The 41505-nt window shown below is 61.4% G+C and carries 36 protein-coding genes and 4 pseudogenes; 25 read left to right on the top strand and 15 right to left on the bottom strand.

Annotation, left to right across the window (positions count from 1 at the left end; translation table 11 throughout):
* Positions 1–130 precede the first annotated feature (130 nt).
* Both GHK62_RS04030 and GHK62_RS04025 read left to right on the top strand, forming a co-directional pair.
* On the top strand, positions 131–1018 hold the full coding sequence (locus tag GHK62_RS04030; protein ID WP_153437046.1) for a tyrosine-type recombinase/integrase: 888 nt from the start codon (positions 131–133) through the stop codon (positions 1016–1018).
* Positions 1019–1031: 13 nt separating this feature from the next.
* A pseudogene (locus tag GHK62_RS04025) lies at positions 1032–2218 on the top strand (IS91 family transposase).
* A 512-nt stretch (positions 2219–2730) separates the two neighbouring features.
* Here the strand turns inward: GHK62_RS04025 and GHK62_RS04020 are convergent.
* The 7 genes from GHK62_RS04020 to GHK62_RS03990 form a co-directional block, all read right to left on the bottom strand.
* A complete protein-coding gene (locus GHK62_RS04020; RefSeq protein WP_234886758.1) occupies positions 2731–3867 on the bottom strand; it encodes an FAD-dependent oxidoreductase in 1137 nt (378 codons plus the stop codon).
* Positions 3868–4335: 468 nt separating this feature from the next.
* On the bottom strand, positions 4336–4767 hold the full coding sequence (locus GHK62_RS04015; RefSeq protein WP_153437045.1) for a type II toxin-antitoxin system MqsA family antitoxin: 432 nt from the start codon (positions 4765–4767) through the stop codon (positions 4336–4338).
* 62 nt (positions 4768–4829) lie between these two features.
* Positions 4830–5075: a type II toxin-antitoxin system MqsR family toxin gene (locus tag GHK62_RS04010; RefSeq protein ID WP_153437044.1), complete on the bottom strand. Its 246-nt coding sequence runs from the start codon at positions 5073–5075 to the stop codon at positions 4830–4832.
* Positions 5076–5430: 355 nt separating this feature from the next.
* Positions 5431–6810 (bottom strand): enoyl ACP reductase FabMG family protein, encoded by a 1380-nt coding sequence (locus GHK62_RS04005; protein ID WP_153437043.1) that lies wholly within the window; start codon positions 6808–6810, stop codon positions 5431–5433.
* 346 nt (positions 6811–7156) lie between these two features.
* Positions 7157–8194 carry a fatty acid desaturase gene (locus GHK62_RS04000; RefSeq protein WP_153437042.1) on the bottom strand — a complete coding sequence of 346 codons (1038 nt, stop codon included), beginning with the start codon at positions 8192–8194 and terminating at the stop codon, positions 7157–7159.
* A 66-nt stretch (positions 8195–8260) separates the two neighbouring features.
* Positions 8261–8935, bottom strand: coding sequence for a spermine/spermidine synthase domain-containing protein (locus tag GHK62_RS03995; RefSeq protein WP_153437041.1), 675 nt, complete (start codon positions 8933–8935; stop codon positions 8261–8263).
* Between the two features lie 947 nt (positions 8936–9882).
* On the bottom strand, positions 9883–10083 hold the full coding sequence (locus GHK62_RS03990; protein WP_153437040.1) for a cold-shock protein: 201 nt from the start codon (positions 10081–10083) through the stop codon (positions 9883–9885).
* A gap of 120 nt (positions 10084–10203) precedes the next feature.
* Here GHK62_RS03990 and GHK62_RS34050 point away from each other — a divergent pair.
* Positions 10204–10359, top strand: a pseudogene (locus tag GHK62_RS34050) (DUF2255 family protein); the annotation flags it as partial.
* A gap of 186 nt (positions 10360–10545) precedes the next feature.
* On the opposite strand, the gene GHK62_RS03980 reads toward GHK62_RS34050, so the two are convergent.
* The 5 genes and pseudogenes from GHK62_RS03980 to GHK62_RS03960 all read right to left on the bottom strand — a co-directional run bounded on the left by GHK62_RS03980 (position 10546) and on the right by GHK62_RS03960 (position 13634).
* Complete coding sequence (locus GHK62_RS03980; protein ID WP_184108793.1) at positions 10546–11241, bottom strand: glutathione S-transferase N-terminal domain-containing protein; 696 nt, start codon at positions 11239–11241, stop codon at positions 10546–10548.
* 148 nt (positions 11242–11389) lie between these two features.
* On the bottom strand, positions 11390–11935 hold the full coding sequence (locus tag GHK62_RS03975; RefSeq protein ID WP_153437039.1) for a carboxymuconolactone decarboxylase family protein: 546 nt from the start codon (positions 11933–11935) through the stop codon (positions 11390–11392).
* A 34-nt stretch (positions 11936–11969) separates the two neighbouring features.
* Positions 11970–12314 (bottom strand): annotated as a pseudogene (locus tag GHK62_RS03970) (nitroreductase family protein); the annotation flags it as partial.
* Positions 12315–12324: 10 nt separating this feature from the next.
* The gene (locus GHK62_RS03965) at positions 12325–13281 is read right to left on the bottom strand and encodes an AraC family transcriptional regulator (protein WP_153437038.1); all 957 of its coding nucleotides are present in this window, start codon (positions 13279–13281) and stop codon (positions 12325–12327) included.
* A 179-nt stretch (positions 13282–13460) separates the two neighbouring features.
* Positions 13461–13634 carry a hypothetical protein gene (locus tag GHK62_RS03960; protein WP_153437037.1) on the bottom strand — a complete coding sequence of 58 codons (174 nt, stop codon included), beginning with the start codon at positions 13632–13634 and terminating at the stop codon, positions 13461–13463.
* A gap of 549 nt (positions 13635–14183) precedes the next feature.
* Between GHK62_RS03960 and GHK62_RS03955 the strand changes: the two genes are divergently transcribed.
* The 9 genes from GHK62_RS03955 to GHK62_RS03915 all read left to right on the top strand — a co-directional run bounded on the left by GHK62_RS03955 (position 14184) and on the right by GHK62_RS03915 (position 22429).
* Positions 14184–14516, top strand: a complete 333-nt coding sequence (locus tag GHK62_RS03955) for an STAS domain-containing protein (protein ID WP_153437036.1) — start codon at positions 14184–14186, stop codon at positions 14514–14516.
* Positions 14513–14881 (top strand): response regulator, encoded by a 369-nt coding sequence (locus GHK62_RS03950; RefSeq protein WP_153437035.1) that lies wholly within the window; start codon positions 14513–14515, stop codon positions 14879–14881. Before GHK62_RS03955 ends, GHK62_RS03950 begins: the two co-directional genes overlap by 4 nt.
* Positions 14878–16896 (top strand): chemotaxis protein CheA, encoded by a 2019-nt coding sequence (locus tag GHK62_RS03945; protein ID WP_153437034.1) that lies wholly within the window; start codon positions 14878–14880, stop codon positions 16894–16896. Before GHK62_RS03950 ends, GHK62_RS03945 begins: the two co-directional genes overlap by 4 nt.
* Positions 16893–17396, top strand: coding sequence for a chemotaxis protein CheW (locus tag GHK62_RS03940; protein WP_153437033.1), 504 nt, complete (start codon positions 16893–16895; stop codon positions 17394–17396). The genes GHK62_RS03945 and GHK62_RS03940 overlap by 4 nt, the downstream gene beginning before the upstream one ends.
* Before the next feature lie 61 nt (positions 17397–17457).
* The gene (locus GHK62_RS03935) at positions 17458–19137 is read left to right on the top strand and encodes a methyl-accepting chemotaxis protein (protein WP_153437032.1); all 1680 of its coding nucleotides are present in this window, start codon (positions 17458–17460) and stop codon (positions 19135–19137) included.
* Positions 19138–19139: 2 nt separating this feature from the next.
* On the top strand, positions 19140–19634 hold the full coding sequence (locus GHK62_RS03930) for a chemotaxis protein CheW (protein WP_153437049.1): 495 nt from the start codon (positions 19140–19142) through the stop codon (positions 19632–19634).
* Between the two features lie 12 nt (positions 19635–19646).
* A complete protein-coding gene (locus GHK62_RS03925; protein WP_184108789.1) occupies positions 19647–20495 on the top strand; it encodes a CheR family methyltransferase in 849 nt (282 codons plus the stop codon).
* A 3-nt stretch (positions 20496–20498) separates the two neighbouring features.
* Positions 20499–21590, top strand: coding sequence for a protein-glutamate methylesterase/protein-glutamine glutaminase (locus GHK62_RS03920; protein WP_184108787.1), 1092 nt, complete (start codon positions 20499–20501; stop codon positions 21588–21590).
* Positions 21591–21709: 119 nt separating this feature from the next.
* Complete coding sequence (locus tag GHK62_RS03915; protein WP_153437031.1) at positions 21710–22429, top strand: ParA family protein; 720 nt, start codon at positions 21710–21712, stop codon at positions 22427–22429.
* 11 nt (positions 22430–22440) lie between these two features.
* On the opposite strand, the gene GHK62_RS03910 is transcribed toward GHK62_RS03915, so the two are convergent.
* Complete coding sequence (locus GHK62_RS03910; RefSeq protein ID WP_184108785.1) at positions 22441–24174, bottom strand: chemotaxis protein; 1734 nt, start codon at positions 24172–24174, stop codon at positions 22441–22443.
* Between the two features lie 598 nt (positions 24175–24772).
* Between GHK62_RS03910 and GHK62_RS03905 the strand changes: the two genes are divergently transcribed.
* The 12 genes from GHK62_RS03905 to GHK62_RS03850 all read left to right on the top strand — a co-directional run bounded on the left by GHK62_RS03905 (position 24773) and on the right by GHK62_RS03850 (position 38031).
* Positions 24773–25111, top strand: coding sequence for a non-heme iron oxygenase ferredoxin subunit (locus GHK62_RS03905; RefSeq protein WP_153437030.1), 339 nt, complete (start codon positions 24773–24775; stop codon positions 25109–25111).
* 85 nt (positions 25112–25196) lie between these two features.
* Entirely contained in the window at positions 25197–26492 is a 1296-nt protein-coding gene (locus GHK62_RS03900) for a sugar ABC transporter substrate-binding protein (RefSeq protein WP_153437029.1), read from the top strand.
* A gap of 83 nt (positions 26493–26575) precedes the next feature.
* On the top strand, positions 26576–27565 hold the full coding sequence (locus GHK62_RS03895) for an ABC transporter permease (RefSeq protein WP_167528142.1): 990 nt from the start codon (positions 26576–26578) through the stop codon (positions 27563–27565).
* Between the two features lie 68 nt (positions 27566–27633).
* Positions 27634–28578: an ABC transporter permease gene (locus GHK62_RS03890; protein WP_153437027.1), complete on the top strand. Its 945-nt coding sequence runs from the start codon at positions 27634–27636 to the stop codon at positions 28576–28578.
* Between the two features lie 137 nt (positions 28579–28715).
* Positions 28716–30266, top strand: coding sequence for a xylulokinase (locus GHK62_RS03885; RefSeq protein ID WP_153437026.1), 1551 nt, complete (start codon positions 28716–28718; stop codon positions 30264–30266).
* A gap of 4 nt (positions 30267–30270) precedes the next feature.
* The gene (locus tag GHK62_RS03880) at positions 30271–31764 is read left to right on the top strand and encodes a sugar ABC transporter ATP-binding protein (RefSeq protein WP_153437025.1); all 1494 of its coding nucleotides are present in this window, start codon (positions 30271–30273) and stop codon (positions 31762–31764) included.
* 150 nt (positions 31765–31914) lie between these two features.
* Complete coding sequence (locus tag GHK62_RS03875; RefSeq protein WP_153437024.1) at positions 31915–32904, top strand: fatty acid desaturase; 990 nt, start codon at positions 31915–31917, stop codon at positions 32902–32904.
* Complete coding sequence (locus GHK62_RS03870) at positions 32901–34133, top strand: NAD(P)/FAD-dependent oxidoreductase (protein WP_153437023.1); 1233 nt, start codon at positions 32901–32903, stop codon at positions 34131–34133. The genes GHK62_RS03875 and GHK62_RS03870 overlap by 4 nt, the downstream gene beginning before the upstream one ends.
* A gap of 15 nt (positions 34134–34148) precedes the next feature.
* Positions 34149–35255: a zinc-binding dehydrogenase gene (locus GHK62_RS03865; protein WP_327791092.1), complete on the top strand. Its 1107-nt coding sequence runs from the start codon at positions 34149–34151 to the stop codon at positions 35253–35255.
* A gap of 10 nt (positions 35256–35265) precedes the next feature.
* Positions 35266–36156, top strand: a complete 891-nt coding sequence (locus GHK62_RS03860; RefSeq protein ID WP_153437021.1) for an alpha/beta hydrolase fold domain-containing protein — start codon at positions 35266–35268, stop codon at positions 36154–36156.
* Entirely contained in the window at positions 36104–37048 is a 945-nt protein-coding gene (locus GHK62_RS03855; RefSeq protein ID WP_167528141.1) for a LysR substrate-binding domain-containing protein, read from the top strand. The genes GHK62_RS03860 and GHK62_RS03855 overlap by 53 nt, the downstream gene beginning before the upstream one ends.
* Positions 37049–37530: 482 nt before the next feature.
* Positions 37531–38031 (top strand): hypothetical protein, encoded by a 501-nt coding sequence (locus GHK62_RS03850; protein ID WP_153437019.1) that lies wholly within the window; start codon positions 37531–37533, stop codon positions 38029–38031.
* Between the two features lie 54 nt (positions 38032–38085).
* Here the strand turns inward: GHK62_RS03850 and GHK62_RS03845 are convergent, their stop codons facing one another.
* Both GHK62_RS03845 and GHK62_RS03840 read right to left on the bottom strand, forming a co-directional pair.
* Positions 38086–38736, bottom strand: coding sequence for a LuxR C-terminal-related transcriptional regulator (locus GHK62_RS03845; protein WP_153437018.1), 651 nt, complete (start codon positions 38734–38736; stop codon positions 38086–38088).
* Positions 38733–40133, bottom strand: coding sequence for a sensor histidine kinase (locus tag GHK62_RS03840; protein ID WP_153437017.1), 1401 nt, complete (start codon positions 40131–40133; stop codon positions 38733–38735). The genes GHK62_RS03845 and GHK62_RS03840 overlap by 4 nt, the downstream gene beginning before the upstream one ends.
* Before the next feature lie 1065 nt (positions 40134–41198).
* Between GHK62_RS03840 and GHK62_RS35150 the strand changes: the two are divergent.
* Positions 41199–41505 (top strand): annotated as a pseudogene (locus GHK62_RS35150) (hypothetical protein); the annotation flags it as partial.

Below are 41505 nucleotides of genomic sequence, written 5' to 3'. Positions count from 1 at the left end.
GGACTAAGCCGCTCGCGCGGCAATGGCGCTTGTGGCTGGCGGTGCGTTTCCTGATCGACGTCGGTTCTTTGTGTCTCGGGTTCCTGGCCTGACGATTGAGACTTCTCAATCTGATGGACAGGAGGGTCCGATGACAGAGGAGAAGACCACCGCGCTGCGTGAGCGGATGATCGAGGACATGCGCATCCGCGGGATGGGCGACAAGGCGCAGCAAGGCCACATCCGGGCGATCAAGGATTTCGCGGCCTTTCTGGGGCGCTCACCCGACACGGCGACGCCGGAGGAGTTGCGGGCCTACCAGCTACACATGACCAATGCCGGGGTGACGCCCTCGACATTCAATGTCCGGATCATCGCGCTCAGGTTCTTTTTCGGGATCACCTGCGGGCGCGAGGAGATGAAGCGGTACATGCAGTTCCAACGCAAACCGCAGAAGCTGCCGGTCGTCTTGAGCGTCGAGGAGGTCGCCGACCTGCTGGCCGCGGCTCCCGGGCCCGGGCTGAAGTATCGGGCGGCGCTCAGCATCAGCTATGGCGCCGGGCTGCGGGCGTCGGAGGTGTGCCACCTCAAGGTCACTGACATCGACAGCGAGCGCATGCTGATCCACGTCGAAGAAGGCAAGGGCGGCAAGGATCGCAAGGCCATGCTATCGCCGGGCTTGCTGGATCTGCTGCGCGATTACTGGCGGGAGGCGCGTCCGCGGGGATGGTTGTTTCCCGGCAAGCCGAAGATCAATCCGATCTCGCCGCGCCAGCTCAACCGGGCCTTCACCGCGGCCAAGCACATGGCGGGCATCGCCAAGCCCGCAACGCTGCATACCCTGCGCCACAGCTTCGCCACGCATCTGCTGGAGGCGAACACCGACGTGCGGGTGATCCAGGTTCTGCTCGGCCATGCCAAGCTGAGCAGCACCGCCCGCTACACCCACGTCGCCACCAAGTTGATCCGCGACACCATCAGCCCGTTCGAGCGCCTGAAGCAGTTGGAGGATCTCACCCTGAGGCGTCGGCTGGAATGAAGCGCGCGCCGGGGTGCCCCGGCAAAAGCTGGAGATCGCTGACATCTTCCGAGCCTATGGGCCTGCGTGGCGGCGAGCCAATGCCGGGCATGTCAGCCTGACCCAGCTCAAGGTCATGGCGGCGATCGAAGCCTGCCGAACCGAGGCGCTCGGCGGGCATGTGGCGGCTTGCACCAAGTGCGGGCATAACCACATCGCCTATAATTCCTGCAAGAACCGGCACTGTCCGAAGTGCCAGGGCCCCGCGGCGCGCGACTGGATGGCCGCCCGCGCCGAAGACCTGCTGTCGGTCGAGTATTTCCACGTGGTCTTCACCCTGCCGGCCGAGATCGCGCAGATCGCTTACTGGAACAAGAAAGCTGTCTACGACCTGCTGTTTCGGGTATCGGCCGAGACGCTGAGCACTATCGCCGCCGATCCCCGGCAGCTTGGCGCGCACATCGGCATGACCAGCGTGCTACACACCTGGGGATCGGCGCTGATCCATCACCCGCATGTGCACATCATCGTGCCCGGCGGCGGGCTGTCGCCGGATGGCACGCGGTGGATCTCATGCCGCCCCGGGTTCTTCCTGCCGGTGCGGGTTCTGTCGCGACTGTTCCGGCGGTTGTTTATCGCAGGGCTGCGGGCACTGCATTGCGCCGGCGATCTGAGGTTCTACGCTGATCTGACAGCTCTCGCAGAGGCTGACGCGTTCGCCGCCTGGCTGTGCGCAAATCAGAATGGGTCGTCTATGCCAAGCCGCCGTTCGGCGGTCCCGAAGCGGTGCTCGCCTATCTCAGCCGCTATACCCACCGGGTGGCGATCTCCAACAGCCGTCTGATCAGCGCCGATGCCGAGACCGTCACCTTCCGCTGGAAGGACTACCGGATCAAGACCGGCGACCGTCAGAAGGTGATGCGGCTGGCCACCGACGAGTTCATCCGCCGCTTCCTGCTCCATGTGCTGCCCGACGGTTTCCACCGCATCCGCCATTACGGCCTGCTCGCCAGTGCGGGCCGCAAGACCAAGGTCGCAAAGATCCGCGCTCTGCTCGGAGCGGAAACGGCCAAACACAATGATCCGCCAAGCGCTGAGACGATCCCGCTCACTCTGAGACAGCCATGCCCCGAGTGCGGTGGCCCGATGCGCATCATCGAGATCTTCCGACGCGGTCAGAAACCCAGAGCCCGGGCGCCACCGAGAAAGCAGGCCGCATGACAAGGTGCCCGTCACATTGGCCAAAGCCGACCCGAAAACACTCTGCATTCCGGGATCGGATCGCTTTGCGCCCAATAACACTGAGCATCGCAAAAGCGTCGAAATCGGCACCAACGAGACCGCCAGATCTGCTTCCGATCATCGCCTCCCACACCCTCGGGTCGGCGCCTTTGCGTCTGTCGGCAGCGCCGAAGTCCACAACAGACGCCCGCGGCCCCGCGCTTTCCCCATAGGTCCCACCCAGCCTCCGCGGCTTCCTCCTTCCAAGGTTTGTCAACGCGGGCCGCCCAACGCCAGCGGCAAACGTCGCGCTGCGGCCCGCATCGAAAAACCTTCAGGAAACCTCACATTGCTGCCGTCAACCTGAACCGGCGGGAAGCGCCATTGTCGAACGTTCGACGGTCGCTGCCCAGACGTCTGCTCCTGACAGTCTTTCGCTCGTCAGCTTGAACAATTCGCGCGGCCTGTCTGCTATTCAGGTCAACGGGCGATTGGCAAGAGCAGTTGGGATCTCAGCCCAAGGCGCTGAAGAGCTCGGCGACGCTCTGAGGAGCCTCGGGTCCGAAGAACCGAGCGAGGTTCTGCGCGCTGGTTTGCGCAACGCTGGTGCTGCGAGGGAACAGACGCTGTTCGTATTCGGCGATGGCGGCTTCGTTGTCGTTTTTGACGGTGATCGCAAGAGCCAGCTCAGCGGCGTCATACATCGCCAAGTTGGCGCCTTCACCAGCGAAGGGAGACATTAGGTGCGCGGCGTCGCCGAGCAGCGTCGCTCCTGGCCTGCGGCGCCAGCGGTGGTCGACCGGCAGCGCGTAGATCGGCCGTATCACGGGCGAGATAGCGGTGTTTGTGATCAGCGCGACCAGCGGCGCGGCCCAACCGTCGAACTGCTCGGCGACCCGGGCGAGACCGGCGCGCGCCTCCGTGAAGTCAATGCTTGATGCCCAGCTTTCCGGCTTGTTGATCGCAACATAGACGTGAACACTGCCGTCGGCGTTGCGATGGGCCAGAATGCCCTTGCCCGGCGCCACTGCCATCAGCGTGCCAGTGCCGATGATCTCAGCGTTTGCGACGCTGCGCGGATCGTCCGCCGACAGATGGGTCTCGATGAAGCAGGTGCCGGTATATTCAGGCTTCGCCTCGGACAGGAGCGGCTGCACCCTCGACCACGCGCCATCGGCGCCTACGAGCAGCGACGTGGTCACGTCAGTGCCGTCGACGAATCGGAGCTCGTTTCGGCCGTCGCCTCTCGACGACACCGACGCGACCTTGTGGTCCCAATGGATCGTGCCCTGCGGCAGGGCATCGATCAGCATCTTCCGCAGCTCACCGCGGTCCACCTCCGGCCGCTTGCTGAAGGGATTACCGGGCTTGTCGAGCAGCACTGTGCCGTCTCGATCGACGACGCGCTTCGCGTCCTCGCTGGGACGCACGAGCCGCTCGAACTGCTCGAACAGACCGGCCGCCCTTAGGGCATGCTGGCCGGTAGCTTCATGCATGTCGAGCAGCCCGCCCTGCGCGCGGGCGCTGGGCGATACCTCTGCCTCGTAGATCACGGCGGCGATGCCATTGAGATGGAGAATGCGGGCCAGGGTGAGGCCACCCAAACCTGCGCCGACGATCGTGATGGGATGCTGCATACCGCGCTCCATGTCTTGCGGTCCGCGCCGACGGAGCGCGAGATCGCGAGCCTAACCTGTGGTCAGGCTTGTCTGTTGGAGCCGCTGGCCGACCGCGAAACGGTCGGCGTGCGCGCGAAGCCCAGCGATGCGGGCATCGTTTTTCGCGACATGCAGGTCTTACGGCTTTGCACCCAATAAAGCAAGTCGGGTGTCTGCTCCGCCAAGCTCGACGTTGGCGCCCTCGTCGGCTTCAACGATCGGGGCCGACGTCCGCTTCCTTCACGAGACCGGTCGTTCGTCTTGAGCACTCCGAACGGCGGCTAAGCCCCAGGGCGTCCCCTTCAAATTCTCCGGAGGGAAGGTCAGCAAGGGGTCGAAGCGAGCCGTTCTTCACAAGCCCTGCACACGGCTTGTTGCGAAGATGTTCACGTTCTGGGCTAACAGGATCGCATAGGTATCGTCGGGAACTGCGTCGCTCCACACCGGCATTGTGAGCGACTAGGCGGCACCTTGACGGAGTTCCTCGATCAGCTCGGGATGATGATCGAGTAGACGTAACAACTGGCTGGTCGGGCCGCTCGGCTCGACCAAGCCCCGCTCGTACTTGTCGAAGGCATTTTCCCCAACCTTGAGCAGGACGCCAGCCTCACGCTGAGACAGTTTCAGTTTCTTGCGTACTCGTTTTATAGTGGCAGGCGAGGGAATACCTTCGACCTCCTCCTCCAATGCCCTTAAGACCGCGTCGGTAACGGCCATGTCGTCACCCACATGAATGCCTTCGTCACCGTTTTCCAGATAGTATCCCGGAAGTTCGATGGTTTTGCTCTTGCCCTTATAGGTGATCACGAAGGGGCGCACCCCGCGGCGTAGCGTCTTGCCGGTCTCGGGGGAGACCATCGTGTCGGGCAGATCCCTCTTCGATACTGCCATGCTCATTTCTCCTTGAAAGACATGACCACGAATTCGGTGATGACGTCCGCTTGGAACTTCACCTAGAGAACCATTCCGCGTGCTGGCACATGATAAACGTCCTGCCAAACGCGATGATCCGCAAAGGTCGTCATCGACTTATAAAACATCCGCCGCTCGATCCCGGCGATCGTTTCCACAACACCCGCCCGGTCGAATCCCAATGCTGTGGTATTTCGTAGCGCGGTTGAGGTCATCGCAAGCGTCTCGACCGATCCGAGCGCTGTCTTGATTGCCTCGAGATCGTAGGTCGGGCGTGACTTCTCCATGCCCCACATGCCACCTTAATGGTGGCGTTTCAAGGGGTCGTGTGAGGCTTGTAGAAGTGCGCGATTGGCCCATGCACGGCTCGCCGCGAAGGTAGTTCTCACCACGCCAAGGGACCGAGTCTTGTGATCATTGCACGAGAAATCGTACTCGCGAGGCCCTGTCACGCGTTTTTTCGACGTGAACGGGATTGGATGCACAGTCGGCTTCCGAGGGCGGAGGTCGCATCAGCGGCCATCCATCGATCTTCTCAGGCGGGTGTTGAGTGGTGACCCGCCACATCTAGGACGAACGGCCACCATGCAGGGGAAAGCCGCCCTTAAGTCGCCGAGGCTAGCGAGCTAGATTGGGAGGCTGTCAGGCCAACTCAAGCTCAGAGTCTTTCGCCCCTTGCGCGATCAACGGCGCGGGAGACTTCCTTTGCAGGTGGGAAGCGTTAAGTCGGCGCGCCACGATATCGTGGTTGAGCCACTGGATGGGGCCGGAGGGATCTGAGGACTCGCCAAAAATTAGCTGCCCGGTCGCCTCCACCACGAGAGCACTCAGGAGGTCGCTGATCATCGCGTTGCTGTCCCGATGCATCTGTGTGATCTCGTTGGAGGTGCCGATGGTCAGATCGGCCTGTGCTTGGCTGTTTGCCATGGGCCACGCCGAGAAGTCGTAAAACGGACGCATGACCTTGTTGGCCTGCATATCGGTAATTTTTTGGAACACATCCTTCATCGTGAAACCGTCTGCCAGAAGCTGTTGGCATGCCTGCCATTGGTCCTCTGCCCATTGGCCACCGTTCTCTTTCTTCAAGGCGAGTAGCAGCGGTATCAGGGGAAGTTCGATACCCGTAAATACGTCGGACGAATTGGTTCGGATTTCGGGACAGTTATAGACGGTTGCCTTGACACCCGCTGCCCAGGCTTCCTCCGCGATGCTTTCGAGCCGCATCTTGGCGTAGCCTTGGGTGTAGTTGGTGTAGGTCTGCCAACGATAGCTCCCGTCAATCAGGATTGCAGTTCCATGGTAACCGTAGGCAGTGTACCGCACCTGACCACCCGAAGCCTCAACGCGCTCACGGATCGCCGCGCTGAAGTCGATAAGATGTCGAAAGGTGATTGCGGTGACTTCGTCGAAATTCTGCAGGGTGAGCTTGCCCATATCGCTGTCGAGCAGCGCTTGCGACGACATGTGGCGGGGACCACGTCCCTTGTAGATTCGATTGGCAACAACCAGGAATACCTTCGCTTTCGGGATGCCTCCGGCCATTGTATGGGCGAAGAAGACATTGCGGCCGTCGGCAATCATTCCGTCGAGAACGGCCATCACCTGTGAAAGCGAATTCGTGAACCGTGAAGTGGCGATGTCCCGGCACTGCTCAATGTAGTCCCAGTCGAGCCTGTCATGTTCCCAGCTCTCCAGCGTCATTGTTGCGAGGAGATCCGTCGGAGTGGGGCATCCTGTCGGAGCGTCGAGATCGAAGCCAGCCGTAAGAGGTATGTTGATAATCCTGCCGCCCAGTCGGTCCTCGGCGGCAGAGAGTTCCTCGGCGTCCAGAGGCCGCAATGCGTTGTTCTCGTCGCGCCGCCCGACCGTGATGCCCACGATCTCCATTCCAGCCCGCCGGGCTTCGTCGAGCAAGCCAGTCGCATATCCGCGACCGAATAGTTCGCCGAAGAGGACGAAAACATCACCTTTACGAAAAACGCTGTTTTCGGCGATGCGAGTCAATGCGACCGGGTTTTCCATGCAGTCAGCTCTTTGGTCCGTTAGTCGTCGAGCGGTGGCTCAGACGAGCTTCGATAATCACATGACCGCACTGACCCGTAATGGGAAGTCATTTTAAGTGACCGTTCATTTCAAAGCGTGAAGTCCCCGTAAGGACTTCTCGGTATCTGAACCGGATAAAGCAGGTAAATGCAGAGGCCATTGGAGGACGGCGTGCCGATACCGAAATGATTGGCTGGCAATGCGTCTTCTAGGGATAGTTGCGGAGGCAATCGGCGCTGTCAAAGGCCCGCTGGTCGTTACGACCGGTCTCTGGGCCGGAGCGCTGGCCCTCCCGCCAGGGCGGCGCCCGGGGTTGTGATCAATTTCATTTGGCGATGCGGCGCGCTTCTGCTTCCCGCAGCGAAACCAACTGTTGTGATGCTTCGTCCCACAGAATGAGCTTCACGCAGCTGAGACTCTCCTTGATCGTGATGCGTCCCAAGTCTCCCAGTTCAGGATAATCACGCAGAACCTCTGGAAGCCTGTAGAAGGGAACACGGCTCGAGAGGTGGTGGATGTGATGTATCCCGATATTGCCGGTTAGCCAACGCAAAGGCTGGGGCAAGTCGTAGTGCGAAGCACCGTATATGGCCGCGTACTGGAACGTCCACTCCGGGGGCCTCGACCAATGGGTGTCTTCGAACTGGTGCTGGACGTAGAACAGCCAGACACCTGCCGCTCCGGCAACGAGCACGATCGGCAGATGGATCACGAGGAACGGAACAGGGCCGGCTATCCAGACAAGCAGGGCGGCGAGCGCGGCGATAGCGGCATTCGTTGCCATCGTCGAGATCCATGGCAGCGCTCCGGACCTCATCATGCCGAACGGCAGCCTTTGCTTGAAAATGAAGAGCCAGGCGGGGCCCATGCCGAACATGACGAGTGGGTGGCGATAAAGGCGGTAGCCGAGCCGTTGCCAGCGCGTCGACCTCTCATATTCCGCGACCGTGAGCGTCGTGATGTCACCGACACCCCGCTCGTTGAGATTGCCGGCCGAGGCGTGGTGTTCCGCATGGGCGCGACGCCAGTAGTCGTATGGTGTCAATGTCAGCACGCCGATTGCCCGGCCCGTCCAGTCATCCAAGCGGCGCCGGCCGAAGAAGGAGCCATGGCCGCAGTCATGTTGCAGCATGAAGAGGCGCAAGAGAAATCCCGCCGCAGGAATGATGAGGATCATGCCCAGCCAAAAACCGAAGTGCATCGAGGCCCATGCGCCGGCCCACAGGAGAGCAAACGGAACGAGGGTCACGGCCAGTTCGAAAGTGCTTCGGCCAAGATGGGGCTTGCGATAGGCGGATAGGATCTTAAGCCAGGCTTTTTCACGATCGGCGCCGTTGGGGGCGATTGCGTTTATCGAGTTCATCGGCAGTTAGCGTCTTCCGGTAATGTCCCGAGCGGCTGGGGAACCAAGTTGATGCGTTTGATGGTGCTAGCGCCTGGTCGCCATCCACACTACGTGGCGGGCACCACCGTTCTTACCGTTGGCGCGCACGCTCACTTCGTCGGTAGCGAAGCCAACCTCACGCAATCGGCGCGTGAAAGCGCGATCCGGCGCGGATGACCAGACGGCAAGCACACCGTTCGGGCGGAGGGCAGCCTTGGCGGCCCGAACACCGTCGTGACTATATAAATTGTCGTTGGAGGTGCGCGTCAGTCCATCGGGGCCGTTGTCGACATCAAGCAGAATCGCATCAAATGCCGCCTTCTTCGATCGGATGAGCGCGCCGACGTCACCGAGATGGATATCGACACGTGGATCGTCGAGTGTGCCGTCGTGGAGATCTGCCAAAGGTCCCCGCGCCCATTCGACGACAGCGGGAACGAGTTCGGCGACAATGACATTTGCGTCTTGAGGAAGCACGTTCAGAGCGGCCCGCAATGTAAACCCCATGCCGAGGCCACCGACGAGCATGCTGGGGTTTTTCCGGCCGGCAATCCGCTCGCAGCTAAGCGCTGCCAGTGCCTCTTCCGAGCCGCTTAGCCTACTGTTCATGAGCTCCGTCGAGCCGAGCATGATCGAAAATTCGCGACCGCGCTGCTTCAGGCGCAGCTCGCCGACATCACCGGGAATGGTCGCGCGATCAAGGTGAATCCAGGGAAGCATTGGGCCATCTCATTGTGTTGTTGAGAGGCCTCGTAGCATGGCGGTCGTGCCGAAGACATCACATTATCGGTGAATAGTAGAATTGAATGCAAACCGGCTGTTCTCGACTGGGTTTCTCGTTCCTCTCGGATTTGCGAGGGGAAGCTGCAGCCGACGAACATTGCCTTCGGTTTCCCTGTCTCCGCCGGCATGCCGGCATCACGGCCAGCGGATTGTCAGTCGAGGCGAAGGCGCCGAGCATCGGCCCACTCATTTTCACCATGCCGGCTTCGGTGTGACGCCAGCTCGAAGTGCGAAGCGCGAAAGCGATGAAGTTCAGCATGGTTCGTCGTCCGGGAAGCACGTCTTGTTGTCGGCGATTGGACTTCAGCCGACAAATCGAACGATGCGCTGTTTGGAAACCAATGCGCCAACCCGTCCCACTAGGCCACACTTTTTCACCGACCCTATACGGAGGCTGTTGCGCAGCCGCGGACGCGCGTGCCGATGAGATGACCCGCGGGCAGCGGCGCCTTATCGCACTAGTAGCTGCCAGGGTCCCGTCCAGCAAAAGGGGAGTTCAAGGTTCGGTCGCATGAAGTGACCGTGCTATTGGTATCGAAACCCTCTGCCTTGTTGGAGGGGACGAAGTCGGCCGGGATGCTGGCCGAATTGCTGACGTTGATGTCCGCGCGGTCCGAGCAGGGTTTTTCGCGGTACGATCGACCATGGAGCGCTAGTCGAGAACGATGATGGTGCCGGCCTTAATCATACGCAGCCGCGCGTCCCGGCACGCATTGGCGAGTCTCGCTTACGATTGCGAGCCTCTGACAAACACGCTCCGCGGACCCACTCCCTGCAAGACCGTGATTTCAAGGGTTGCTGCGGCGCTGAAGTCAGTCAGGACGCTGGATCAGCGTGATAGGGAGGTACGAGCGCCAGCGTCTGCCAGGCGCTCGGAGAATGTATTAGAGCACGCGGACATTTTCTGCCTTGGATTTCCCGGTCTTGCGATCCTGACCCAAGTCGTAGCTGACGCGCTGTCCGTCGCTCAGAGTGCCACCCTGCACTGCGGAAATATGGACGAAAACGTCGCTTCCACCATTCTCGGGCGTGATGAAGCCGAACCCCTTCTCGTTGTTGAAGAATTTGACTGTGCCGTTCGCCATGATTTGATCTCCAGAATTCAGCGATGAACGATGGGCCGAAAACCTATAGGCGCGAGGCGGTGGCCGCAATGCCTCCGTTTGCTCTCGAGGGACACTTGAAAAGAGAATGTACCTTCCGTGCTCACGAAGGAGGTGACTTTCGAACCCGTCGACGGTGCTCTCAACGACCGTATCGACGAGGCCTACCGTGCCAAATACGCCGCGAGTGCCTACCTCGCGCCGACGATCGGCGACCGCGCCCACGCGGCGACCGTGAAGATCGTTCCAAAGAAATAGGAGGCGGAATGCAGAAGCGCAAACTTTCATATCCACCGGTTCTGCCCGGTAGTGGACCCGATCGCTTGAGACGCTCGGCGATCGGGGTGCGCTGGGAGCGCCTCATCGGATACGCCAGATGTAAGGCTTGCGAAGGAGTTCCACACAAACCTTTGAATCCTTAAGACTCACAAGTCCTAACAGCCTCTAGGCCGCCGTCACTTCCAGCCCGCGCTGCACCGCCGGACGCGCGAGGCCCCGGTCGAGCCATGCCTGCACATGAAGAAAGCGGTCAAAGCCGACGAGCTCGCGCGCTTCGTAAAAGCCGATCAGGTTGCGCACCCAACCGAGCAGCGAAATATCGGCGATGCTGTAGTCAGCGCCCATCACCCAGTCGCGACCCGCAAGCCGTTCATCGAGGACTCCGAGCAGTCGCGCTGATTCGGTTGCGTAGCGGTCGCGCGGGCGCTTGTCCTCGTAGGCCTTGCCGGCGAATTTGTTGAAGAAGCCGACCTGGCCGAACATCGGCCCGACTCCGCCCATCTGCCACATCACCCACTGGATCGTTTCGTAGCGGGTGTTCGGATCGGCCGAGATGAATTGTCCCGTCTTGTCGGCAAGATAGAGGAGGATCGCGCCCGATTCGAACAGCGCGAGCGGCGTGCCGACCGGTCCGTCGGGGTCGTAGATCGCGGGAATCTTGCCGTTGGGGTTGAGCGCGAGAAAGGCCGGGTCGTGGCTTTCGTTCGCCATGATGTCGATCCGGTGCGGCTCGTAGGCGAGGCCCGTTTCCTCGAGCATGATGCCGACCTTCACCCCATTGGGCGTCGGGGCGGAAAAGAGTTGCAGCCGATCGGGGTACTGCGCCGGCCAGCGCGTGAAAATTGGATGATTGAGTGTCACTTTATTCCTCCTATACTTTTCGGCTCATATGAAAAGCCCGGACGCGTTTCCAAGATTCTTTCCTGGGTGCATCCGGGCTTTGGCGTTACGCTTGCATCAGATGGCACCTCCGAGCACCGTCGAGATGATCGATGCGAGCAGATTGCGTTCAGATCGAGCCGGCCGGTGTAACGGCCGGAAAGTCCTTCTCGGGATCGAACACGTTATTGAAAAAGTTCGTCAGGGAGTACATGGCCACCAGCGCGACGATTTCGATGATGTTCGCATCCGTGTAGCCGGCATCGCGGACCGCTTTCAGATCGGCGTCAGTGACCTGCCCTCGGGTCTCGATGACTCTGCGCGCGAACTGGACGGCGGCGTCCCGCTTCGGGTCGCTGGCATGGCCCTTCCGAGCCAGTATGATTTCATCGGCCGGCAGCTTGGCCATATGTTCGGCGGTGAAGCTGTGAACCGTCAGGCAATAGTTGCAACCGTTCACTTCGGAGACAGCGAGGCCGATACTATCGCGTGTTCTCACGTCGAGCGTTTTGCTCAGGGAGCCAAGCAGGGTCGCCCACGCGTTGAATGCGATCGGGCTCGCCGCAAAGGTCGCCATCATATTTGGGGTGAACCCGATGTTCTTGGTGAACGCATCGAGGGTCGGTTTCGATTCGGCCGGCACCTGGTCCGGCGTTAAGGCTACAGCTCTCGCCATTGCAATCTCCATAAGTTCTTGAGTTGAAAAAGGATTATGCGAAGTCCAGCACATCGGCCACCGGCAGGCGCGGCTTCTGCGGCCAGTTCCCAGCGCGCTCCGGCCCTACGGTCAACAGCATGACCGGCACTTCGTCCTCGGCCAGGCCGAACTCGCGGTGCACCGCAACGTCGTCGAAACCGATCATCGGCGTCGAACCCAGACCCAGCGAGCGGGCCGCGTAGATTATCGCCGCGGCGCCAAAGGTGGCGGAGCGTACCGCCTCGTCGCGCTGGCGCTGCGGCTGCTCGAAATACAGACCGCGCGCGGGAAGTTCCCAATCCGGCACCAAGTGTGCCGGCATGATGCCTGCTTCCACCACCGGTGCCAGGCGCTGTGGTATCGCGCGTCTACTCGCCCTGGTGTGCCAGTCGGCGCCATTCCCCCGGCGTCATCCCCATCCGTTCGGTGAACACACGCCGAAATGCCGATAGGGATTGATACCCGACCGACTCGGCCACGGCCTCGGTGGTCATCGCCGGCTTCTTTAGCTCGTTGGCGGCCAGGCTCATCCGGATGTCCGTCAATAGGTCGGCGGCCGAGCGTCCCAGCTTGTCCTGAAAGTGCCGCATGAAGGTGGCGCGTGACATGCTGCACAAGTCGGCCAGATCGGTCAACTTCCAGGGCCGCGTCGGATCGGCGAACAAAGCTGAAATTGCCGGGGCCAGCCGTGGATGGCCGGCCAGTGCCAACAGGCCTGCTGGGGCTTGCTCGGATTCGCTTGCAGCACGCAGTACCAGTGTGAACAGGGCCGAAGAAAGCGCGTTGAGAATGGCGCGTCCTCCCGCTTTGTCGCCAGCGGACTCCATCCGCATCAGTTCTACGAGACTGGCCAGATGGTTCGAAGCGGACCCAATACCCTCCTCACCATGGCTGTCCATGGCCCGTACCACCAGATTCGTGGGTAGGTAATTGCGGATCAGCCGATCATGAGGCGGCCCGATGAAAAATCGCCCACACAGCAGATCTAGATGCTCGCCCTGTCCATCATTCTCACTGAGCGTCCATCCGGCGGAGCCCCGGCGTTGGTAGGTACGGCCCGGCGCCTGGCCGCTGCCATCGTGCAGCACGTGCGCCGACCCGTGAGGCAACAGCACGATATCTCCGCCCACCAGCTCCTTGGCCGTCTTCGTCTCTGGATTCTCGATAATGGCTCGGCCCTTGAGCACGACGTGGTAGGGAATCTCGTGCGCCGCCGACCGGGGCCAGGCCACACGCCATGGCGCACCGTAGGCGCAGCGGACCTCCAGCTGGCCGGTGATGGTGATCATTTGCAAGAGATGGCTTAGCCAGTCGACTTGGGACATAGGACCTCGGGGACTTGAAACGCTCAAGCATCTTATCGTAGTTGCGCACCGGTTGTACTTGTCGGCCACACTCCAAAACCCGCCGCGCGACCTCTTTTTGCGTGGTCTTGTTCTCGAAAATCCACGGGTCACAGAGCTAAGCGTGCGTCCCGACCAGGTCGTCACCGGTCGCAGACGGATCAGTCAAACTCAACAGGATCGACTACAAGGTCGACATCGGCGACTGGGCGGATGGAATGTTCGTCGGCGTCGACATCTTGCTCAATTTCCATGTTGAGGCGACGCGGTCGTAGGTCGGGCCTGTGACAATGGATTTCGAAGCTTTTTTCAAAAGCGAGCTGGACGGCCTTCATGCCGAGGACCTTTACCTCGCCGGTCGACCGACCAGTACAGGGCGGCGATTGGGAACCGCGTCCGTCACCTGAGCGCGCCTCTAGGTCAGTCAAGCAAAAAAATGGGAGGACGGGCTAGGCGTTAAGTGTGTATTAAGCAGTTGCACGCAAACGTGTTGCAACCAAACGTGGTCGAGTCGCGAGTTTATTCAAAAGCGATATCGCCACCCCCTCCACATGATGTGGAACCGCTGGGCGAACGGTCCTGTCCTTGTAAATAGTTGATTTTGAAAGACGTTGTGCTCTCCGCGCGCGATCGTCCGACTATGTGCACTTATTCCGGTGCGCGAGGGAGGAGCAATTCTTGTCCAGCAGGCGAGCTCTCTTCAGGGTCTCGCCATGTCGGATATACAATTTGTATTGGCAGCAGAAGTTGTCTTCCCCGACGGTCGACCCAACCGCCGACCAGGTGTCCTGTTGGCAATCACCGTCGCATGAGGCGGCGTAGAGGAAATGCTGTCCGAGCGCCGGCAATGTCGCATGTAACGACTGAACTTGGAACCGTCACCTATGACCGATCCGGATGCGGAAATCACCCAAAAGCTGGAGCTTCCACCAGCGCTGACGATACGCCACGGCGGCGCACTTCGCGATGAACTTCTCTCTGCTTTCGAGAAGGCCGGAAGGCTGGCGATCACCGTGCCCGCGAACGCCGAGGTCGACCTCAGCTTCGTTCAACTCGTAGAGGCCACTCGGCGCTACGCTGCCACCCTAGGTCGCGCCTTCGGCCTCAGCCGGCCGGCCGAAGGCGCTCTCCTTTCGACGCTGGAGCGCGGTGGCTTTCTCACGAAGATGAACCCTGAGGACCGCGAATTTTGGTTTCATCGGAAGGAACAACAATGAGTGCCCATATTCTCACCGTCGACGATTCCGCGAGCATCCGGCTGACCACGAGGGTAGCGCTGACCGGTGCCGGCTTCCGGGTGACGGAGGCTGTTGACGGCCTAGACGGGTTGAGCAAGGCGCAGGCCGGGCAGTTCGACATGATCGTTACCGACCTCAACATGCCGAACATGAACGGCCTCGCGATGATCGAGGCACTGCGCCGCTCGCCGGCCCATGCCGGCGTCCCGATCATCTTCCTGACCACCGAATCCGACGCCGAGATGAAGACCCGCGCCAAGGCGGCCGGTGCCACCGGCTGGATCACCAAGCCCTTCGACCCTGAACAGCTCGTCAAGATCGCGCGGAAGGTGCTCGGCAGATGACAACACTGGACCCGATCCAGGTCTTCAGGACGGAAGCGGCCGAGCTTTTCGAACAGATCGAGAGCGGACTGCTCGATCTTCTCGATAATCTTTCCGACCAGAACCAGATCGATGCCGTGTTCCGCGGGCTGCACACGCTGAAGGGCTCGGGCGCGATGTTCGGCTTCGAGGCGCTTGCCGCCTTCACCCATCACTGCGAGACGGCCTTCGACCGGGTGCGCAAGGGCGAGGTGCCGGCCAGCGCCGAGCTTGTCGCTTGCGTCCTGGAGGCGCAGGACCACATGAAGGCCCTGGTGGAACGTCCGGCGGGCGACCACGAGGAGACGGGCAATTGCCTGCTTGCGAAACTCCACGCAGCGGTCGGCGCCCAGGCCGGACGTGCCCTCGTCGTGATGCCGCCGCTCGAGCCGGCCCTGCGCCAGCTTGCGGAAAGAGAGGCCACGAGCTGGAACATGCGGTTCCGCCTGCCGGCCAATGCGATGGCAAACGGAACCAATCCGTTGGCGCTGCTCGACGAACTGCGCGAGCTCGGCGACTGCACCGTCAGGGTCGATTCTTCGGCAGTGCCGGGCCTCGACCGACTGGAACCGCTCGATCTCCATCTCTCCTGGCACGTCACGCTTACCACTGCCGAGCCGCGTTCGGCCATCGAAGATGTCTTCATCTTCGTGATGGACGAGATGGAGCTTCATCTTGAGCCCCTCGCGTCCGCGCCGGACGCGGGATCGCGGCCGAGGCCGCACGCCCCGACCGATGAAGCCGTGCGTTTGCAAACTGCTCCCGAGATTACCGCCAAGGCCGTGCCGGCCACCGTCTCGCCCGAGGCAAAGCAAGGCAAGGCAACCGAGAATGTGCGCGTGCCGGCCGAACGCCTCGATGAGCTGATGGACCGGGTGGGCGAACTGGTGATCGCCCAGTCGCGGCTCTCGCAGCTTGCCAATTCCAGCGCCGACATCCACCTGCGCTCGGTTTCGGAGGATGTGGAGCGGCTCTCGGGCGAGTTGCGCGACACGATGATGGTGCTCCGCATGGTGCCGGTCGGCAGCCTGTTCGGCCGCTTCCGCCGCCTTGTGCACGATCTTGCGCGGGAGACCGGCAAGCTCATCGAACTGGAAACGGAGGGCGAGACGACGGAGGTCGACAAGACCGTGATCGAGCGGCTGGCCGACCCACTCGTGCATCTCGTGCGCAACTCGATCGATCATGGGCTGGAGCCACCCGAGGAGCGCGCCGCCGCCGGCAAGGATCGGGTGGGGCGCATCATTCTTTCGGCACGGCAGTCGGGCGGCGAAGTCGTCATCACCATCAAGGACGACGGCCGCGGCGTGAACCGCGAGCGGGTCCGGGCCAAGGCGGAGGCCTCCGGTCTCATTCAGGCGGGGCAGCAGCTCATGGACCAGGAACTGCTGCAGCTCATCTTTCAGCCGGGCTTCTCGACGGCCGCGCAGGTCACCAACCTTTCGGGCCGCGGCGTGGGCATGGATGTGGTCAAGAAAACAGTGGAGGCGCTGCGTGGCGTCATCGATATCCGCAGCGAGCCGGGCCAAGGATCGGAAATCGCGCTCCGCATTCCGCTCACGCTCGCGATCATCGACGGGCTGCTCGTCCGGGTCGGCGCCGGCTGTTACGTCATCCCGCTCTCCGCGGTCGAGGAATGCCTCGAATTGTCGCTGGAGGACGATCTGCGCTCGCGCGGACGCAGCTTCATCTCGCTGCGCGACAGCCTCGTGCCCTTCCTTCGGCTGCGGGACCTTTTCCGCACCGGTACCGCCCCCGATCCGCACCAGAAGGTGGTGGTCATCTCGACCGGCAACGAGCGCGTCGGGCTCGTGGTGGACCAGATCATCGGCGACCACCAGACGGTGATCAAGTCGATGTCGAAGCTCCATGACGATGTCGTCACCTTCTCCGGCGCGACGATACTCGGTGACGGAAGCGTGGCCCTCATCCTGGACGTGACCCATCTCGTCAATGTCGGGCAACAACAGGAGGCGCAATTGCGGGCGGCAGGATGACCATCGCACCGGCAAAAGCCGATTTTGAAAACCCTTGGGGTGGCGAGGACGAACTCGCCGTACTGACCTTCAATCTCAATGGCGAGACCTTCGCGATCAAGGCGACGGTCGTGCAGGAAATCCTCGATCTCTTGCCCGAGACCCGTGTTCCCGGCGCGAAGGTGTTCGTCGGCAGCGTCATCAACTTTCGCGGCAAGGTGATTCCGCTTGCCGATATCCGGCTCGCTTTCGGCATGGAAACGGCGGCCGCCACCATCGACAGCCGCATCGTCGTGATCGAACTGGCCATCGACGGAGAGCCGACGCTGATCGGCATTCGGACTGACCGTGTCTACGAGGTGACGACGCTTCCGAAAGCGGCAAGCGAAGCACCGCCCAGCGTCGGTATGCGCTGGCGCCCCGATTACATCGACTGCCTCGTCAAGCGCGACGGGCAGTTCATCATCATCCCGAACCTTAACGCGATCTTCCTTTCGCAGGCGGACCGGACGGGGACTTGAGCCCCATCAGCCCGGGTCAAACCTCCAGCGTCAACAGCCACACAGGATATTGGTGACGACCATGAAATTCACGATCAAGCTCAAGCTGGGAATGGCCTTCGCCTTCCTGATCCTCCTGCTTATTGCGACAGCAGTCTACGGCGTGATGAGCCTCCGCCAGCTCAACCACGCGATGACCGAGATGACGCAGGGGCCGGTCGCCCGCCTGGAACTGGTCCAGAACATCAGCATCGCCCAACTGCAAGCAATCCGTCAGCAGAAAAACATGATCGCCGCGACGACGCCGCAGGAAATCGAAGGGGCGCGCGTCAAGGGCGATGCGGCACGCGCCGAATTGAAGGAAGCGCTGGAAACGGCGCTCGGCATTGCAACCGAGCAGGGAAAGCCGCGCTGGCTGAAAATCAAGGAGCTCTCCGAAAATGCGAATGCGGCTGACGACCGCATCCGCGCCTTTGTCCAGTCGGGTGCCCTCGATCAGGCGCTGAGAGTCTCCGTCACCGAGGCGCGCGAGGTTGCGAACGGGCTGGACGCGGCAGTCGATGAACTCGTCGTCCTGTCCAGGCAGCAGCTTGTCGAGGCGAACAAGGAAACCGAGAGCCTTTACGCTTCGACCCGCGGCATCATGATCGGCGTCGCTGCCGCGGCCGTCATCATCGCGCTGTTTGCAGCCGTCTGGATTTCGCTGACGATCAGCCGCGGCCTCGCCCGCGCGACCGCGGCGGTGCGCAATGTTGCCGAGGGCGATCTCACGCGCACGGCAGAGATCACGACGAAGGACGAGATCGGCGACCTGCTTGGCCACGTCAACGGCATGATCGAGCGGTTGCGCGGCGTCGTGGCGGACGCGCTCGCCGCCTCGAGCAACGTCTCCTCCGGCAGCCAGGAACTGTCCTCGAGCTCGGAGCAGCTCTCGCAGGGTGCAACCGAGCAGGCGTCTTCCGCGGAGGAAGCCTCTGCCTCGATGGAAGAGATGGCTGCGAACATCAAGCAGAATGCCGACAATGCCGCCCAGACGGAAAAGATTGCCCGCCAGTCGGCCAAGGATGCCGAAGCGAGCGGTGAAGCCGTCGGCCGCGCCGTCGGCGCCATGCGGACGATCGCTGAGAAGATCTCGATCGTTCAGGAGATCGCCCGCCAGACCGACCTGCTCGCGCTCAACGCCGCCGTCGAGGCTGCACGCGCCGGCGAACACGGCAAGGGCTTCGCGGTCGTCGCCTCGGAAGTCCGCAAGCTCGCCGAGCGCTCGCAGGCTGCAGCGGCCGAGATCAGCGCGCTCTCCGGCGAGACCGTCCAGGTCGCGACCGATGCCGGCGACATGCTGAACCGCCTGGTCCCCGATATTCGCAAGACGGCCGAACTGGTCGCGGAAATCTCCGCCGCCTGCCGCGAGCAGGACATCGGCGCCGCCCAGATCAACGAGGCGATCCAGCAGCTCGACAAGGTGACCCAGCAAAACGCCGGCGCTTCGGAAGAGATGTCGGCGACTTCGGAGGAACTCGCCGCCCAGGCGGAGGAACTCCAGGCATCCATCGCCTTCTTCCGGGTGGAAAACGGCCATGTGCGCCAGCAGTTTGTGGCAAAGCCTGTTGCAATGCAAGCGGCCCCGGCGCGCACGACGGTACGCAAGCCCGTCGCCGGCCAGAGCGTCGCCGCCCAGCAGGCGCGCGCGAAGGGCTTCGCCCTCGACATGTCCATGGGCGGCCCTGACGACGAGGATGCGGATTTCAGGCAGAGCGCATGACCATGAGCCGCAACGCCTCAGAATCGCAATTCGTCACCTTCAGTCTCGGCGAGGAAGTCTTCGCAGTCCCAGTCGAGGCGGTCCGTGAGATCCTCGACTACGAGGAGCCGTTCAAGATCCCGCACGGGCCTCATTATCTTCTGGGCTTGAGAGACGTGCGCGGGCAGGGCGTGCCGGTGATCGACCTCCGGCTCAAGCTCGACATGCCGAAGGCGATGCGGACGCCGCATACCCGCATCCTTGTGCTCGACATTCCGCTCGGGAACAAGGTGCTCGCCCTCGGCCTAGTCGCGGACAAGGTGTTCGAGGTCACGCCGTTCCGTCATGACAGCATCGAGGGTGCGCCCGATATCGGCGTTCGCTGGCGCTCGGATTATATCCAGGGCGTGGTTCGGCGGGAGGGCGGCTTCGTCGTCATTATCGACCTCGCCCGCCTCTTCTCCGACAGCGGGTCGGCGCTCGCCTCGGTGGCGGGCGGCGCGCAGGCGGTAGCGTGACGGTGCAGACCCGTGGCTGTTGCACAGGCATTTCCCTATGATGACCGCTTGAGCCAGCGCAACTTCAAGCGGTTGGCGACCTATATCTTCGACTACAGCGGCATCAAGATGCCGCAGACAAAGATCACCATGCTCGAGGGGCGTCTGCGCCGCCGGCTGCGGGCCACCGGCATTTCGACCTTCGACGACTATTGCGACTTCCTCTTCGATCGCAACGGACTGGCGCACGAAGCGGTTCTTCTCATCGATGCGGTGACCACCAACAAGACGGATTTCTTCCGCGAGCCCAATCATTTCGACTACATGCGCGACGTCGCGCTTCCGGCGTTGCATGAGAAGGGAATGCGCAAGATACGCGCCTGGAGCTCGGCCTGTTCCGTCGGGGCCGAACCCTACACCATGGCCATGGTGTTGGAGGACTACCGGCGGGACGCGGGCGGGCCGGATTATTCCATTCTCGCGACCGATCTGTCGACGGACGTGTTGGAACGGGCACGCCGGGGCGTCTACCCGGCCGAAATGGTCGATCCGGTGCCGCCCGACATGATGCACCGCTACGTCATGCAGGCCAAGGATGCGAGCCGTCGCGTCGTGCGCATCTCCCCACGGCTGCGCTCGCACGTGGGCTTCATGCGGCTCAATCTCATGGACCCGGTCTACAAGATCGGCGACCCGATGCACATGATCTTCTGTCGGAACGTGCTGATCTACTTCGACAAGAAGACGCAATTGCACGTGCTGCAACAGGTTTGCGAATGCCTGCTGCCCGGCGGCTATCTCTTCATCGGCCATTCGGAGTCGATCGCCGCTATGGAACTCCCGTTGCGGCAGCTCGCCAACACCATCTTCGTCAGGGAGTGAGACGTGGCAGCGAAGAAAATCCGCGTTCTCATCATCGACGATTCCGCAAGCGTGCGGCAGACACTGGCCTCTGTGCTTCAAACCGACCCCGACATCGAGGTCATGGGGGCGGCCTCGGATCCCTTCATGGCCGCGCGGCGGATCCAAGAGGAGATCCCGGACGTCATCACCCTCGACGTCGAGATGCCGCGCATGGATGGGATCACCTTCCTGCGCATGCTGATGGCGCAGCGGCCGATTCCCGTGGTCATGTGTTCGTCGCTGACCGAAGAGGGGACGGAAACGCTTATGCAGGCGATAGAGGCGGGTGCCGTCGACGTGATCCTGAAGCCGCGGATCGGTGTTGCGGACTATCTCGCCGAGCAGGCGACGCGCATTTGCGAGGTCGTCAAAGGGGCGGCGCATGCCCGCTTGCGAGGACGGCCGGCCATGGCGTATTCGGCCGCCGCCTCGGGTCCAACCGAGAAACTCACCGCGGACGCAATGCTTCCCCCGCCTTCCGGCAAAGCGATGGCAAGGACCACGGAGATGGTGGTCTGCGTCGGCGCATCGACCGGAGGCACCGAGGCGCTGCGCGAGATGCTGGAAAGACTGCCGGTCAATTCACCGGGCATCGTCATCGTGCAGCACATGCCGGAGCGGTTTACCGCCGCCTTTGCGCAGCGCCTGAACGGCCTGTGCGAGGTCGATGTCAAGGAAGCGGCAGACGGCGACCCGGTGCTCAGGGGTCATGTGCTGATTGCGCCCGGCGACCGGCACGTGCTGCTTGAAAGACAGGGAGCCCGTTACCACGTCTCGGTGCGCAGCGGTCCCCTGGTATCGCGGCACCGCCCGTCCGTGGACGTGCTCTTCCGTTCCGCCGCGCGTGCGGCTGGCGCGAACGCCATGGCGGTCATCATGACGGGCATGGGTGACGATGGCGCGCGCGGCATTCTGGAGATGCATCAGGCCGGCGCCTACACGGTTGCCCAGGACGAGGCCACCTCCATCGTCTTCGGCATGCCGAAGGAGGCGATCGCACGCGGCGGGGTCGATCGCATCGTGCCGCTTCACCAGATCGCGCCTGAAATTCTGGCGGAAGACCGCCGCCGGTAGCGAAGGTTTCGCCTCTTTTACGGGCCGTTAACCATAAATCCCGAAGATGGCTCCGCACCATGCAACCGGTGCAGCGCACGAGCGATGATCAGCTCCGCAGGCCAGCACGAGGTTTCGCCATGCCCGTCATCACTTTCGCGAATACCAAGGGCGGCGCCGGGAAGACGACGGCAGTGCTGCTTCTGGCGACAGAGCTTGTCCGACGGGGGCATCGTGTCTCGATCATCGATACGGATCCACAGCGTTGGATTTCGCGCTGGTTCGACGGCGTCGAGGCGACCGACACTCTCACGGTCGCGACCTATGTGACGCCTGCCTCGCTGCCGCGGACGATCGCGGAATATCGACCGATAAGCGATCATGTCATCGTCGACCTGCCGGGGGCGCAATCGCCGCTGCTTGCAACCGCGCTCGGTCTCTCGGACCATGTGCTGATCCCGATCCAGGGCAGTTCGATGGACGCGCAGGGCGGCGCGCAGGTCCTGGAGCTCCTGAACTACCTCGACCGCAGAGCGAATATCCGCATCCCGCACTCCGTGCTCCTTTCGCGCGTCAACTCGATGGTCACGACAAGGGCGCTCCAAGCTGTAAAGACGCTGTTGGCCGAACGGCACGTGCGCATGCTCGACACGCCGATCATCGAGCGCGCCGCCTATCGCGACATGTTCGAATGCAGGACGTTCCTGCATCGGATGGATCGCAACCGGGTCAGCAATCTCGAAAAGGCGATCGACAATGCGGAGCGTTTTGCCGACGAGATGCTGGCTCTTGTGCCGGCTCGTCCGCTATCCTACGTCGCAGCAGAGGACGACCACCAGGCGCAGGCGGCGGCCGCCTGACGCCGATGTCATCAAAATAGCGCGTCTTCGAAGAGGTCCTCGTCGCTCTGCGAGGCGCCCACCGTCGGTTGCGGCATGGCGTCGAGCACGGCCGAGGGGAAAATGCCGCGGTGGATATCGCGCTCCTGCGCCATCGTGTAGTCGGCATAGATGCGCTGGCGGAGGCTTTCCGCCGCAGGAATGGGCGCGGGCGGCTCCGATGCGCCGGCCAGCTCGGCGGCGATCGCCACGCAGCCGTCCAGGACCTCGCCTAGATTGTTTTCGAAATCGAGCGTGCGGACAGCAGCCGCGATGCGCCCGAAAACGGCGTCGCCTTCGGCGCCGAGGGCGGCAAGGCTGCTATTCATCTCCTCCAGCACCGAGGCGACGGCCCCGCGGGCCTCGGCGAGCGGCGTGCCGAAGTTCGACAGGTCGCTCCTCGGGCCAGAGCCCAGCGTTTCCGCCGCGCGCTCGACCCGGCGCATGTCGTCGACGACCTCGTCCGCCGGGGTTTCGAGCCTGCCGGCGAAGGTGCGCAATTCCCCGCTGACGACGTTGACGGAGCGCCCCTCGTCGCCCAGTCGCGAGCAACGCAGGTTAGAGTTCAGTGCCATGTAGTGGATGTCGGTCTTGATCGAGCGGATCGTCTCGATCGAGGCGATAAGGGATTGGACTGCACCGGTGACTGAGCCGACGAGCGCGGTCGAATCCTGGCTGCGGCCTTCGACGCGGGAAACCAGGTCGCAGGCATGGCCGATATCGTACTCCATCGCCTTGAGGATGCTTGCGTCAGGATCCCCGCGGTAGCCGGCAATATCGTCACGCAGCGCCAGAATGCGGGAGGCATCGGCGCTGAAGGAGGCGATCGTGGCAAAAATGCTTGCGCATTTCTGTCGGAAGTCGGCCAGCGTTACGTCGAGCTGCGCATGGGCCAGATGGAAAATGGTTGCCTCAACGCCACTTACCTCAACCGTGACGAGACCTTGACCGTCCGCGGACGAAAGGAACGCGTCGAGATGGAGGAAACTGCTCAGGACATGTTCGATGCGTTGCCGGGTGATATCGCCGATCTGCAACGCGGAAAGCGTGGTGGCGATTTTGCCCTGGACCGCCTGAGCGACAGTTTTCACCTCGGCGGCCAGTGCGGCCATCCTCTCGTGCTGCGCCTTCAGGCGCCGCGCGTTTTCGTCGAGATTGGCGACGATTTCCGGAATCGTTACGCGGAACTCGTCGCGAATGCCGGCGGAGAAATTCCTAGCGGCGGCCAGCTCGCCGCGCATCCGGTCAAGCTTCGCGGCGAAATAGTTGATTTCCTCTGCGCCGGAGTGGATGCGCTCGCGAATCTCGTCGGCGAAGTCGGCAAACTCGGCGATGCTTGCCCCCGTGATCTTCACCGTCGTCGCGAAGACCTTCAGATAGCGGAAGGTCTCGCGCATCTCCTCGACGTGCCGGAAGGCGTCGGCGCAGCGCTGCGAAATCTCATCAAAGGCGGCCTGACGGGAGGCCGCGAGATCTGGCAGGTTGGCGAGGTCGGCGACAGTCCTCTGGAGCCCAGTGATGGTCGCAGCGGTCGTCTCGCCATCGAGCATGCGGGTGAAGCGATCAAGCGTGTCGATGAGACCGGTGATCATTTCCATCACCGCGACCAGCGTTGCACCACCTTCGATGAAAGAGGCCTCGATTCGGGCATGTGCGAGCGAAAGCCTCTCGATCAGATCCGCACGACTGACGGAGGCGGGAGAAGATGTCTGAATTGCGAGCGCCACGTTTTCGTCCGTCCCTTGATACAACTCAACGTATAGGGAAAATGTGAGAACGCGACGTAAAACGACAGGATTAACAGTTTCTGTCTTCCGGCCTGAATAGCCGTTCAGTGCAACTCAATCGCCCTCCGCGAGGACACTTCAAATCTCCATACCCCCGACTGTAAAGCTTAAGGACTGGCCGCCTTATAGGACCGGGCGGGACTGGGTGGATTCATCGGCGGATCCAGACGGTACGTGTCAAGTTTTGCCCGTTGCGAAAGAACAAGTCATCTGAAAACACGCCGAGACTCCCATTTCCTCGCGCGACCCCTTCGTCCCTTGGCGATTGCCATTGGTCCCGCGATTGCTGCGAGCTGGCCGTTGGGGGCACCGCGACGCGAACATCATCCAAAAGATGCTGGTAAAGGTTAGCCATCTGCCACGTGCTGAACAGCAAGGTCTCCACACGCGCTCCTTGTGCACCAAGGCAGCGAATTCGGGAACCGACTGCAGTCGCCAATGACCCCATTCAAAGAATGAATTTGAGATTTATCAAGTCGTCAAAAAGATTGGAGCGAACCTAAACTGCTGACGAAGCGAAGATAAGTGAAAGAATGTTATGAGTGAGGAGAATACCAGCGTAACCGCCGCTGAGTGGGTCATGGTGGTAGAGGCGAGCGCGTTGGCATCGGAGGATGCAATGCGGTTTACCCACAAGGGAAGATGCATCGCCGTCTATAACCTGTCCGGCGAGTTCTATGCGACTTCCGGAATTTGCACGCACGAGCATGCCTTCATGTCCGAAGGATACATCGATGGCGACACCGTCGAGTGTCCCCTGCATCAGGGGCTGTTCAACATTCGCACGGGTGCCGCGCTTTCGCCACCCGTCACCAAGAACCTGAAAACCTTCAAGACTAAGATTGAGAACGGTCAGGTCTACGTGTTGGTCGACTAGACGACACGTTGGGGGAGTTCGGTTCGTGCCCGGAGGAAATGGCGCGACCGAATAGGACAATCTTGTCCAATCATGGGAGGAAATAATGCTGAAATTCACAAGGCGCGCCGCCATCGGTGGCGTGATGAGCGTCGCTGTCTTCGCGGCAACCCAGGGCTGTCTGACCGCCCAGGCCCACGCGGAGGGCGTCCACGACGTGCTGAATGGCCTGATCGCGTCCTATTCCGAGCACGCCAAGGAAGGAATGAGCAACAAGAGCGTCAGTGAACTCTTTGAAAAAGATGGTTTCCGCGATTATCTCGACGCCTATCCGGTGGGCGGGCTCGCCGATGGCTTCGTCTGGAAGCCAGGCATGGGGGCCACCTTCAGCGGCCCCTACAGCAAGCTCGAGATCAAGGCGCCCTTCACCGACTACATTCCGCTTCCCGAGGGACCGGTACTCGATCCCAAAAAGACCTACAAGATCGGCTTCGTCTTCCATGGGTTCAACCATCCCTGGCTGATCAGCCTTGCCGATACCGCCGCATGGGAGGCCGCCCGCCATCCGAATGTGGAGATCGAGGTGATCGACGCCGAATTCGACGACAACAAGATGGGCCAGGTCATCGATACCTGGGTTGCCAAGAAATATGATGGAATTGTGCTCTGGCCGTCGCGTGAAGCGCCGATGGGGCCGCCGGTCGACCGTGCCATCGACGCCGGCATTCCGGTCGTCAGCGTCGACCGCCGGACCTCGTCGGAAAAGATCAGTTCCGAAGTTCTCGGCAACTTCTACGCCAATGGCCTGCAGGAGGGCCTCTATCTCAAAGAGGTACTGAAGGCCGGCAACATCGTCCTCAACCGCAAGGATCTCGGCAGCACGGCGGACTCGATCCGGACGGGTGCCTTCCTTGAGGTGATCGGCAATGTCGACGGTTTCAGCATCCAGGGCAACTACCATACCAACAGTCAGCGAACGCTGGCATTCCAGTCGACTGCGGATGCCTTGCAGGCCTTCAACGACATTTCCGTCAGTTTCAATACGGGCGGCGAGGAGGCAATGGGTGCTCTCGACGCGATCCGCGAGGCAAAACGGCTGAATTCCGCGCCCGACGGGAAGAAGATCATCATCCTCGCCAACGACGACGCGAAGGAAGTTCTGAAGGAGATCGCCGACGGCAACATCGACATGGTCTCGCCCTACACGCCGCTGATCGGCGATATCGGCATCCGCGCCGTCATCAAGCACATCGGCGCGAAGGAGGGTCTCAATGAGGCTCCGCCCAAGCTGATCATGACACCCAATCTGCCGATGATCACCAAGACCAAGATGGTCATCGAAGGGGTGGAGACGATGACCCCGGACGAATGGCCCTATGCCTACGGACCCGCCGTCAACTGATTGGTGATCTGTCTTCAAGACCGTGGCCCCGCAGCCTTCATCGGCTGCGGTGCGACCGCCAGACATTCCGACTGGATCGTTCAATGACCATCATAGAAGAGAAGTCCTCCATCAATGCAGCTGGCGGGTGGGCGCAGATGCGTTTCCTGCCTGAGATCGGCGATCTCAGCCGCATCGTCGTCCTTGGCGTGCTGGTCGTCGCAGGCCAGATCCTTTATCCCGGCTTCCTGTCACCGGAAAACCTGCGCGTGGTGCTCACTGCCGTTGCAGGAATCGGGATTCTGGCTTTCGGGATGACGATGGTCGTCATAACTGGGGAAATCGATCTCTCGGTGGCCGGCGTCGCCGTGCTTTCCATCGTCATCGGCGGCTTGCTGCTGCCCACCGGGTCCCCCGCCTTGATCATTGGCGCCACACTGCTTTGCGGTCTCGGTCTTGGGCTCGTCAACGGGATCTTCGTAGCGAAGCTCGGTGTTTCATCCCTGATCTCGACGCTCGCGATGCTGGGGATCGCGAGCGCGCTCGCCAACATCTTCTCGGCGGGTCAGGCGACCTATCCGGAGAAGATCGCGGAATATATGTGGTTCGGGCGCGGGGCACTCCTCGGCATCCCGGTGCCGATTCTGCTTCTCGCTGTCATGGCGCTCGCCTGCGTTTTCATGACGAGAAATTCGACCTTCGGCCGCAAGCTCTACGCTACGGGTGGCAATGCCCGCGCCGCACTGCTGTCAGGCATCAGGATCGATCGCGTGAAGATCGTGGTCTTCGCATTCTGTGGCCTCTGTGCCGCGATCACCGGACTCATCGAGAGCGCAAGGCTCGGTTACATCAATCCTGCTGCCTTTCCCGGTCTTGAGCTCAAGGTTCTGGCCGTCACCGTCCTCGGCGGCGCGGCGCTTGCAGGCGGCACCGGCTCGGTGTTCGGGACGCTCGTCGCGACGCTCATCATCGGAGTCGTCAACAACCTGCTCAACCAGATGGGTGTCAGTTTCTACATGCAACAGGTCGTCACCGCACTTGTGATCCTTGTCGTCGTCGTGCCCGGCATGCGCAATCGGAGGTTCGTGAAGTGATCATTGCCGAAACAACATCTGCGCCGGCCGTTCGGGCCTCCGGACCCGCGCAAATCATCAGAGAGCCGATGCTGTGGCTCGTCCTGTCGATCCTGGTCCTCGGGGCGCTGACGTCGCCGCATTATCTCTCGGCGCTCAACATCCAGAACCTGTTGCGCAACGCTGCCCTCGTCGGAATGCTGGCAACCGGAATGACCATCGTCCTGGTCACCGGCCGGATCGACCTGTCGGTCGCTGCGAACATGGTTTTCTCGGTGATCATCGCTGTCGTGGTTACATCCTGGATAGGTCGCGAGCTGGGATTGCGGTGGATCGTGAAGGGCAATACGTTCGCAGGATCGCCTCTGATCTTCGTCGTCATCTCGTTACTGACCGGCACTGCGATCGGCGCGCTCAACGGAATCGGCGTCGCCTATTTCAAGGTGGCGTCCTTCATCATGACCCTCGTATCGCTGACGGCGCTGCGCGGCCTGAGCTACCTCGCCACCAACGGCGCACCGTTCTATCTCAAGGGCGCGTTCTTCAATTGGCTGAGTGACCAGCTCTGGCTCGGCGTACCCGTCAGCTTCACGCTTCTCGTGGTCCTGGTCCTGTTCGCCGATGCCTTCCTGTCTAGAACTGTGGCCGGGAATCGGCTGTTCGCGATCGGCGGCAACGAGACCGCGACGCTCTATTCCGGCATCAAGACGAACAGATACATCGTGGCGTCCTTCGCGTTGAGCGGGCTGTTCGCGGCGGTGGCCGGGTTGGTTTTCACCGCGCGGCTGAAGTCGGTCGAGGCGGCGCTCGCGCAGGGCTATGAGCTGACTGCGATTGCGATTGCAGTACTCGGAGGCGTGGCGCTCGCGGGCGGTACGGGATCACTTTGGCGCGTGTTGACTGCAGCCATAGGCTTTTCCGCGGGGCTCAACCTGCTGGCCATATGGGGCGTGCCGACGTGGTACCAGAACCTCGCAATCGGAGCAGTATTGGTCCTGGCGGTGAGCCTGACCCGCCTTAACCACAAAAACTAATGCATGTCGCCCAAAAGTGTGCAGCGGTTCTGGGACAACGACATGCATGAAAACAAAGACCTAAAGCGCATTGCATGAGGCCGTTTAAACGCGACGCGCTTTAGTTACGAAAATCGTCTGGCATGGGAGGAAGTTTTTTGGCTAGGCATTTCACACTCGGAATCGACATAGGCACCACCAATGTGAAGGCCTGCGTGCTCGACACGCAGACGGGGAGGGTAGTGGCCTTCGGATCGCAGGAACATCCGCTTTTCCATCCCAAGCCGGGCTGGGCGGAGCAGGAGGCAGACAACTATTGGCAGGCCGTCACTTCGTCGATACGGCAATGTCTCGAGCAGGGCAATTTCGCCGACCAGATCGCCGGTGTGGCAATTTCGGGGCTCGTCGGCGTCACGCTTCCGGTCAACGACAAGGGCAGGCCGCTCCGCCCCGCGATGATCTGGATGGATTCGCGTTCCGAGGAGGAATGCAGCGACATCCGCAATACGATCGGCGAGAAGGAGATCAACCGCAACAATGGCAATCGCGTCGCGCCCTGGTTCATCGACCCGAAGGCGCTCTGGATCGCCAAGCATGAACCGCATGTTTTTGCCGCGACCCACAAGTTCCTGTCGCCCGCCGGATATTGCACCTACCGGATGTGCGGCAATTTCACGATGAATACCGGCGATGCCGGCCTCGCCTATGCCTATGAATACCAGAAGGAGGCCTGGAACCCCGCGGTCGCCAACGCGATCGGAATCCCGATCGAGAAGTTCCCCAGGCTCTACAGGTCGCACGAAGTCGTCGGCGAGATCACCAGCAAGGCCGCCGAGGAGACCGGCCTGCGTCCGGGGACAGTCGTGGCCGCAGGCGGCACCGACATCAGCTCGGCGGCGCTCGGCGTCGGCGTCACCAAGGCCGGCGAGGCTTTCTATTCGATGGGGACGGGATCAAATCTCGGCATCATGATCCCGACCGAACAGACGGTGGACGAATACCGTATCCTGAAATGGCCGCACGTGCTGCCAGGCTTGACGATGTTCGACGCTCCGATGGCGTTCACCGGAGCCTCTCTCAAGTGGTTCCGGGACCAGTTCGGCGATGCCGAGTTCCGTCTAGCCGAGCGCATGGGCCAGAACGTATTCGATCTTTTCACGGAACAGGCAAAGCACGTACCGGCATGCTCGAATGGACTGCTCTACCTGCCCTATCTCGGCAATTCGCTGGCGCCCAACTGGAACAGCAGGGCCACCGGCGTCTTCTTCGGTGTCCAGCCGACCACGACGCGGGCGACGATGATCCGTGCGCTGATCGAAGGTGTCGCGTTCGATCTCCTCTCCAACTTCCGCATCGCCGAGGCGGCCGGCGCCAAAATCGACACGCTCGTTCTGAATGGCGGGCCGACCAAGAGCCGGTTCTGGAACCAGATCACCGCGAATGTGGTCAACCGGCCGCTGAAGGTGCCGGATATCGGAGAGGCGGCCCCGATCGGCGACGCTGTTCTGGCTGCTGTGGCCGCCGGAATATATTCCGACCCGGTCACGCCGCTCGCCGATATCGTGAAGATTAAGGAAACGATCGATCCCGATCCCGTCGCGAACCGTCGCTACGTCGATTTCTTCGAGGAGTGGCGCGCTGTCTATCAGAGCCTGGTTGGCTCGATGGACCGACACCGCAGTCTGCTTGAGAAATATTCGGTGAGCTGAGGTCATGGAAAACAGCGCGCCAATTCTCGAGCTTCGCAATCTCAGCAAGAGCTTTCCGGGCGTCCGGGCCCTATCGAACGTCTCCTTTGACCTCAAGGCCGGGGAAGTCCACGCGCTCGTCGGTGAAAACGGCGCGGGGAAATCGACGCTGCTGTCCTGTATGAATGGACTGCAGCAACCGAACGAGGGCCAGATCCTGATCGACGGCCGGCAGGTCACGCTCGCCACGCCTAGCATCGCAATCGATCATCATCTGGCAATGGTCCATCAGGAGCTCGTTCTCTGCCCGAATCTCACTGTTGCACAGAATATGTTTCTGGGGCGCGAGCCGCGCGGTAGCCTTGGCACGATCGACCGTGCAACGATGAATCGCAAGGCGAGCAAACTGCTCGAAACCATCGGTGTGCGTATCGAACCGAACCGGAAGCTGGGGACGCTCAGCCTCAACGAACAGCAGATCGTCGAGATCTGCCGGGCGCTAGCAACCGAACCTAAGGTGATCGTGCTTGACGAACCGACCGCCTCGCTCAACGACGACCAGGTGGCGCATCTGCTCGGCATCGTCAAAATGCTGAAATCGCGCGGCCTGGGGATCGTCTATGTGTCCCATCGCCTCAATGAGGTGCTGGAAATTTCGGACCGCATCACGGTTCTGAGGGACGGCCGCGTCGTAACGGTGCTTCCTGCGGCGGGTTTGACCGAGCCGGTACTGGTCTCCCACATGGTTGGCAAGGCCAGCACCGACGCATACAGCGCCTATCGGCCCCGTCGGCTCGGAGAGATGCTGCTCAAGGTCGACGGCCTGTCCAAGGCGGGGAAGTTCCGGGATATCTCCTTCGAACTCAGGAAGGGCGAGATATTGGGGGTAGCCGGGCTGCTCGGTTGCAATCGCGAGGCCGTCGCCCAGGCTCTGTTTGGCGCGACGGAAACCGATGGCGGCAGGATTGTCATCGGAAACGCTGCGGTGAAGCTGAAAACTCCGCATGACGCGATACGGCTGGGCGTTGCCTATATGCCGGCGGACCGGAAAAACGAGGGCCTCGTTCTGGGGATGAATGTCGCGGACAACGCGTCGATGACCACCCTCGGCTCCGTCGGAAAGTGCGGTGTGCTTCGCCGGAGACAGGTCCGCCGCCTCGCATCGGATCTGGTCAGGCTGCTTTCCATCAAAGTGAGCGGACTTTCGCAGAAGGCCTCCCAGCTTTCGGGCGGTAATCAGCAAAAGATCGTCATCGGCAAATGGATCGCCAGAAAGAGTGGGATCGTCATCGCCGAGGACCCGACCCGCGGAGTGGACATCGGCGCGAAGGCTGAAATCTGGGATGCCTTGCAGACTTTGGCCGAAGAAGGCAAGGCGCTCATCCTCCTGACGACGGAGCTGCAGGAAATGCTGCATGTCTGCGACCGCATCATCGTTATGAGCCGCGGCCGCATCACCGGTGAGTTCCAACGATCCGAGTTTTCGGCCGAGGCCATTACACAGCGGTTCTTCGCGTAAGCGACGAACCGCGTCGCCCGGGCAGGAACACTCCCTTGGGCCTGCCCGGGCCCTAGCGCCAAGTCAATGACCCTATCGGTACAATGAATTTTTCCCGCCGCAGATCAACCGGTAGAATAAGACGAATATAACTCTGAGGTAGAGGACATCATGGAAGGAAATTCTTCAGCTAGTTACGCTGGCATCGGCGGCGTTGGAAGTAATATCTGGCCACTGACGGGACCGGAAGTCGTCTCTCGCGAAAAACTCAAGGAATTGCGCGTGCGAACGAATGGTCCCGGACTTTATAATCTTGCCGTACATGTTCTCGCCCTGGCGGCGACAGCGTCTCTCATTTACTTCACTTCGGGTAATCCTTGGCTGCAGGTGCCCGCGATGCTGCTCTACGGAACGGTCATCGTATTGATGTTTGCGCCGTTGCACGAATGCTCGCATGGCACCGCCTTCCGGTCCCGCTGGCTCAACCATGTCGTCGGATTCGCGATCGGCGCGATCACCATGCGCCCATTCCTCTACTTCAAGTACCGGCACGCGGCGCACCACACTTACACGCAGCACGACGAACGTGATCCGGATATCGTGCCGTTCCCGACGAGCTTGAGGGAATATTTCTCGATGATTCTCGGCGCGTCGTTCTGGCCGAAGCTTGTCGGCACACTGGTCCGCGGCTCCACGGGCAATTACAACGAGGAAGAAAGGACGTTCCTGCCCGCATCGGTGCGGGGGCAGGTATCTCTCGAAATCCGACTGCTGGTCCTGCTCTACGTGGCCATCGCCGCCGTCTCGGTCTATTTCGCAAGCCCGATCGCTCTCATCTACTGGTTTTTCCCTCGGGTTATCGGGGAGCCGGTTCTGCGTGCGATCCGCATGGCGGAGCATACCGGCGCGGACGAGAGCCCCGATCTTCTCGCCAATACCAGAACGACTTTGGTCAATCCCATTATCCGACAGCTGTACTGGAACATGCCTTTTCACGCCGAGCATCATCTTGCGTCCTCCGTGCCGTTCCATGCGTTGGGCAAGCTGCACGACCACGTCGAGCCGCACCTCAAGCACGTCAGCAAGGGCTATATCCAGGTCCACCGGGAGATCCTTGGCGAGGTGCTCCGCCTCCAGCGTGAAGCACGGCGGGCGGCATGACACGTTCAAATCTTCCCGTCGTGATCGTCGGAGCCGGACATGCCGGCGGCCGATGCGCCGAACGACTGAGGCATTTCGGCTGGCAGGGCAATATTATTCTCGTCGGCGACGAGCCCTGCCTTCCCTATGAACGGCCGCCGCTTTCCAAAGCGGTGCTGGTCGAAGAGGTCGAGCCTTCACCCTCGTTCGTGATCGACCGCGACATGCTGGCGGCGCTCGCTATCGAGCATGTGGCGGGCCAAGTCGTCCGGTCCATTGATCTGCGCAACGGCACAGTATGTCTCGCCGACGAAAGGCAGATCGGCTATGGCAAGCTGGTCCTCGCGACGGGGCTGACCCCGCGCCGGCTGCCCATGCTGGATGTGCTTGGTTCGCGCGTCTGCTATCTCCACAAGCTCGAGGAGGCGCGGGCGCTCAGAGACGCCATCAAGACGGGTGCCAAGCTTTTGATTGTAGGAGCCGGCTTCATTGGCCTCGAAGTGGCCGCGAGTGCCCGCAAACTGGGCGCCGAGGTGACCGTCATTGAAGCTGCGCCGCAACCGCTCGGACGTGTTCTGCCGGCGCGCATGGCCAATCTGATAACCGAACGTCATGAGAGCGCCGGCATCAAGATACTCTGTAATGAGGCCATGGACGAAATCGTCCAGACGCCCGAGCGGATCTCCATAACGTTGCGAAGCGGCGAGACGATCCACCCTGATCTCGTCCTCGTCGGTATTGGCGGCACACCGAACGACGCGCTCGCCCGGTCAGCGGGATTGCACGTTGATAACGGTATCGTGGTCGACGATCACTGCCGCACAAGTGATCCGGACGTCTATGCGATCGGCGATGTCGCCTCGCACCGGAACCCTCACTACGACCGCCGCTGGCGGCTCGAATCCTGGATGAATGCCGAGGAAATGGCGTCCAACGCGGCGAGAGCGATATGCAATCAGCCGCCGAACGAAGCCTCCGTGCCGTATTTCTGGACCGACCAGTTCGAGCGCCGATACCAGATCGCCGGGCTGCTCGAGCCGAAAGCGGAAATCTACGAGCAGGGCGTCGCTGGCGAAAGCGGCTATCTCGCCTGTTTCGTGGTGGACGGAAGGATGAGAGGGCTATTCGGTATCAATGCCGGAAAAGCCTTTCGAAAGGCCCAGAACCTGTTCCGCGGCGGCGCCGTAGCGGGCCGCGACGAATTGCGCGGCGCCGGATTCCTGGCCGCCTGCGAACCTGCCGATGCCTGAGGTGAATGGAACATGATCAATTCGCAAGCGGCGATCTGCGTGGCGCCCAATGAGCCGCTCGAAGTCGATACGGTGACCGTCGATGGCCCTCAAACGGGAGAGGTGCTCGTCGAGATCGTGGCAAGCGGGCTCTGTCACACCGACCTGACTGCCCTTGAGGGTATCAATGCGAGCAGTGTCTATCCGCTGATACCGGGCCATGAAGGTGCAGGCCGTGTGGTGGAAGTCGGCAACGGCGTGACGAGCCTGGTGCCCGGCGATCACGTTATCCCGCTCTACGGCCCCGAATGCGGCGAATGCAGCATGTGCCGTTCGAAGCGGACCAATCTTTGCTGGACCATCAAGCCAACGCGGGATCGCGGCGTCCTGCCGAACGGGTCGCCTCGCTTTCGGCGTGGACAGGAACCGATCCATCACTTCATGGGGACGTCTACGCTTTCGCGCTATACGGTCGTGCCGGAAATTGCGCTGGCAAACATACGAAAGGATGCGCCGCTCGACAAAGTCTGTCTGTTCGGCTGTGGCGTGACGACGGGCGTCGGTGCCGCGCTCGCGCATGTGCGCGAAGGGGACGCTGTCGCAGTGTTCGGACTCGGCGGCATCGGCGTGAACATCATACAGGGCGCAAGAATCGCGGGTGCCTCTCGCATCATCGGCATCGATATCAGCCGCAACAAGACCGAACTCGCAAAGATCTACGGGATGACCGACTTAATCGTCCCCGGTGAGGAGGTAGCCGATCCGGTAGCCGCGATCCGGGACCTGACAGGAGGTGGTGTCGATGTCGCCTTCGAATGCACCGGCTTGCTTAAGGTCATGCGGCAGTCTCTGGATTGCTGCAAGCCGGCCTGGGGGACCAGCGTGCTGCTCGGTGTAGAGCCGGCGGGTGCCGAATTGTCGTTTCCCCCCGTGCAGGTGCGTTACGGAAAGTCTATCCTCGGCAGCTATTTCGGCGGGATAAAGGGACGAAGCGAACTGCCCGCGCTGATCGATCGCTTCATGCAAGGCGAAATCGACATCGACAGGCAGATTACCCACCGCTTGGCCCTCAGGCAGGTCAATGAAGGCTTCGAACTCATGCGAAACGGCGTCTCGGTGCGAAGCGTCGTGATGTTCGAGTAGGACGGCTGGCGTGGCACGGCTGGACGAACCCGATTACATTTTTCGCGATCGCCATCCGGAGCGCAGCGATGTCTATGCGCTCTACGATAAAGAGAGCGAGCGGATGCGGAGAGACGCATTCTGCCTGTTCGATCTGCCCTATGGGCGTCATCCGCGCATGACCTTCGACCTCTTTCCTGGCGAAAACCATGCGCCCCTGGCGGTATTCTTCCATGGCGGCTATTGGCAGAGCCTGGATAAGCAGCGCTTTAGTTTTGTCGCAAGGTCGCTCCTGGCGCGAGGTTTTTCGGTCGCATTGCCGAACTACCCGCTCGCGCCCGAAATGCCGCTCGAAGCGATCGCCGGCACTGCGAGATCGTGTCTGCCGGCGATTTTCGCGGCGCTCACTCGACAGACCGGATCGCCGCCGTCGTCGTTTCTGACCACCGGACATTCGGCCGGCGGGCACCTTTCGATCTGGGCAGGCATGCATGCCTCGGCGGATCCCGTCGTCGCGTCCGTTCCCTTCGCGGGCATGGTGCCGATCAGCGGCATCTTCGACGTACGACCGCTGGTCGGCACCAGTCTCAACAAGGCGCTCAAACTGACAATCCGTAGGGCCGCAAGGCTCAGTCCGATAGGCCATGAACTGCCGACGGGCCAGTATCGTGTTTTCGTCGGTGCGGACGAAACCCTCGGTTTTCTCCGGCAGGCGGCGCTCTTCACCGGCGAGCTGAATGCTGCGGGACACGATGCAGCCCTGTTCGACCTCACTGGACTGAATCATTACACAATTCTAATGGATCTTCTTTCCGCGAACTCGGCTATAGCTCGAGTGATTGAAGGGATGGTTGGCATGGGGGGAGATTGTGCCGGCAGGCGAAACGATTACAAGAAACAGAATAAACTACGTCAACTTTAACCAGCTGCGCTCGTTTTACGCGGTTGCGCGCGAGCTGAGCTTCACCAAGGCGGCCGAACTGCTTTGCATAGGCCAGCCGACCGTCACGACCCAGGTGAAGGCACTGGAGGAGACCTATAATCTTCAGCTCTTCGTGCGCGGGCCGAACGACCTCACTCTGACCGATGCAGGCGAGGCGCTGCTCACGGTCGCCAGGCAGATATTTTCCCTGGAAGAGCGGGCGCATTCGCTGCTGAATACCGTCGGCAACCAGTTCGCTGGTCGACTTCACATCGGTACGGTCGGCCCCTTCTTCGTGATGAAGCAGTTGTCCAAATACATCGACCGCTATCCGCTCATGCATGTGACTGTGGAGAGCGCCAACTCCGACTCCATATACCAGAAGCTGCTGAATTACGAAGTCGATGTCGGCATCATCGGCAGCGACTACAGCGATCCGCGTCTGGATCTCGTCTGTCTCGGCAAGCACGAAGTTGTCATCGCCGTTCCCGTCTCACACCCTTGGGCGCATCGTAGTCAGGTCAACATCGAGGAACTCGATGGTCAGCGGCTCATCATGCGCGAGAAAGGTTCGATGACGCGGCGTGCGCTCGAGGAGGTCCTCGCCGCAAACAGCATCCGCCCGAACGTCGTCATGGAATTGCCGCGCGACTCCGTGCTCGAGGCGACGGCGGCTGGATTGGGCCTCGGCATCATCTCGAATTTCGAGTTCTCGCGAGACCAGAGGCTCCGCACCTTGTCGATCGCACGATACAGCCCGTGCACGCGCTCGTTTGCGGCCTGCCTCAAGGAGCGACGGGCGTTGCCTTCGATCGATGCGTTTATGCAGATGTCTTCGGAACTGGTGTCCCAGTTGCGGGATGCCCACGGCGAGGAACCGGACAGTGATTGAGCCTTGTCGCTTTCTCGCTGGGCTTCGAGGTCCCTTTCGTGGTCATCCACCACATCCTTCGCGTCTTTCTCGTGTCGCGGGATCGGCGGCCGTCTCCGGATCGGTAACGCGTCGCAGGCAAGGATGAGAGATGCGGGCAAGACCCCCGTTCGCTTTCTGTTCTCAAAGCATCGCGAATGTATCCGCCTTCGCACGCGGACCCTATCGCCTCAGACCTTGGTCCTAACCCGACCGGACGAATGTCTGAGCGGACACAGTTAAAAGTCCGGGGCGGCCGGGGTTCTTGGCGCCCAGAGTTGACGGCGGGACCGAAGCGTGCGCAATGATTTTAGGGTGCTTCCGCTCCGGGCCTCTTTCGCTCGGGGCTTGTTGCGTCGACGGAGGCCGCGAACCGCCTTGAGACGGGATGGTTCCCGCGAACATTTCCCAGCTATGTATGGTCGGTTGGGCGAGGCACCGATGGAAGTTACTGAAGGGCTGAAATGATGGAGCGTCGAAAGTTCATCACCGTGTTGTGTACCGCGTCGATCGGCTTCGCTATCGCGGCCCTCCCGTACAAGGTCACGGTGTCCGGATCAACGCTTGATATCGCTTCCCAATCCGCCTTGGCCAAGAATGGCAACGGAGGAGGAAATGGAAACGGCAACAGCGGCGGAAATGGCAACGGCGGCGGAAATGGCAACGGCGGTGGCAACGGCAACGGCGGCGGAAATGGAAACGGCGGTGGCAACGGGAACGGCGGTGGCAACGGAAAGGGCGGCGGCTCGGGCAATAGCCGGTCGACCAACGCTTCGACCGGGCCGAGCGGAAAGAGCACGACTGTTCGAGACAACGGCTCGGGGTTGAGTGTTCGCCATTCCGACGGAATAAGCGAGGAGATCAGGGGCGGCCGTTACATCATGAAGGACTCACGCGGGCGTACGATCGTCAACCGGCGAGCAACCTCTGCAGATGAAAAGCGGCTTCAAGCCTTCGTTGATTAGAGCGCTTTCGTCGAGAAAGCGGCGCGCTCCGGTTCTTGGAACCGGAGCTTCGGCTTAGCCGGAGCGACCGTCGATAGCGTCGCGCAGCACCATCGCCGCTTCTGTCCGGTTGGCGGCGCCAAGTTTCGTCATGATCTGTGTCATGTGGTGCTTGACGGTCTTCTCCTGGAGATCGAGCTTTCTTGCGACCTGCTTGTTGCTCATGCCGGAGGCCACGAGGCGCAGAACCTCGTGCTCCCGCGCGGTCAGTTCCGCGATGAGGTCGGATTTGCTCACAGTGGCCGCCGAAGGATTCGAGAGCAGCTTGGCAGAGAGCGTCGGAGCGACATAGCTCTCGCCTGAGGCCACCGTCTTTATGACGTCCGCCAGCGCCCTCGATCCGATCCCCTTCAGGACATAACCCTTGGCGCCGCCATTGAGAGCCGCCGTGACGTCGTCACCGGCCTCGGACACGGTGAGCATCACGATCTTCTGCAGCGGTACCAATTCAAGGATGAGCGGAATCGCGTTCAGTCCGCCTCCCGGCATGGAGATATCCAGCAGCATGACGTCGGGAGAGAGGTTCTGGGCGATTCTCAGCGCGTCGTCGCGCGAGCTTCCCTCTGCAACGATCTCAAACCCGTCGATCTCCGAAAGACTTCGCGTCACGCCCTCTCTGAACAGAGGGTGATCGTCGATTACTGCCACGCGTATCGCTGCAATCATGGCTGTCCAATCTCCTCGATGCCGAGTGACATCCTAATAATCGTGCCGGGGCCGGCGCCGTCGATCTCAAATGTGCCACCCAGACTCTCTATCCGTTCCCTCAACCCGGCAAGACCGAGGCTTGTCGGCCGAATGTCATTGGGATCAAAACCGGCTCCGCCGTCGGCAACCGCGATCCAGATCCTGTCGCCTTCCGTGCTCTGCACCACGCGTTGCCCGACACCGCCGCCGTGGCGGTAAGCATTGTTGAGCGTCTCCTGCACGAAGCGGTATATGCATATCTTTGCGGACGGGGAAAGGCGCTCGGGCGGATCGGACAGCGACAGCTCGACAGTCGATCCGGTTCGTTCTTCATGAGCGCGGACGACGCGCCCCAGGAGTTCTGGCAGGCTGGCCGTCTCGATCTGCGGCAGGACCAGTCCGCTGCATATCGTCCTGATCTCCTGCATCGCCTCGTCGAGGCTTGCCTTGATGGCCGTGATTTCCTGTTCACGCACCGTCGCCGAAGTCGAGGCGCTGACCAATTTGGTGCTGTCCAGCCGCAACGAGGCGAAGGCGACGAGCTGCGCCGGGCCGTCGTGCAAATCAGCACCTATCCGCCGCAGCATGTTCTCGTTCAACGCCGTTGCGCGTTGCGAAGCTTGCTGCAGGCGCCCACGCAGGGCCTCGTTCTGCGAGAGCAGGGCCGAAAGCTCGTCTACACGCTGGCGAAGGGCGTGACGCTGCTTCTCGATGGTTCTGCTGCCGCGCATGACGATCGCCGAGAGCATGATGAAGAAGGCAAGCGTGAAACCCGCGACGGCGAGCCAGGTCAGAAAACGGGCCTGACTGAGGCTGAGCTCGAAATCGTGGGCGATTTCATGGAATTCCGAAACGGCGACGACCTGCCCGGACCACGGTTGAAGCACAGGGTTGTAGATCTCGAGCAGCGGCTTGCTCGCGCCTTGGTTCGTTTCGTCCGCGGTGTCCTCGGCCGGCTTGAACTGAGCCACCATCTCGCCGCTGAATGCCGTTTTCAACTCATCGCCGAGCTCGAAACGCCGACCGACCATGTTCTCTTCGTTCGAGTAGAGAATGGTGCCGTCGGAGCGCCACAGGCGAAAGGCCAGCAACCGATTTCCGAGAGCTCCTTGCCCAAGCGTCTCGTTGAGCGCGCGCGCAACCGTGTCATCGAGAACCTGGGTCGTCTGCATGTCGGGCAAGAGCGGCGCAATCACGCTGTCGACGTAGAGTGCAGTCGTCGCTGCCGAGTTTCGGGTGACGGCGCCTTCGATGAGGCTGGTGACGAAAGCGCCGACCACGAGCATGGCGGAGGCTGCAACAATGCCGCCGATCAGCAGGAACTGCCTCGCCAGCGGCTGTGCGTTCCATCGTTTGATCAGGTTACTGGCACGCAAGGGAATCTCGGATTTATGCGCTCAACAAAATGGCCGGACATCGGTCGCAGTCGCGCCGGTAAAAGTAATGCGTCCGGGCGACCGGTCAATGCCACGTGATCACGGTCAAAGTCCATCGGACTTTTGATGGCGGGCTGATCGGACCTAAGTCTGATCCACGGAAGCAATGGTCCGGGGACGGTGGCATGCTCCAGCGGCGCAAGTTAACGTTGCACCAATTCGAATGTGGTTCGATCAGCGCCATCGGCGGCAGGCCGCACAACAAAAGACATGGAGAAGTTCATGACCATTTCCAAGACAATCGGACGAAGCTTCGTAGCGCTGGCGCTTGCCGTCGCTCCTGTTGCAGCCGTTACTTTCGGCGCACCGACTGCTGCTTTTGCCAAGGGCGGCAATGGCGGTGGGAACGGCGGGGGAGGCGGCAACGGCGGCGGCCACGGGGGCGGAAGTGGTGGCGGCCACGGCAGCTCGCATTCCAGTTCCGGCAAATCGGGAACGTCCAAATCGGGAACGTCAGGGACGAGCCAGAAAAGCAGCGGTAATCACGGTACGTCGAAGCAAAAATCCGTTGGCACACACAAGAAAACCGGCTCGCCCGTCAAGGCGGCCAAGGCCGTGACCACGGAAACGGTGACCACAACCACGCCGGAGAACACCGTTTCCGACACGGCAAAGCTCAGTTCGCTGAACCGGAACTATCGTGCCTATTTGAACTCCAAGGACCCCCGCATGGCGGCCATTTCCGCCTATGCTATCGCCTATGCAGAGTTCGAGGCTGAGAACGGCCCGGACGCTGTTCCGACCGATCCGGCCTTGAGCGATGAAGCACTCCGCGAAGCGCTCGAGAGTTTTACGAAGGACGGCGTCGTGACCGACGACACCCTTGCTGACGCCAAGGACATTCTCGGTGTCGGCCCCGCTGTCGGCAAAATCGACGAGATCCGCGAGACGCTTCCGAAGCCGGAAGTTACCGATCCGGAGCTCGAGCCTGGCACGACCGATCCGGAGGCCGCAGAGGCCGTAGATACGGAAACAGTGACGGTCACCGAGTTGGAGGCCACCACTTCCGACACAGCAAATCTCAGTTCGCTGAACCGGAACTATCACGCCTATCTGAACTCCAAGGATCCTCGCATGGCGGCCGTTTCCGCCTATGCGACGGCCTATGCCGAGTTCGAGGCTGAGAACGGCCCGGATGCTGTTCCGACCGATCCGGCCTTGAGCGATGAAGCGCTCCGCGAAGCACTCGAGAGTTTCACGAAGGACGGGGTCGTGACCGACGACACCCTTGCTGACGCCAAGGACATTCTCGGCGTCGGCCCGGCTGTCGGCAAAATCGACGAGATCCGCGAGACGCTTCCGAAGCCGGAAG

Origin of the sequence: Sinorhizobium terangae (assembly GCF_009601505.1) — a bacterium.
GTDB classification, from domain to species: domain Bacteria; phylum Pseudomonadota; class Alphaproteobacteria; order Rhizobiales; family Rhizobiaceae; genus Sinorhizobium; species Sinorhizobium terangae.
This window is presented reverse-complemented; position numbering and strand designations above follow the sequence as displayed.

Coding starts and splice junctions, on each gene's coding strand:
- GHK62_RS03990 (WP_153437040.1), bottom strand. CDS start 10,083: ATGGCGAACGGCACAGTCAAATTCTTCAACAACGAGAAGGGGTTCGGC.
- GHK62_RS04005 (WP_153437043.1), bottom strand. CDS start 6,810: ATGGAAAACCCGGTCGCATTGACTCGCATCGCCGAAAACAGCGTTTTT.
- GHK62_RS03965 (WP_153437038.1), bottom strand. CDS start 13,281: ATGTCCCAAGTCGACTGGCTAAGCCATCTCTTGCAAATGATCACCATC.
- GHK62_RS03900 (WP_153437029.1), top strand. CDS start 25,197: ATGCTGAAATTCACAAGGCGCGCCGCCATCGGTGGCGTGATGAGCGTC.
- GHK62_RS03975 (WP_153437039.1), bottom strand. CDS start 11,935: ATGGCGAGAGCTGTAGCCTTAACGCCGGACCAGGTGCCGGCCGAATCG.
- GHK62_RS04010 (WP_153437044.1), bottom strand. CDS start 5,075: ATGGAGAAGTCACGCCCGACCTACGATCTCGAGGCAATCAAGACAGCG.
- GHK62_RS03960 (WP_153437037.1), bottom strand. CDS start 13,634: ATGAAGGCCGTCCAGCTCGCTTTTGAAAAAAGCTTCGAAATCCATTGT.
- GHK62_RS03870 (WP_153437023.1), top strand. CDS start 32,901: ATGACACGTTCAAATCTTCCCGTCGTGATCGTCGGAGCCGGACATGCC.
- GHK62_RS03930 (WP_153437049.1), top strand. CDS start 19,140: ATGAGCCGCAACGCCTCAGAATCGCAATTCGTCACCTTCAGTCTCGGC.
- GHK62_RS03845 (WP_153437018.1), bottom strand. CDS start 38,736: ATGATTGCAGCGATACGCGTGGCAGTAATCGACGATCACCCTCTGTTC.
- GHK62_RS03875 (WP_153437024.1), top strand. CDS start 31,915: ATGGAAGGAAATTCTTCAGCTAGTTACGCTGGCATCGGCGGCGTTGGA.
- GHK62_RS03890 (WP_153437027.1), top strand. CDS start 27,634: ATGCTGTGGCTCGTCCTGTCGATCCTGGTCCTCGGGGCGCTGACGTCG.
- GHK62_RS04020 (WP_234886758.1), bottom strand. CDS start 3,867: ATGGAGCGCGGTATGCAGCATCCCATCACGATCGTCGGCGCAGGTTTG.
- GHK62_RS03850 (WP_153437019.1), top strand. CDS start 37,531: ATGATGGAGCGTCGAAAGTTCATCACCGTGTTGTGTACCGCGTCGATC.
- GHK62_RS04000 (WP_153437042.1), bottom strand. CDS start 8,194: ATGAACTCGATAAACGCAATCGCCCCCAACGGCGCCGATCGTGAAAAA.
- GHK62_RS04030 (WP_153437046.1), top strand. CDS start 131: ATGACAGAGGAGAAGACCACCGCGCTGCGTGAGCGGATGATCGAGGAC.
- GHK62_RS03940 (WP_153437033.1), top strand. CDS start 16,893: ATGACCATCGCACCGGCAAAAGCCGATTTTGAAAACCCTTGGGGTGGC.
- GHK62_RS03905 (WP_153437030.1), top strand. CDS start 24,773: ATGAGTGAGGAGAATACCAGCGTAACCGCCGCTGAGTGGGTCATGGTG.
- GHK62_RS04015 (WP_153437045.1), bottom strand. CDS start 4,767: ATGGCAGTATCGAAGAGGGATCTGCCCGACACGATGGTCTCCCCCGAG.
- GHK62_RS03950 (WP_153437035.1), top strand. CDS start 14,513: ATGAGTGCCCATATTCTCACCGTCGACGATTCCGCGAGCATCCGGCTG.
- GHK62_RS03880 (WP_153437025.1), top strand. CDS start 30,271: ATGGAAAACAGCGCGCCAATTCTCGAGCTTCGCAATCTCAGCAAGAGC.
- GHK62_RS03995 (WP_153437041.1), bottom strand. CDS start 8,935: ATGCTTCCCTGGATTCACCTTGATCGCGCGACCATTCCCGGTGATGTC.
- GHK62_RS03915 (WP_153437031.1), top strand. CDS start 21,710: ATGCCCGTCATCACTTTCGCGAATACCAAGGGCGGCGCCGGGAAGACG.
- GHK62_RS03955 (WP_153437036.1), top strand. CDS start 14,184: ATGACCGATCCGGATGCGGAAATCACCCAAAAGCTGGAGCTTCCACCA.
- GHK62_RS03935 (WP_153437032.1), top strand. CDS start 17,458: ATGAAATTCACGATCAAGCTCAAGCTGGGAATGGCCTTCGCCTTCCTG.
- GHK62_RS03895 (WP_167528142.1), top strand. CDS start 26,576: ATGACCATCATAGAAGAGAAGTCCTCCATCAATGCAGCTGGCGGGTGG.
- GHK62_RS03945 (WP_153437034.1), top strand. CDS start 14,878: ATGACAACACTGGACCCGATCCAGGTCTTCAGGACGGAAGCGGCCGAG.